Annotated in this window: 57 protein-coding genes (2 of these 57 running past the window's edge); 18 read left to right on the forward strand and 39 right to left on the reverse strand. The window is 63.5% G+C overall.

Features of this window, described 5'->3' with window-relative positions; translation table 11 throughout:
- The 3 genes in view from EOC83_RS00785 to flhA are tightly spaced (at most 2 nt apart) and all read right to left on the reverse strand, a layout consistent with a single transcriptional unit that may run on beyond the window.
- Positions 1-322 carry the 5' portion of a hypothetical protein gene (locus EOC83_RS00785; RefSeq protein ID WP_063168930.1) on the reverse strand. 62 nt of this gene lie to the left of the window's left edge, so only the first 322 of its 384 coding nucleotides appear in the window; it begins with the start codon at positions 320-322; the stop codon falls past the left edge of the window.
- Positions 323-324: 2 nt separating this feature from the next.
- Positions 325-1077: a flagellar biosynthetic protein FliR gene (gene fliR / locus EOC83_RS00790; protein WP_013529768.1), complete on the reverse strand. Its 753-nt coding sequence runs from the start codon at positions 1075-1077 to the stop codon at positions 325-327.
- Positions 1074-3161: a flagellar biosynthesis protein FlhA gene (flhA, locus tag EOC83_RS00795; protein WP_063168929.1), complete on the reverse strand. Its 2088-nt coding sequence runs from the start codon at positions 3159-3161 to the stop codon at positions 1074-1076. The genes fliR and flhA overlap by 4 nt, the downstream gene beginning before the upstream one ends.
- A 147-nt stretch (positions 3162-3308) precedes the next feature.
- Between flhA and EOC83_RS00800 the strand changes: the two genes are divergently transcribed.
- A complete protein-coding gene (locus EOC83_RS00800; protein ID WP_063168928.1) occupies positions 3309-3608 on the forward strand; it encodes a putative quinol monooxygenase in 300 nt (99 codons plus the stop codon).
- A gap of 136 nt (positions 3609-3744) precedes the next feature.
- Entirely contained in the window at positions 3745-5526 is a 1782-nt protein-coding gene (locus tag EOC83_RS00805) for a chloride channel protein (RefSeq protein WP_063168927.1), read from the forward strand.
- Between the two features lie 21 nt (positions 5527-5547).
- On the opposite strand, the gene EOC83_RS00810 is transcribed toward EOC83_RS00805, so the two are convergent.
- The 31 genes from EOC83_RS00810 to EOC83_RS00960 all read right to left on the reverse strand — a co-directional run bounded on the left by EOC83_RS00810 (position 5548) and on the right by EOC83_RS00960 (position 34334).
- Positions 5548-7191: an MFS transporter gene (locus EOC83_RS00810; RefSeq protein WP_063168926.1), complete on the reverse strand. Its 1644-nt coding sequence runs from the start codon at positions 7189-7191 to the stop codon at positions 5548-5550.
- A gap of 229 nt (positions 7192-7420) precedes the next feature.
- The gene (fliQ, locus tag EOC83_RS00815) at positions 7421-7687 is read right to left on the reverse strand and encodes a flagellar biosynthesis protein FliQ (protein WP_013529773.1); all 267 of its coding nucleotides are present in this window, start codon (positions 7685-7687) and stop codon (positions 7421-7423) included.
- 24 nt (positions 7688-7711) lie between these two features.
- Positions 7712-8119 carry a flagellar hook assembly protein FlgD gene (gene flgD / locus EOC83_RS00820; protein WP_013529774.1) on the reverse strand — a complete coding sequence of 136 codons (408 nt, stop codon included), beginning with the start codon at positions 8117-8119 and terminating at the stop codon, positions 7712-7714.
- Positions 8119-8562 (reverse strand): flagellar biosynthesis repressor FlbT, encoded by a 444-nt coding sequence (gene flbT / locus EOC83_RS00825; RefSeq protein WP_013529775.1) that lies wholly within the window; start codon positions 8560-8562, stop codon positions 8119-8121. The genes flgD and flbT overlap by 1 nt, the downstream gene beginning before the upstream one ends.
- Positions 8559-8906, reverse strand: coding sequence for a flagellar biosynthesis regulator FlaF (gene flaF / locus EOC83_RS00830; protein WP_013529776.1), 348 nt, complete (start codon positions 8904-8906; stop codon positions 8559-8561). Before flaF ends, flbT begins: the two co-directional genes overlap by 4 nt.
- Positions 8907-8937: 31 nt before the next feature.
- Positions 8938-9981 carry a flagellar hook-associated family protein gene (locus EOC83_RS00835; protein ID WP_013529777.1) on the reverse strand — a complete coding sequence of 348 codons (1044 nt, stop codon included), beginning with the start codon at positions 9979-9981 and terminating at the stop codon, positions 8938-8940.
- 4 nt (positions 9982-9985) lie between these two features.
- Positions 9986-11440: a flagellar hook-associated protein FlgK gene (flgK, locus tag EOC83_RS00840; protein ID WP_063168925.1), complete on the reverse strand. Its 1455-nt coding sequence runs from the start codon at positions 11438-11440 to the stop codon at positions 9986-9988.
- 27 nt (positions 11441-11467) lie between these two features.
- The gene (locus EOC83_RS00845) at positions 11468-12727 is read right to left on the reverse strand and encodes a flagellar hook protein FlgE (RefSeq protein ID WP_013529779.1); all 1260 of its coding nucleotides are present in this window, start codon (positions 12725-12727) and stop codon (positions 11468-11470) included.
- A 79-nt stretch (positions 12728-12806) separates the two neighbouring features.
- A complete protein-coding gene (locus EOC83_RS00850; protein WP_013529780.1) occupies positions 12807-13475 on the reverse strand; it encodes a response regulator transcription factor in 669 nt (222 codons plus the stop codon).
- 223 nt (positions 13476-13698) lie between these two features.
- Positions 13699-14286 (reverse strand): transglycosylase SLT domain-containing protein, encoded by a 588-nt coding sequence (locus EOC83_RS00855; RefSeq protein ID WP_063168924.1) that lies wholly within the window; start codon positions 14284-14286, stop codon positions 13699-13701.
- A complete protein-coding gene (locus EOC83_RS00860) occupies positions 14216-15592 on the reverse strand; it encodes a flagellar hook-length control protein FliK (RefSeq protein WP_063168923.1) in 1377 nt (458 codons plus the stop codon). The genes EOC83_RS00855 and EOC83_RS00860 overlap by 71 nt, the downstream gene beginning before the upstream one ends.
- The gene (locus EOC83_RS00865) at positions 15589-16971 is read right to left on the reverse strand and encodes a hypothetical protein (RefSeq protein ID WP_063168922.1); all 1383 of its coding nucleotides are present in this window, start codon (positions 16969-16971) and stop codon (positions 15589-15591) included. Before EOC83_RS00865 ends, EOC83_RS00860 begins: the two co-directional genes overlap by 4 nt.
- Positions 16968-18305 carry a MotB family protein gene (locus tag EOC83_RS00870; protein WP_063168921.1) on the reverse strand — a complete coding sequence of 446 codons (1338 nt, stop codon included), beginning with the start codon at positions 18303-18305 and terminating at the stop codon, positions 16968-16970. Before EOC83_RS00870 ends, EOC83_RS00865 begins: the two co-directional genes overlap by 4 nt.
- Entirely contained in the window at positions 18302-18928 is a 627-nt protein-coding gene (locus EOC83_RS00875) for a hypothetical protein (RefSeq protein WP_063168920.1), read from the reverse strand. Before EOC83_RS00875 ends, EOC83_RS00870 begins: the two co-directional genes overlap by 4 nt.
- Positions 18929-18931: 3 nt before the next feature.
- Positions 18932-20578 carry a flagellar basal-body MS-ring/collar protein FliF gene (fliF, locus tag EOC83_RS00880; protein ID WP_013529786.1) on the reverse strand — a complete coding sequence of 549 codons (1647 nt, stop codon included), beginning with the start codon at positions 20576-20578 and terminating at the stop codon, positions 18932-18934.
- 134 nt (positions 20579-20712) lie between these two features.
- Positions 20713-21777: a flagellin gene (locus tag EOC83_RS00885; RefSeq protein ID WP_027161432.1), complete on the reverse strand. Its 1065-nt coding sequence runs from the start codon at positions 21775-21777 to the stop codon at positions 20713-20715.
- A 267-nt stretch (positions 21778-22044) separates the two neighbouring features.
- Positions 22045-23046 (reverse strand): flagellin, encoded by a 1002-nt coding sequence (locus EOC83_RS00890; RefSeq protein WP_013529788.1) that lies wholly within the window; start codon positions 23044-23046, stop codon positions 22045-22047.
- Between the two features lie 200 nt (positions 23047-23246).
- Positions 23247-23978: a flagellar type III secretion system pore protein FliP gene (gene fliP, locus EOC83_RS00895; RefSeq protein WP_013529789.1), complete on the reverse strand. Its 732-nt coding sequence runs from the start codon at positions 23976-23978 to the stop codon at positions 23247-23249.
- Positions 23975-24469 carry a flagellar basal body-associated FliL family protein gene (locus EOC83_RS00900; RefSeq protein ID WP_013529790.1) on the reverse strand — a complete coding sequence of 165 codons (495 nt, stop codon included), beginning with the start codon at positions 24467-24469 and terminating at the stop codon, positions 23975-23977. The genes fliP and EOC83_RS00900 overlap by 4 nt, the downstream gene beginning before the upstream one ends.
- Positions 24470-24486: 17 nt before the next feature.
- Positions 24487-25197, reverse strand: coding sequence for a flagellar basal body L-ring protein FlgH (gene flgH, locus EOC83_RS00905; protein ID WP_063168919.1), 711 nt, complete (start codon positions 25195-25197; stop codon positions 24487-24489).
- A complete protein-coding gene (locus EOC83_RS00910; protein WP_063168918.1) occupies positions 25194-25781 on the reverse strand; it encodes a MotE family protein in 588 nt (195 codons plus the stop codon). The genes flgH and EOC83_RS00910 overlap by 4 nt, the downstream gene beginning before the upstream one ends.
- Positions 25782-25784: 3 nt before the next feature.
- Complete coding sequence (locus EOC83_RS00915; RefSeq protein ID WP_013529793.1) at positions 25785-27026, reverse strand: flagellar basal body P-ring protein FlgI; 1242 nt, start codon at positions 27024-27026, stop codon at positions 25785-25787.
- Positions 27023-27550, reverse strand: coding sequence for a flagellar basal body P-ring formation chaperone FlgA (gene flgA / locus EOC83_RS00920; RefSeq protein ID WP_063168917.1), 528 nt, complete (start codon positions 27548-27550; stop codon positions 27023-27025). Before flgA ends, EOC83_RS00915 begins: the two co-directional genes overlap by 4 nt.
- A gap of 3 nt (positions 27551-27553) precedes the next feature.
- Positions 27554-28342 (reverse strand): flagellar basal-body rod protein FlgG, encoded by a 789-nt coding sequence (flgG, locus tag EOC83_RS00925; RefSeq protein ID WP_013529795.1) that lies wholly within the window; start codon positions 28340-28342, stop codon positions 27554-27556.
- Positions 28343-28353: 11 nt separating this feature from the next.
- The gene (locus tag EOC83_RS00930; protein ID WP_013529796.1) at positions 28354-28680 is read right to left on the reverse strand and encodes a flagellar hook-basal body complex protein FliE; all 327 of its coding nucleotides are present in this window, start codon (positions 28678-28680) and stop codon (positions 28354-28356) included.
- Complete coding sequence (flgC, locus tag EOC83_RS00935; protein ID WP_013529797.1) at positions 28680-29096, reverse strand: flagellar basal body rod protein FlgC; 417 nt, start codon at positions 29094-29096, stop codon at positions 28680-28682. Before flgC ends, EOC83_RS00930 begins: the two co-directional genes overlap by 1 nt.
- A gap of 2 nt (positions 29097-29098) precedes the next feature.
- On the reverse strand, positions 29099-29479 hold the full coding sequence (gene flgB / locus EOC83_RS00940; RefSeq protein WP_013529798.1) for a flagellar basal body rod protein FlgB: 381 nt from the start codon (positions 29477-29479) through the stop codon (positions 29099-29101).
- An 80-nt stretch (positions 29480-29559) separates the two neighbouring features.
- Positions 29560-30399, reverse strand: a complete 840-nt coding sequence (locus EOC83_RS00945) for a hypothetical protein (protein ID WP_063168916.1) — start codon at positions 30397-30399, stop codon at positions 29560-29562.
- Positions 30386-31789, reverse strand: a complete 1404-nt coding sequence (gene fliI / locus EOC83_RS00950) for a flagellar protein export ATPase FliI (protein ID WP_024502685.1) — start codon at positions 31787-31789, stop codon at positions 30386-30388. The genes EOC83_RS00945 and fliI overlap by 14 nt, the downstream gene beginning before the upstream one ends.
- A 3-nt stretch (positions 31790-31792) precedes the next feature.
- The gene (gene flgF / locus EOC83_RS00955; protein WP_013529801.1) at positions 31793-32515 is read right to left on the reverse strand and encodes a flagellar basal-body rod protein FlgF; all 723 of its coding nucleotides are present in this window, start codon (positions 32513-32515) and stop codon (positions 31793-31795) included.
- 7 nt (positions 32516-32522) lie between these two features.
- Positions 32523-34334: a DUF1217 domain-containing protein gene (locus EOC83_RS00960; protein WP_063168915.1), complete on the reverse strand. Its 1812-nt coding sequence runs from the start codon at positions 34332-34334 to the stop codon at positions 32523-32525.
- A 147-nt stretch (positions 34335-34481) separates the two neighbouring features.
- Between EOC83_RS00960 and motA the strand changes: the two genes are divergently transcribed.
- From motA to EOC83_RS00990, 6 genes are read left to right on the forward strand one after another with little or no spacing between them, the layout of a single operon-like run.
- Positions 34482-35357 (forward strand): flagellar motor stator protein MotA, encoded by an 876-nt coding sequence (motA, locus tag EOC83_RS00965; protein ID WP_013529803.1) that lies wholly within the window; start codon positions 34482-34484, stop codon positions 35355-35357.
- Positions 35358-35389: 32 nt separating this feature from the next.
- A complete protein-coding gene (locus tag EOC83_RS00970) occupies positions 35390-36337 on the forward strand; it encodes a FliM/FliN family flagellar motor switch protein (protein ID WP_013529804.1) in 948 nt (315 codons plus the stop codon).
- A 16-nt stretch (positions 36338-36353) separates the two neighbouring features.
- A complete protein-coding gene (fliN, locus tag EOC83_RS00975) occupies positions 36354-36740 on the forward strand; it encodes a flagellar motor switch protein FliN (RefSeq protein ID WP_023809994.1) in 387 nt (128 codons plus the stop codon).
- Positions 36741-36783: 43 nt separating this feature from the next.
- Positions 36784-37794, forward strand: a complete 1011-nt coding sequence (locus tag EOC83_RS00980; protein WP_013529806.1) for a flagellar motor switch protein FliG — start codon at positions 36784-36786, stop codon at positions 37792-37794.
- 9 nt (positions 37795-37803) lie between these two features.
- On the forward strand, positions 37804-38886 hold the full coding sequence (flhB, locus tag EOC83_RS00985) for a flagellar biosynthesis protein FlhB (RefSeq protein ID WP_024502683.1): 1083 nt from the start codon (positions 37804-37806) through the stop codon (positions 38884-38886).
- The gene (locus tag EOC83_RS00990; RefSeq protein WP_024502682.1) at positions 38883-39320 is read left to right on the forward strand and encodes a hypothetical protein; all 438 of its coding nucleotides are present in this window, start codon (positions 38883-38885) and stop codon (positions 39318-39320) included. Before flhB ends, EOC83_RS00990 begins: the two co-directional genes overlap by 4 nt.
- A 34-nt stretch (positions 39321-39354) precedes the next feature.
- Here the strand turns inward: EOC83_RS00990 and EOC83_RS00995 are convergent, their stop codons facing one another.
- The 4 genes from EOC83_RS00995 to EOC83_RS01010 all read right to left on the reverse strand — a co-directional run bounded on the left by EOC83_RS00995 (position 39355) and on the right by EOC83_RS01010 (position 43202).
- Positions 39355-40125 carry a helix-turn-helix transcriptional regulator gene (locus EOC83_RS00995; protein WP_024502681.1) on the reverse strand — a complete coding sequence of 257 codons (771 nt, stop codon included), beginning with the start codon at positions 40123-40125 and terminating at the stop codon, positions 39355-39357.
- Complete coding sequence (locus tag EOC83_RS01000; RefSeq protein ID WP_063168914.1) at positions 40122-40832, reverse strand: LuxR family transcriptional regulator; 711 nt, start codon at positions 40830-40832, stop codon at positions 40122-40124. The genes EOC83_RS00995 and EOC83_RS01000 overlap by 4 nt, the downstream gene beginning before the upstream one ends.
- A 550-nt stretch (positions 40833-41382) precedes the next feature.
- Positions 41383-42414: a histone deacetylase family protein gene (locus EOC83_RS01005; RefSeq protein WP_024502679.1), complete on the reverse strand. Its 1032-nt coding sequence runs from the start codon at positions 42412-42414 to the stop codon at positions 41383-41385.
- Between the two features lie 26 nt (positions 42415-42440).
- On the reverse strand, positions 42441-43202 hold the full coding sequence (locus EOC83_RS01010) for a TetR/AcrR family transcriptional regulator (protein WP_244514233.1): 762 nt from the start codon (positions 43200-43202) through the stop codon (positions 42441-42443).
- 154 nt (positions 43203-43356) lie between these two features.
- Between EOC83_RS01010 and EOC83_RS01015 the strand changes: the two genes are divergently transcribed.
- The 8 genes from EOC83_RS01015 (at position 43357) to EOC83_RS01050 (ending at position 53980) form a co-directional block, all read left to right on the forward strand.
- Positions 43357-45036 (forward strand): amidohydrolase, encoded by a 1680-nt coding sequence (locus EOC83_RS01015; RefSeq protein WP_027161443.1) that lies wholly within the window; start codon positions 43357-43359, stop codon positions 45034-45036.
- Positions 45037-45177: 141 nt separating this feature from the next.
- Complete coding sequence (locus tag EOC83_RS01020; RefSeq protein ID WP_013529814.1) at positions 45178-46272, forward strand: ABC transporter ATP-binding protein; 1095 nt, start codon at positions 45178-45180, stop codon at positions 46270-46272.
- A 2-nt stretch (positions 46273-46274) separates the two neighbouring features.
- Positions 46275-47195, forward strand: a complete 921-nt coding sequence (locus tag EOC83_RS01025) for an ABC transporter permease (RefSeq protein ID WP_013529815.1) — start codon at positions 46275-46277, stop codon at positions 47193-47195.
- A complete protein-coding gene (locus tag EOC83_RS01030; protein ID WP_013529816.1) occupies positions 47188-47988 on the forward strand; it encodes an ABC transporter permease in 801 nt (266 codons plus the stop codon). The genes EOC83_RS01025 and EOC83_RS01030 overlap by 8 nt, the downstream gene beginning before the upstream one ends.
- 23 nt (positions 47989-48011) lie before the next feature.
- Positions 48012-49046 (forward strand): extracellular solute-binding protein, encoded by a 1035-nt coding sequence (locus tag EOC83_RS01035; RefSeq protein ID WP_013529817.1) that lies wholly within the window; start codon positions 48012-48014, stop codon positions 49044-49046.
- 63 nt (positions 49047-49109) lie between these two features.
- Positions 49110-50306 (forward strand): serine hydrolase, encoded by a 1197-nt coding sequence (locus tag EOC83_RS01040; RefSeq protein ID WP_024502675.1) that lies wholly within the window; start codon positions 49110-49112, stop codon positions 50304-50306.
- Positions 50307-50343: 37 nt separating this feature from the next.
- Entirely contained in the window at positions 50344-51525 is a 1182-nt protein-coding gene (locus tag EOC83_RS01045; RefSeq protein ID WP_063168912.1) for a serine hydrolase, read from the forward strand.
- Positions 51526-51652: 127 nt separating this feature from the next.
- On the forward strand, positions 51653-53980 hold the full coding sequence (locus EOC83_RS01050) for a Tex family protein (protein ID WP_063168911.1): 2328 nt from the start codon (positions 51653-51655) through the stop codon (positions 53978-53980).
- On the opposite strand, the gene EOC83_RS01055 is transcribed toward EOC83_RS01050, so the two are convergent.
- Positions 53981-54892 (reverse strand): LysR family transcriptional regulator, encoded by a 912-nt coding sequence (locus EOC83_RS01055; RefSeq protein WP_063168910.1) that lies wholly within the window; start codon positions 54890-54892, stop codon positions 53981-53983. It abuts the gene before it with no gap.
- A gap of 137 nt (positions 54893-55029) precedes the next feature.
- Here EOC83_RS01055 and EOC83_RS01060 point away from each other — a divergent pair, with 137 nt between their 5' ends.
- Both EOC83_RS01060 and EOC83_RS01065 read left to right on the forward strand, forming a co-directional pair.
- Positions 55030-56226, forward strand: coding sequence for an acyl-CoA dehydrogenase (locus EOC83_RS01060; protein WP_013529824.1), 1197 nt, complete (start codon positions 55030-55032; stop codon positions 56224-56226).
- Between the two features lie 112 nt (positions 56227-56338).
- On the forward strand, positions 56339-56430 hold the 5' end (the start) of the coding sequence (locus EOC83_RS01065; RefSeq protein ID WP_063168909.1) for a transglutaminase family protein. Its footprint extends 3268 nt past the window's final position; 92 of the gene's 3360 nt are visible here — the first part of the coding sequence; its start codon is at positions 56339-56341; its stop codon lies beyond the right edge, outside the window.

Genomic DNA, 56430 nt, shown 5'->3' on the forward strand with positions numbered 1-56430 from the left:
CGTCGCGGTTGCGCACGTCCTTGTAGGCACGCTCAACCATGTTGGTGCGGGCGGTCGCGGCGGCGATGAGGCCGGCTTCTTGCTTCGCGCTTGCCAGGTTCGCCTCCTGGCGCACGACCGCTTGGGCGATGCGGCGGTGGTAGAGATCGGGGAACAGGGCGGAAAGCGAATCGGCCTGGTCGAAATGGCCGACCAGTTCCCTGGCTTCAGCCTCGGCGGCACTGGCCGCGGCAAGGAAGGTGGCGTGGCGGGTTTCGTGCAGCGCCTTCAGCTGTTCCTGCACCTTGACCAGTTTCTTCAGGCGGTCCTTGCGCGTGCTCATGGTCATCTCGCCAGCGTCAGGTCGACGAAGCCGTCGACGAACAGCGACAGCATGGTGCCGACGGCGAAATAGAAGATGATCATGCCGCCGGCGATGATGAAGGGCTGGGAGATGAAATAGATCGGGATCTGCGGGGTCAGCTTGTTGACGAAGCCGATCGTCAGATTGACGAGAATGGCATAGGCGACGAACGGGCTGCCGAGGCGGATGACCAGGAAGAAGGTGTCCGACACCGTGTCGGTGACATCGACGAGGGCTGCCTGCGGGTTGAAGAAGATGTTGACCGGCGCGACCGTGTAGGAGGAAACCAGCGCGCGTATTATCTCGTGGTCGAAATCGAACACGAACAGCATCAACAGCGCCGAGAACGAGATGATGGCGGCAAGGGCTGCCTGGGGTTCGGGCTCCTCGATCGCCGGTCCGCCGGTGCCGCCATAACCGACCAGCATGGCGATGGCCGAGCCCATGAAGCGCAGGGCTTCCATGTAGAGCCTGGTCATGGCGCCGATCAGGCCGCCGACCAGAAGTTCCGAGATGATCATCGGCACCAGGATCTGCGGGCGCGGGTCGACGAAAGGAAAGATCTTGTCCCACAGGAAGGCGAGCAGGCCGCCGGTGGCGGCGACCGCCACGAACAACCTGACCTGGACCGGGACGCGGGCGCTGGACAGGCCCGGCATCAGCATGAAACAGGCGCCGATGCGGCAGAAGGCGAGGAACGCCGCGATGACGACGCCTTGCGACAGCACGCTCACGATATGGTTCCGAGCACCCTGATCTCGACGCCCTTGGCGATTTCGACGTGGCTGAGCACCGGCAGCGTGGTGAACAGCCGCTCGATGATCATGCGCACATAGGGGCGGGCGTCGGGCGCGGTGACGAGGACGAAACGCTCGCCGGCTTCCAGATATTTCTTGATCGCCTTGGTCGCGTCCTGGCCGAACTCCTCGAGCTGGCGCGGGTCGATGTCGAACTCGCGCACCTCACCCTTGGCGTCGCGCTTGAGGCTCTGGTGGAAGGCGAGATCCCAGCGGTTGCCGAGGCGAAGCACCTTCAGCACGCCGCCCTCGGACAGGTCGCCGCAAATCTGCTGGGCCATGCGGATGCGGACATGTTCGACGATCTGCTCGGTGCGGCGCACATGCGGCGCGATCTCGGCGATCGCCTCGATGATCAGGTGCAGATTGCGGATCGAGACGCGCTCGGCGAGCAGCAGCTTCAGCACCGCCTGCAGGCCGGGATAGGAGATGTGCGTGGTGCAGATCTCGTCGGCGAGCTTGCGGTATTCCTGGTCCTGGCGTTCGAGCAGCGCCTTCATGTCCTTGTAGGACAGAAGCTGCGGCAGGTTGTTGCGGATGACCTCGGAGAGATGGGTGAGCAGCACCGACATGTTGTCGGCGAAGGTGTAGTTCTCGCGCTTCAGATCCTCGGCGAAGGCTTCGACCACCGAATAGGCGCGCATGCCGAAGGCCGGCTCGCGGATTTCCTCGCCCGGTATCTCGGGTATGTCGCGATTGCCGAGCAGCACCATGATCTCGCCGACGCGCATCTGGTATTCGGCCACCACGGTGCCGTGCACCTTGATCTGGTAGCTCTTCGGCGGGATGGCGAAATCGTCGGCGACACGCACTTCCGGCACGACGAAGCCGTACTGGGTGGCGAATTTCTTGCGCATCTTGCCCATGCGGAAAACCAGTTCCTGATGCGACGTCAGCAGCCTTGTCGACAGCTGCTTGCCGATCAAAAGCTCGATCTCGGCGGTGGCGAGCGAGGCCTTGACCGAGTTCTTCTCCTCCTCGACCTTGGTCGCCTTTTCCTGGTCCTTGATCGCCTCGGCTTCGGCGAGGACACGGTTGGCGCGCATCGGGATGACGTAGCCGAGACCGGCCATGCCGGCTGCGAGCGCAAAGAACGGGAACAGCGGCAGGCCGGGCATCAAGCCGAGCAGCACCAGCAGCGATGCCGCGACATAGAGGGCGCGCGGGTGGGCGCCGAGCTGGCCGAACACCGCCTGGTTGGTCGAGCCGCGGGTGCCGCCCTTGGAGACGAGCAGGCCGGCGGCGAGCGACACGATCAGTGCCGGGATCTGGGTGACGAGGCCGTCGCCGACCGACAGCTTGATGAACACGTCGGCGGCTTCGCCCATGCCCATGCCGTGCCTGATGTAGCCGATGGCAATGCCGCCGACGATGTTGATGGCGGTGATGATGAGGCCGGCGATGGCGTCGCCGCGGACGAACTTCGAGGCGCCGTCCATCGAGCCGAAGAAAGAAGATTCTTCTTCCAGTTCACGGCGGCGCAGCTGCGCGGTCTTGTCGTCGATCATGCCGGCCGAGAGGTCGGCGTCGATCGACATCTGCTTGCCGGGGATGGCATCGAGGGTGAAGCGCGCGCCGACTTCGGCGATACGCGTGGCGCCCTTGGTGATGACGATGAAGTTCACCACGATCAGGATCATGAAGACGATGAGGCCGATGACGAAGTCGCTGGCCATCACCAACTTGGAGAAGCCGGCGATGACGTAGCCGGCGGCATGCGTCCCTTCATTGCCATGCGACAGGATCATGCGCGTGGTGGCGATGTTGAGCGACAGCCGCAGCATGGTGGCGATGAGCAGCACGGTTGGAAAAGACGAAAAATCGAGCGGCCGCTGGATCCACAGCGCCACCATCAGGATCAGCACCGAAAGCGCGATCGAAAAGGCGAGGCCGACATCGATGAGAAAAGCCGGGATCGGCAGGAACAGCACGGCAAGTATGATGACGATGCCGATGGCGAAGAAGACGTCGCGGCCGTTCTTGGCGGCCGCGCCGGGCTGAATGCTTTCGCTGATCGCCATATCGTCCTCAAACCCCATAGACTGCCGAGCGCGCGACAGCCCTGTGAGGGTAGTCCGCCAAGCTTGCGCGAGGGTGGGAGACTGGCTAGTTCGAACGATCATGCGCAGGTCGCCGTGTCGGCTAGCCTCGCCAGGAAAGGGAAACCCATGCTTCTGATCATCGGCACCATCCGCTTGCCGCCAAACAAATTTGAGGAAGCCAAGCCCGCAATGGAACGCATGGTTTCAGGCAGCCGCGCCGAGGTCGGCTGCATCCAATATTCCTATGCGCAGGATGTTTTTGATGCCGGGCTCATCCGGGTCACGGAAGTCTGGAGCGACAGGGCAGCGCTCGACGCGCACTTCGCCTCGCCGCACATTGCGGACTGGCGTGCGAGCTGGCCGGCGCTCGGCATAGGCGAGCGCAACCTCGTACTCTATGAAGCCGGCGAGCCCATGCCGACCTGAACGGTCCATCGGCCCGATCGATATCGCGTCCACTTGTCGCCAATGTGGTGTCTGTCGGCATTGTGGTTGCCATGCCGTGCCGCCGGGCGTATCAGGCTGGCTTTCCACTGCCTTTCGATATCGGCGAGCCGCCCCGGTGCTTTCCAGAAACCACAGCGAAGTTTACGCCCGCCGGCTGCGCGCGGTGCTGATCAGGTCGTTGCCCCTGCTCGAGGCACGCGGCATCGTGGTGGTCATCCTCGCCGGTGTCGTAGGCGTCATGGCTGGCATATTGGTCACGGCGATGAGCCAGATCGTGCAGGACCTGCACGGGCTGCTGTTCGGCGTTCAGCCTGGCGGCCGGCTTTCCGGCATGTTCTCGCTCGCCAATCCGATGCAGGCGCTGATACCGGCGATCGGCGGCATACTGCTGGGGCTGACGGTGGTCTGGCTCCGGATACGGAAATTCCGCACACCGATCGACCCGATCGAAGCCAATGCGCTCTATGGCGGGCGCATGTCGCTGACCGACACCTTCATCATCGCCGGCCAGACGATGATCTCCAGCGGTTTTGGCGCCTCGGTCGGGCTGGAAGCCGGCTACACGCAGGTTGGCTCCGGGCTGGCATCGCGGCTGGCGGGCATCTTCAGGCTGCGCCGCAACGATGTCCGTATCCTGGTCGGCTGTGGTGCGGCCGGCGCCATCGCCGCTGCCTTCGATGCACCGCTGACCGGCGCCTTCTACGGCTTCGAATTGGTCATCGGCATCTACTCGGTCGCCAATGTCGCGCCTGTCATGACCGCCGCGATCTCAGCCTCGCTGACCGCTGAAATGTTCGGCGGGGTGCCTTTCCCGCTCGAGCTTTCGGGTCTGCCGGCGCTCACCGCCAGCCAGTATGTGCCGTTCCTGCTGCTCGGGCTGCTCGGCGGTGCCGCCTCGATCGCCATCATGCATCTGGTGACGCTGATCGAGCGCGGTTTCGCCAGGCTGTCGATCGATGCGTCGCTGCGCCCCGTCATTGGCGGCGTCATCGTTGGCTTGTTGGGGCTGATCACGCCGCAGGTGCTGTCCAGCGGCCATGGCGCGCTGCATCGCGAATTCTCGATGAATTACGGGCTGGCCGTGGTGGCCAGCGTCTTCGTGCTCAAGCTGGCGGCGTCGGCGGTCTCGCTGGGATCGGGTTTTCGCGGCGGGCTGTTCTTTGCCTCGCTGTTCCTCGGCGCGCTGCTCGGCAAGGCGTTCGCGGATGTGATGCTTGTTATTTCTCCGGCAACCGGCATCGACCCTGCCGTCGCCGCCGTCGTCGGCATGACGTCGCTCGCCGTCGGTGTCGTCGGCGGTCCGCTGACGATGACCTTCCTGGCGCTGGAATCGACCCGCGACCTGACGTTGACCGGCGTCGTGCTGGCCGCCTCGATCATGTCGGCCATCCTGGTGCGCGAAACCTTCGGCTACTCGTTCTCGACATGGCGCTTCCATCTGCGCGGCGAGACCATCCGCAGCGCCCACGATGTCGGCTGGATGCGCAGCCTCACAGTCGGCTCGATGATGCGCAAGGACATCAAGACCATCTATGCCTCGACGACGCTGGCAGCCTTCCGCAAGGAGGTGCCGCTCGGCTCTGCCCAGCGCGTCATCGCCGTCGATGCGGGCGACCACTATGTCGGCGTGCTGATCGTGGCCGAACTGCACAGCGATCCGTCCGATGGCGAGGTGCCGGTGCGCGATCTCGCCAAATACAAGGACGCGGTGCTGGTGCCGAGCATGAACGTGCAGGCCGCCGCGGAAACATTCCAGCGGGCGGGCGCCGAAGAACTCGCCGTGGTCGAGGATTTCACCGACCACATCGTGCTGGGCCTGTTGACCGAAGGCCATTTGATGCGGCGCTATGCCGAGGAACTCGACAAGGCGCGCCGGGACCTGTCGGGCGAGGGGTAGAGGGCAAGAGGGGTTACGGGCTTAATGCTCGATCGGCCCCTTGGCCATCACAAGCGCCGTGCCGGCGGTGGTCGGGCGCTCGATCATGCGTCGTACGCGGGGCGGTTCGTCGCCGCTGTGCAGGGCCCGCACGCGTTCGCCGATGACGGCGTCGGCATGGGTGATGCGTCCATTGTGCCTGATATACTCGATCCAGGTCGGCGTGTGATAATGCTCGATCCATACGGTGGGATTCTCGAGATCGCGCGCCAGCGTCCAGTTGCGGGCGCCGTCACGGCGGCGGATGCGGCCGCGTTCGGCCATGATGGCGAGGAACTCCGGTTCGTCCTCGTGGCGGATCACATATTCGATCATGATGGCGATGGGACCACTGCGCGGCTTCAGGTCAAGCGCCAAATGCGGTTCCTTGAAGCGATTGAGCGGGTCGAGGTTGAGCACCTGCTGTTGCGGCAGCGGGAGCAAAAGACCGATGGCGCCGCCGGCCAGCATGGCGATGCTGGCGGCGATCAGCGCGGTTTCGGCGCCATGCGCGTCGGCGACGACGCCCCAGATCCAGCTGCCGAGCGCGATGCCGCCGAAGGTCGCGGTCTGGTAGACCGACAGCACCCGGCCGACCACCCAGCGCGGCGTCGCCATCTGCACCGTGACGTTGAAATGCGAAAGCGCGATCACCCAGCAGGCACCGCCGACAAGCAGGCCGAGCGATGTCTGCCAGGCATGCTGGCTGACGGCGGCATTGAAGGCGCAGACGGCGAAGCCGGCGAACGCACAGCGCACCATCGTCTCGCTGGAGAGCAACTGCCGCAGCCTGACGCTGATCAAGGCGCCGCCGACCGCGCCGATGCCGAAGGCGCCGAGCATGATGCCATAGGTAAGCGCATCGCCCTTGACGACGTCGCGCGCCACCAGAGGCAGCAACGCAAGCACAGCGCCTGCACTGAAGCCGAACGCAGCACCCCTGACCAGCACCTTGCCGATATTGGGCGACATGGCGACATAGCGCAGGCCGGCGCCCATGGCGGCCCCCAGCGACTCGCGCGGCAAGGTCGATACCGGCACGTTCGGCTTCCAGCGCGCCAGCACGACGATCAGGCCGATATAGCTCACCGCGTTCGCCGCGAAGGCGGCTGCCGCACCGGCGGCGGCGACGATGATGCCGCCGATCGCCGGACCGACGCTGCGCGTCAGGTTAAAGCCCATCGAATTGAGGGCGACGGCCGCCGGCACCTTGTTGCGGGGAACGATATCGCCGACGGAGGCTTGCCATGATGGGCTGTTGAGCGCGGTGCCGCTGTCGATCAGGAAGGTGAAGGCAAGCAGCGTCCATGGCGTGATCAGGCCCGAATAGGTGAACAGGGTCAGAAGCACCGACACCACCAGCATGAAGGTCTGGGCGACCAGCATCACCTTGCGCCGGTCGAAACTGTCGGCGATGGCGCCGGCGACCAACGCAAACAGCATGATCGGCAAGGTGGTCGAAGCCTGGACAAGGGCCACCTGATAGGGCGAGGTGGCGATCGTGGTCATCATCCAGGCGGCGCCGACACCCTGGATCAGGCCACCGAAATTCGAGACGAGACTTGCGCCCCACACGGCGCGGAAAATGCCGTGCCGGAAGGGCGCCAGCGCCGAGACGCTCTCGCTGTCCGGCTTTTCGTCAATCATTTGGGATTCCTGCCATGTCGTGCCTGCCCGTCAGACAATCCGTTTGCGCAGACCGTTTGCCGAAAGTAGGGCATGGCGCCGCAAAGGGCAAAAAAGCTCATGGTCCAACAATGGGATAGAGGCGGTCCAGGCCTTGTCTGCCGTGCGTGCGGAGGCGCCAAGGGGATCGGCGGCGTCTGTCTTCGGACAATTACGAACGGCATGCCGCGGCACGCCTTCCCAAAACAGGTTAGAACCCGTTCTGGATGCGCTCGAAGATGACGTTGGTGAAGGCCGATATCTGGCTGCCGATGAAGGGGCCGGTCAGCGCCACCACCAGCATGATGGCGACGATCTTCGGCACGAAGGTCAAGGTGATTTCCTGCACCTGGGTCAGCGCCTGGATGAGGGCGATGCCGATGCCGACCACCATGGCGACCAGCACCACCGGAGCGGACGCGACGAGCACCGTCCATACCGCGTACTGGACGATGTCGAGAGCGTCGGCCTCATTCATGGGACTGGCTCTCTGTCGAAAGCGTCAGCTTGCCGCCTTGACCGAAACTCCCGGACCGACCGCGACTTCGGTGCCGTTCTGCAGCACGGCGATGAGACCGTTGCTGGCGAGGCGCACCGAAGCCACGGTGCCCGTCGTCAGGCCGTCGGCGGAGGTTATCGAGCGCCCGATCAGTGCGTCGGCCTGCGACAGCGCCGAGGACTGCATGATCTGATTGAGCTTGGTGTTGGTCTGCACCGATTGCTCGACCTGCGAGAAGGTGGCGAGCTGGGCGACATACTGCGTCGAATCCATCGGCTTGGTCGGATCCTGGTTCTTCATCTCGGCGATCAGAAGCTTCAGGAAGGACTGGTAGTCGACTGCTGTCTTCGAGGTGGACGCGGTGGCCTGATTGGCGCCGGTCGGAATCGTCGTCGTCATGTCCACGTTCATCAGTATCGTGCTCCCACAGCCAACGGGCGCTCGGCACCCGAAACATCGTCATTCCCACCCAGCGCGCGGCGTTCGAGCGGATAAAGTGCGCGGATCGCCTTCAGCGCTTCGTAGATATGGTCCTCGCCGACCATGCGGTCGATCTGTTTCAGCGCGCTGCAGATCTGGCCGTCCTCGAAGCTTGCCAGAAGCAGCGGCAGCGAACGACGGAACATCTCGCGTGCGGCGGCGGCGCCGGCCGGGTTCATCAGCATGACCTGCAGGATGAAATAAAGCTGCTTGAGCGGTGTCGAGGCATCTTCGGCCTGGATCACGTGGTTTTCGAGCAGGAACTGGACGTCGTTCATCAATTCGACGGTGACCTTGCGGTCGACCCGGATGACGGCGCCGTTGATGTAGATCTTTTCGTTCGGCTTCAGCGATATCTTCAGCGTGTTGGTCATTGAATGCCGTCCCTGATGATCTGGGACACCTCGATCAGCCCTTCGAAATTGTTGGTGCGGCCCTGACGGATGTCCTCCGCCTCGCGCAGCAGCCACAGGCCGATGGAAATGAGGTTGGCGCGCAGTTCCTTTGGCAGAGCGTTGTCGCTGGAGCCAAGATCCTCGACGAAGGCGGTCCAGACGCGGTTGGTGAAGTGAAGCGCCTCTATCGCCTCCATCGAACCGTGGCCGGCCACTGCTGCTGCCGCCAGCATGTCGATCGAGCGGGTCAGAAGCTCGCGCTCGCGGTCCTTCGCGTCGGCAACGGAGTTGCTCTGGATGTCGGCGTAAGAGAATTGGTACATCGTTGGGGCTCTACCGTTCCGTTAAGCGTTGTCAGGTCAGGTAATTCAACAGGCTGAGCTGCTGCAGGCGTGCGGTCAACGCGAAAGACGTTTCGATGTGCTGTGTCAGGTCCGCGACCCGTGTCGCGGCTTCGGCCGGATCGACAGCTTCCAGGTCGAGAATGTGCCGTTCGAAAAGGTCGACCTGCGTTTTCATCCGATCGTTGGCATCGGAAACCCGCTTCTGGACGATGCCGGTCTCGGATTGAAGCTGGCCAATGCCGCTCAGCGCTTCGCCAACCAATGTGGTGGAGCGGCTGACAACCGTATTCTTCGCCGCCTGGCTGATGTTGCTGGACATCAGGCTGCTGACCATGGCTGCCGCCATTGCGAGCTTCTGGATGCCGGCGCTGTTGGCGCTGGTCGACGTCGGTGTGGTTTCGTTGAGTGCGATGCGGCTGACGATCTGCTGGTCGGTGGCGTTCGACCAGTTGCCCTGCCAACCAGCGCCCGTGAACTGCGGGGCGACATCATTGGTGATGAAATCGTCCATCTGGGCAGCCGTGATGTCGGCCGCGAGCGGATCATCCTGGGTGAAGCCGAAATTGGCGACGAAAGCGGCGTCGAATGCCGCCTTGGCGGGGGAGCCGGCAGCTGTGAAGTCGTTGATTGGCTTGACGTCGGTGTTGGTGCCGGCGAACAGGTATTCGCCATTGACGCTGGTGTTGAGGATCGAGGTCAGCTGCTGGATGGTCGCCTTGCCGGAGGATTGGGTGAGGCTGTTGGACGAGTCGCTTGAGGAGGCGGTGGTCAGGGCGGACAGGAACGTCTGAGCGGCGGTCGAGAGTTGACCAAGCGAGGTCTGCGTCGAGGAGAGCCGGGCGCCGACCAGGCCGTTGGAATCGATGATGACGTTGAGCCGGTCAAGATCGCGCTGGAAAGTGACGGCCTGGGTGGTGCGCCCGCCGAGAGCCAGGCCGACGTCGGCGACCCTGCCCGTCGAGGATTCTTTCGTGGCTTTGACGAGTTCGGCCTGCATGCGCATCTGCTGGGAGCGCATGGCATTGGAGATTGCGGCCGAGGAGACTGAAGTCATGGAATTATCCCACCGCGTTGAGCAAGGCCGTCATCATGTCGTCGACGGTTTTCATCATCCGGGCCGATGCCTGGTAGGTGTGTTCGAGGTCGAGCAGCAGCGACATTTCCTGGTCGACATTGACCCCGGTCGCGTTGGACAGCGCCTCGGCGCTGCGCGACGCCAGTGCTTCCTTGGCGTCGGAGGCGGTCGAAGCCTGCTGGCGCACGCCCTCGAACCAGCCGATCGAACTGGCGGCGTAGTCGGACACGCTGGACGTTGCCGAAACCCCGGCGGCGGGGTCGAAAGTCATCGGCTGGTCGAGCCGGTCGCCATAGGCAACCAGAAGGGTGGAATAGGATGCGCCACCGCCCGTGTTGGCGACGTAGGCCGCACCGTTGGCTCCGCCGTCGCGCAGCAGCATCGGGTTGCCGCCGGTGCTCGGGTCCATCGCTGCATTGACGCTGATGGACGCGGCAAGGCCGTTGACCAGCGTGCCGGCGGCCGGCACGGCCGGCGCACCAGACCAGGTGAACAGGCCGGCGGCGTTGGCCATCGAGGGTGCGGTCTCGGCAAAGGCTGTGATCAGGCCACGCGCGGTCTCGTCGAGCTGGCTCTGCATGGTCGAGGCGACGCCGTCACGCAATTGCAGCAGGCCGGCAAGCGTGCCGCTGGCGCTGGTGTTGCCACCAGCTCCCGCCGAGATCGGCACATTGTCGATGTAGACGGCATTGCCGGCGGCACCCGCGGTATAGCCTGCCGACGCCGCGAAGGTGACCGTGCGCGGTATCGTCTCGAACAAGGTCGTGCCGTCGCCGGTGGTGATGACCATGTCATTGTCGCCTCGCGTGAAGGTCGACACCGGGACATAGTTCGAAATCTTCTTCAAAAGCGCATCGCGCTGGTCGAGCGCATCGGAAACGTCGGTGCCGGAACGGGTTCCGGACATGACGGCCGTGTTGGCATCCTGGAATTGGCCGAGCAGCGAGTTCAGGTCGTCGACGGCGGTGGCAATCTGACCGTCGGTCTGGGTGCGGAAATCCTGGACTGCCTTGGAGCCCTCATTGAGCGAGCGCACGACCTGTTTGGCGGCGTCGATGACGGAGGCGCCGAGGTTCTGATTCGACGGCGAGGTGGCGTAGAGCTGCAGCGCCTGCTGCAGGTTGGCGATCGCAGTCGAGGGCGAGGACGCATTGTCGACGCCATTGACCGCAACACCCAACTGATCCATGCCGTTGTAGAGAGCGTTCTGGCCGCTCCAGGCCGATAGCGCGGCGAGATTCTGGCGAAACAGAAGCTCGTTGGCTGCGCGCTGGATATCGACCGAGCGCGCACCCGGCGCCGTGCTGGTGACGACGGCCTGGCGCCGCGAATAGTCCGGGTTGGAGGCGTCGGCGACATTGCGCGAGACAACGCTGGTCTGTCGCGCGGTGTTCATAAGCGCCGACTGGGCGATACTCAATGCGGTAGACAGTGACATGCGGGTCTTTCGCGGGCGACGCCCGTCTTATCTCTTCAGGTTGACAAGGACGTCCATCAGATCGGAACCGGTCTGGAAGACTTTCGAATTGGCGGTGTAGCTGCGCTGTGCCGCGATCATGTTGGTCAGTTCTTCGGCGATATCGACGTTGGAATTCTCGAGCGCGCCGGAGATGATGGAGCCGAGCTTGCCTTCATTGGCAAAGCCGACACGAACCGCGCCGGACTCGGTGCCCTGCGAATAGACGTTGCCAGGCAGCGCCTTGAGCTGGTCCGGGCTCTGTACGTCGGCCAGCGGGATCTTGTAGAGCGGCTTGGTCGAGCCGTCCTTGTACTGGGCGTAGATGGTGCCGTCCTTGCTGATCTGGACCTTGTCGATGGTGCTCGGTGCGTTGCCGTTGACCTGGGCGTCGGAAACCGTGAAGCCGGTGCCAAGCTGGGTCAGCGCCGACAGATCGAGATTGAGGGTGGCGCCGTTCGGCACGGTAAATGAAACGTTGGTGGGCGTGCCGGTGAGCTTGCCGGTGGTGGTGTCGAAGGTCAGGTTGGCCGAGCCCAGCAAGCCGCCGGCGGTGTAGGGGAACGATGTTCCAGCGGTGGCCTTCGACTGATCGAAGACCGCCACCTGCCAGGTGCCGGCGCCGGTGTTGGTGAAGTAGACGTCGAGCAGCTTCTTGTTGCCGAGATTGTCGTAGGCGACCATGGAGGATTTCGACGTGTATTGCGCGGTCGCAGCGTTGGCGGCGGGCAGGTTGGCGGTCGCGACCGGGGTCGCACCCGCCGGCAGGTTGCCGGCAAAGCTGCCCTCGGTGCTCGGCGTTGCGGTCATGCCCTGGTCGGAGATGACAACCGGGACCAATCCCTCGAAGCCGTTGACCGTCGCTGCCGGTACGCCGTTCTCGTAACTGTAGGCCATCAGCTGGAAGCCGGCCGAGTTGACAAGCCTGCCCTGACCGTCGGGAACGAAAGCGCCGGCTCGGGTCAGATAGGGGGTACCGCTCGGATCCTGAACGACAAAGAAGCCATCGCCGCTGACGGCAAGGTCGGAAACCGAGGTCGTGTACTGAAGCACGCCCGGATCGCTGACCGCCTGACGGATCGTCGTGGTGACGCCGCCGGAATTGTAGGCGCCGCCGGTCGACGGCATGACCAGCGTCGAAAATTCGGCGGAGGACCGCTTGTAACCCGTGGTATCTGAATTGGCGATGTTGTCGGCGACCGTCGACAGGCGGTTTGCCTGCGCGTTCATGCCGGAAACGCCGGTCCGCATCATTCCATAGAGGCTCATCGAAACGTCTCCGCTGTGTCCATGCTGCTGGCTGCGAGGCTACGCATGTTTTCTTGCGCGAGGCTGGCGCGGCGCTGCATCAGAAGACGAGCCGGTAGCCGAGGAAACGCTTGGAATCGATCGGGTCGGTGCCCAGCTTCTCGCGCAGCTTCTTGCGCAGTTTGCTGATGTGGCTTTCCACCACGTTCTCCTCGACCTCTTCGTCGAAGATGCCGTAGATGGCGTTGAAGACCTGGGTCTTGGTGACCCGGCGTCCGCGATTGCTCGCCAGATATTCGAGGATGCGGCGCTCGCGGCGCGGCAGGGGGAGGGGCTGACCGTCGATCTCGGGGTCGCGGCCGTCCATGAAGATGCGCATGGCGCCGATCTCGGTGTAGGCGACGTCTTCCTGGGCGCGGCGGCGGATCGCGGTGATGCGGGCCAGGATCTCACGAATATGGACGGGCTTGCGAATGACGTCATCGACGCCGCTCTCGAACAACCGCAGCGTGTTCTCCAGCGAATGCTGTTCGCTCAGCGCAATCACCGGGGCGCCGGTGCGGTCGCGGATCTGGCGCGGAGAGATGGAACCTTCGCGGCAATCGCCGATGAGGAAGGCCCTGACCGAGCGCAGATCGGTGTCGGCGGCCGAATTCACCCACTCACCGAATTCGCCGGATGCAAAGCCTGCACAGGCGATGCCCTCACGATCGAAAAGTGAATTGTATCCCTCTGTTACGAGCTCGCGCTCGTCAACGATCACAATCATCGGCCCCGCCTTCCGAATCGAATCATTTGCCCCGTGAAGAGAGGCCTATCCGCTGGCGAGAATCCTGAACAACCGTCATTTCTTGTAGCTAGTTTCTTGGGAGTCTGGAATCGTATCGGTTGCATTAGCGTGCAGCCAGATACGCATTCGGCGCCAAGTTTTGGCCAGGCCAGAACAACAATTCGGGGTTGTGTGTTAGGTCTATTAGTAATGGAAAATGCGCTTATGGGTTGCAGAATCCGCGGGCGTTCGCGGTCCATTTTCCAAAGCCGGTGGCGACCATGTTGGCAATGACACGGCAGACATAGATCTTCTGCGCCGGGTCATTGTCGGGGCCGGCATGATAGCGGGCCACGGCCATCGACCAGGTCTCGTGACGGGCATGAAGGCTGGCCAGGAAGCGCGCCGCATAGTCGACATTCTGACGTGGGTCGAGCATGTCCTCGACGCTGCGAAAATGCGATGCGTGGTAGTGGTGGTTGATCTGCATGCAGCCCAGATCGATCAGGGTCTTGCCCTCGCGCCGGGCATTGGCGAAGGCGGCAAGGGCCTCGGGCCGGCTTCTGGGAAAGACTGCTTTTCCCTCTATATTCAAAGCGTTGGGTTGAAGGCTGCCCTTGTTGCCGGTCTCCGTCAGGCCAACGGCATAAAGGATGCCGGCGGGAACGCCATAGCGGTCGGCGGCGCGCAGGATTTCCGGCTCGCAAGGGTTGGTCGTGGCTGCGGCAGCTGTTACCGCGCTAGATAAAGATATCGCCGCCAGCGCGCTCGCGAGAAGGCGAAGTGCCGCGGCCGTAGTCCTGCGCGTCATCGTTGCGGTTCCTTGAGGATTGCTGACCCGGTTGCTGGCCGCCGGCTCCACCATTGCCGCCGCCCGAATTCCCCGGTTGAAAGGATGCTGGATCGCGGCCTGTTGCCGCCGCCAACGGAGCGGTTGCATCCGTCCGGGTTGTAGCGGGAACTGCTACCGAAGGTTGCAGTATCGTGACCTTGTCAACCTCGAAGCCGAGCCCTCGCAGCGACTTGACGATGGCCTCGCTGTCGGCGGACAGCCGACGATAGGCATCGTGTGTTTCAGGCTTCAGCTCAATCGAAAGTTGTTCCCCGGAGAGGCGAAGATTGGCCGTCACCATGCCGAGTTCGGCAGGGTGAAGTTCGATCTTCAACACATGTGTCGGAACGGCAACAGAGCTGGCCAGATGGGTGGTCGTGGGTGAGGCTGAAAGCGCCTTTTGCGGCCCGGCGTCGGCGGCTATGGCGTTGATCACATTGAGGGCCGCCTGGCTGATGGGACCCTGCGGCGGCGCGGGGAAGCTCCGTTCCGACACCACGTCGATGCGCGCGGCGGACAGGGACTGTTTTCCCGCTTCGGGACGCATCGAGGACCGCACATCCTCGATGCTCCTCATCGCATTCGTGGTGGGCTTCGACGGCACGCCGGGCACATCGACAGCCGGCGCGTCCGACAGCTTCTGAGCCGCCGCTGTGACGTCGCGTTTTGGCGCGCTGGAGGCAGCGCTCGGCGACTGACCGTCAAGCGCCGTCAAAGGTCCGTCGACGATCGACGCCTGCTCCGGCTTCGACATGGTTTCGAGTGCTTCGCGTCCGCCCGACGATTTTGAGCGGTAGGTCTTTGGCAGTGCAGCCTGTCCGCCGAGCGCCGGGTCCGACGGATTCTCGCCGGTGGCCGCATTGCCCCCCGCTGCCTTGGCCGCTGTCGAGAAATGCCGCAGGTCATGAAACGCGATCAGCAGCGGCAGGTCGTCCTGAAGCGGCGCGGTATCCGACGCCGTCTGTTCGGCGTCGGCCTTGTGCGCCTTTGCTTCCAAATCGTCCTTGCCGGTTTTCACGCTTGCGCCTTTGGCCGAGGTGGTCCTTCCGGGCTCGGCCGATGCCGGTTCGACCTTGGCGCCATGCCCGGCGAGGCCGGCAGCGAGCTTGCTCCAGCGCCGGTCGCGCGATCCCGCCTCTGTCGACGCCTGCCGTTCCGGGCGGGCATCGTCGCGCAGCATTTTGCCGAAGCCGGCGTCATCGTTTCTGCCGTTCGCGGCAGGCTGCTCCGACGTCGCGCGCGTGGAGGCAAATCCTGGCAAGGCCGAGCCGAGGCTGGTGGTCATTTAGGGGCGGCTCCAAGCATCTGGTCGATCAGGTCGAGCTGTCGACGTGTTCTGGTCATGGCGGCGTCGGTCGGATCGGCGGGCTCTGGACCGGCGGCGGGCGAAGGTGCCGACGCCGGCACGACGGTCGCAGGCTCGGCGGATGTGGCTGCAACTGCCGCCGTGTCCGGCGCATTGGCGGCCGGTCCGCCGGAGGCCGCGGTGGCGGCGGGTTGCTCCGAGATGGCGCCTTCGACCGGTGGCAAGCCACTGTCATCGGCGTTTTGCGGCGTGGCGATCTCGGGAGCCGGAGGTTGCTCGGCCGCGACAGGGGCAGGCTTTTCCGCCGGAAGGGCGGTGGGCGGCGCGACGACCTCGCCGGCAATGGCCTGAGCGGCGTCGAGCAAGGCGCGGTCGCCCTCCGACAGCCGGCTGCGATCGATCTTGCCGAGCTTGGCACGAATGTCCTCGATTGTGCCCGAGGTGACGGTGGAAAGGCTGGCATAGAGCAGGGCGCGTGGATCGTCCTGATTGGTGTTGCCGTCACGGCCCTGCTCGGCCCGCGCCGAAGCGAAGGCCGAAAGGTCGTTCAGGCCGTCTATCGCGGCACGGCGGGCGATGCGCAGATAGATCACCTTCTCGCGCTCGGGATCCATCATCGAGGTGATGTCGCCCAGCTTGTCCTGGCTGATCGACATGTGCAGCGCGATGACGCCGGAGACAAAGGAGTCCGCGAACTGGCTGGCATAGGGCGAATAGAGGTAGCGCTCGACATACTGGGTGGAAGCAAGGGCGAAACGTGCCGCGTCGCCTTGCGCGACTGCAAGGCCGACCGAACGGCGAAGTGCCGCCTCCTCGACCAGCGTGCCGGGGCTGAGCAATCTTGCCTCGTCGAGCAGACCGAGTGCGGTCGCCGGTTGATCGCCGGCAAGCAGCGAGCCTTTGACCAAAGCGAGGAAGGCGCCGAGATCCGGAGGCAGCGCCATGGGATCGATCGGCCTCAAGGCTTCGATAGCCTTGCCGGGCCGGCCGTTGAGGTACTCAATCACGCCTTTGGCGATGGCAAGGCTTTGCGGGTCCGCCGTAGCGCGCGACGTGGCCGCTTCGACGGTCACCGGGTTGCCGCCGCTCATGCCGTAGACAAGCAGGGCCCGAAAATTCTTGGGATCCTTGTAGTCCTCGGCATTCGCCGCGCGCAGGCGCGTATCCGTCATCTCGAGCAGCTTGGCCTGCATCGGCAGGGCGGCATGATCCCCGGCGGCTATGCGGTCCTGGATGAGTTGCAGCGAGCGCACCAGCTGATACGGCTGCAGGGCCTCCTGGGCGAAACCAGTGGACGGGTGTCCGCCGGCCAGCAGCAACAGGCCAATCAACCGGCGGGTGACGGCCGCTCGCTTCATCCGCCGGTCGCCATCAGGATCTCGATGCGGCGGTTCGCGGCCGCCAATGGATCGGCTGCTATTTTCGGCTGGCGGTCCGCGAAACCGGCGACCTCGGTGATGCGGCGTTCGTCGACGCCGCCGCGCACGAGCATGTAGTACGCGGAATGCGCGCGCGCCGTCGACAGCCGCCAATTGTCGTAGCTGTCGCTGCGGAACGGCCGGGCATCGGTGTGGCCGTTGATGCTGATGGTGCCCTTCTGGCTGTTGACGATGCGGCCGATCTTCTCCATTGCCAGCACCAGTTCGCGTCTCGGCAACGCCGAGCCGACCTCGAACATGCCGAAGTCGAGCTGATCGGTGATCGAGATGACGACGCCCTTGTCGGTGGCTTCGACCGAGACGCCGTCGTGCAGCTTGTCGCCAGGCTTGAAAGCATCGGCCAACTGCCGCTTGACGTCGGCCGCTGCCTTCACGGCAGCAGCGGTTGGTGCCTTCTCCCCGATGTCGGGCTGGACGGCCTTTTGCGCCTCAGGCTCAGCCTTCGCTACCGCGGCCTTGGTGCCGTCCGATTTGGTCTCGCCGGCCAATGCCGTGGCAGGGTTCGCGGCCTGTTTACTGGTCGCGTCCTTTGCCAGTGGCTCGAGCGGTGCCGCGACAGGCGGCACGGCTTTGATTTTGAGCACCTGCGTTTCGGCGGTCTTGTCGCCGGGCTTGGCCGGATCGCCCTCGATCTTGGTGCGCTGGGCGCTGGCCTCGGCGCCGGGCGCCGCGACCTGCTGCGACCAGAAATCCGGCTCGAAAGGATCGCGGTAGGAGGCGCCACCGGAGGCGCCGGTAGCCGGGCCGGCAGCCTGCACGCCGCCATCGCCTTTCTGGCTGACATTCTGCATGACGCCGGTATCTGTGGCGATTTCCGAAAGCACGGCGTAGGGGTCGGCGAAGAGATGGTCGTCGGAGTGTTCCGCCTGCTGTGGCTCCTGCTTGTCCTGCTTGCGCTCGGACGCGCCCGCGCCGGCATTGCCGTTCTGTCCGGCTTTGCTGGTCGCCTCTTGCGGATCGTCGGCCGTCAGTCCCATGGCGCGCGGGCCGTCGCCGAGATCCTCCAGGCCCTTGCGGCTCGAATTGCGGTCGACCAGCTTGACCGGGTTGAAGTAGCTGGCCACGGCTGCCTTGGTCTGCTCGTTGGCGGCGTTGATCAGCCACATGACCAGGAAGAAGCACATCATGGCCGTCATGAAGTCGGCGAAGGCGATCTTCCAGACGCCGCCATGGTGGGCCTCGTCATGGTCGTCATGACTGCGCCGCACGATGATGATCTCGTGGCGGCCCTGATCGGCGTTGGCGACGCTCATGCCAGGACCTCCGAGAGGGTCGTCGACCATTCGGCCATGCGCGTTTCGAACACCGCCTCGTCGATAGCCACGGTCAGGTCGAAGCCTGGCGCCTCGACAAAATCGAGATTGGCGGCGCGGGGTCCGAGCGATGCCTTCAGTGTTTCGAACATCGAGAGCGGGCCGCGCACGACGATGCGCACAGCCTCGGCGTCGCCAACCGCTTCGCGGACGGCGTCTGCCAACGCATCGATCGAACGTTTCTGCAGATCGTCGCTGACGATGCCGCCGATGATGCGGGCGACCGTGCCGGCGACAAGTCCGGTCACGCGCGCCTCCATCGCATCGATGTGCAACGAGACCGCCTTGCCGACATCGTCGCCAAGGCTTTCGAGAAATATCCTTGCTTCCTCAGCACTGGCCTGGCGTTCGGCTTCGAGCGCGGCGTCATGCGCAGCCGCCAGGCGGCCCTCCAGCGCTGCCTCCGCCTGGGCAACCGCCTCGGCGATCAGCGTGCCGATATCGGCTTGCGTCGCCGGCGTCTCGGGCTTGTGTTCGGGATCGACTGCTGCCCGGGGCTGGCCGGCACGCTGCGCGCGCGTGCCGAAATCAGGCAGAAGGTCGAAGAGGGCTACGGAAGGCATGGTTTACACCGCCACTTCCTGGGAAGCCCATTTGCGCAGGATCTGCGCGGTGCGCTCCTCGTTGAGGTCGACCATCCTGGCAAGCCGGTCCTGCGGCGCCGGCCGGATCTTCTGGCGAAGATCGTCGAGCGGAGTGGGGCCTGGGCGTGTGCCTGGCAAGGCGCCAACCGCGGCATTGTCGGTGGCCGCCATTGCCTCCGGCGTCGGCAGCGAGCGCTGGACGTCGTCGAAGCTGGGACCTGCCAGGGCTGGAGCAGCCTTTGCCGTCAGCGCCGCGGCCATCGGCCTCAGGCCGAAGAAGGCCACCAGGAACACCACGACGATGAAGGCACCTGCATTGATCATCGTGCCGGCATGCTGGCCGATCGAATCGAGCATTCCCGCCTGCGGGATCGCCTCGCCATCCAGGCCATCGATGAACTCGACCGCCGAGACGTCGATGATGTCGCCGCGCTTTTCATCCAGGCCGGTGGCGGATGTGACCATCTTCTGGATCTCGGCGACGCGCTTGGCGATCTGCTCCGGTGTGGCGTCCTTGCCGAGGATGGTCGTCAGCCGCTGCTGGTTGACGACCACGGCAATCGACATCTTGGTGACGGTGTAGCCGTTGGAGACGGTGGCGATCTTCTTGGAATTGATCTCGTAGTTGGTGATCTCTTCCCTGCGGTCGTTCTGCGAGGAGGATTGCGGGCCATCGGTGGCGGTTGCCTGGGTCTCAGGCAGGTTCTGCTCGACGCTGGCCGGAGTGGAAGCCTGCTTCTGGTTGTTGTTCTCGTTGGCGCGCACCGACTGCACCGAGCGCTCGACGCGGGAATTCGGATCGAAGATGGTCTCTTCCGTCTGGCGGGTGTCGGTGTTGACCTCGGCCTTGACGCTGGCGCGGAAATTGTCGGGGCCGAGATAGGCCGTCAGCGCACGGCGGATGTTGTCTCCGATCTGCGCCTCGACGGTCTGCTCGACGCCGAGCGTGCGGGCGGCGCTGGTGTTTGAAGGGTCGTCGCCCGCAGCCAGCAGATTGCCGCTGGAATCGAGCACCGTCACCTTGTCGGCCGACAGGCCGGGGACGGCGGCGGCGACGAGATGGCGGATCGACATGGCGCTCTTTTCGGCGTCGATGCCGGCGTAGCGGATGACCACGGAGGCGGAAGGCTGCTGCTCGTCACGGCGGAAATTGGCGCGTTCGGACATGACGATGTGGACCCGCGCCGCCTTGATGCCCGATATCGACTGGATGGTGCGGGCGATCTCACCTTCAAGCGCGCGCACGCGGGTGATCTGCTGCATGAACGAGGTGAGGCCGAGCGAGCCGACATTGTCGAACAGTTCGTAGCCGGCATTGGCGCTGGTCGGCAGGCCCTTTTCGGCGAGCAGCATGCGCGCCTGGGCGGTGGTGCCGGCCGGCACCAGAACCGAGGTTCCGTCGGCGCCGACATCGAAGCCGATACCGGCTTCGCCGAGCACCAGGCCGATCTGGTTCACGTCGGCGCGGTCGAGCCCGACATAGAGCGTGTCGTAGGCGGGGCGGTTGAGATAGACCGAGGCGATGCCGATGACGCCCATCACCAGAACGGCGATGCCCGCCAGCATGGCGAGGCGCTTCACGCCAAACCCGCGGAGATTCGAGATGATGCTCTGGATCTGTTCCGGCACGGTTCGACGACTCCCAGCATGATTGTCCGCCGGAACTCTAGTCTTCGAAGCTTGTGCGAAAATGAAATCGGGCCGCGCTTGCGGCGCGGCCCGTCAGTTGGGATGCGAAAGGAGGGCGCCGGTGGCGCCCGCGATTAGTTCTTGAACAGCGACAGGATCGACTGCGAGGAGCTGTTGGCGATCGACAGTGCCTGGATGCCGAGCTGCTGCTGCACCTGCAGGGCCTGGAGGCGGGTCGATTCCTTGTTCATGTCGGCGTCGACGAGCTGGCCGACGCCGCGGTCGATGGAGTCCATCAGGCTCTGGGTGAAGGTCTTCTGCAGGTCGATCGAGCTCTTGGCCGAACCGATGATGGTGGCGGAATCAGTCAACTGGGCCATGACCTTGTCCATCATGGTGACCATCTGGGTGATGATGCCGTCGGTCACCCCTGGGGCCGTGATGTCGAGGTTGTAGGCGGAAATATTGTCGACCTTGGTGACCGCTCCCGCCGCCGTCTGGCCGGCAGTGTTCGCGGCGATATCCGTTCCTCCGCCCGCGATCACGCCAGCATAGGCGTTGTCATACAGGGTCTGGGCGGCGCCCGTGGAATAGATGGAGGTCTGGCGATCGAGGACGCCCTGGTTCTTGACCTCGGCGGCAAGGCCGTAGTCGAAAAGCTTGGTGCCCTCGACATTGATGTTGATCGTTCCGATCGAGACAGCGCCGGATGAAGAGCGATTGAATGAGGACACGATCTGCGAGTCGGGCTGGACGCCATCATTGGCGGCCGTGACCTGCTTGGAGGTCACCGCGAGGAAATTCGAGCCGGAGAAGGTGGCCGCATCGGCAAAGGACTTCATCTGCGTTTGAAGCGCCTTGATCTCGGTCTGGGTCTTCGCCTTGGCGGCATCCGTCTGGCCGACCATGGACAACACCTTGGTCTTGATCTGGCCGATCGTCGTCAGCACGTTGGTGATGCCGGTGTAGGCGGCATCGACTTTCGAGGCGCCGAGGCCGAGTGCATCCTGCACCGTCGACAGGGCCGAATTGTCCGAGCGCATGGTGGTGGCGATCGACCAATAGGCGGCGTTGTCCGAAGCCTGCGAGACCCGATAGCCGGTCGATATGCGGGCCTGTGTCTGTTCGAGCGACTTGTTGGTGGCGCTGAGGCTTTGAAGTGCGGTTAACGCCGAGGCGTTGGTCATGATGCTCGCCAAGAAAGTCGCTCCTTCTCAAAAGCCGACATGCTCAGACATGCCGGATGGGCCTGTTCAACGATTGGCATCGTGCCGTTCGGACCGATTCGCCAACTGTCGTAAGCTATTGGTTAACCATAACTAGCGCGGCATGGTTAACAGCCTGTTAAAAGCTGGCTTTTGAGAGTTAAGGATCGAGGATTGTGCGGGGCTGGAGCAAACGCAAATAGGGCCGCGCTTTTGGCGCGGCCCGAATTTCTAGTGCGAACTGTGGTTGAGCGGAGGCGATCAGCCGCGGAAGAGCGACAGGATCGACTGCGAGGAACCGTTGGCGATCGACAGCGCCTGCACGCCGAGCTGCTGCTGGACCTGCAGGGCCTGCAGACGGGTCGATTCCTTGTTCATGTCAGCATCGACGAGCTGGCCGACGCCGCGGTCGATGGAGTCCATCAGGTCCGAGGTGAAGGTCTTCTGCAGGTCGATACTGCTCTTGGCGGCGCCGAGCGTGGTGGCCGAGTTGGTCATATCGGCGAGCGCGGAGTCGATGACGGTCAGCATCTGCTTGATCTGCGAATCGCTGGCAGCCGTGCCACCCGAGAAGATGGAAAGCGAGGCGGCCGAATAGGTGTCGGTGGCCAGTGCAGCCGCCCCTAGAGCTGTCTGCGTGCCGGAGACCGCTGCGGCCACACTGCCGTCGCTGCCGAGGCGGTACGTGTCAAGGATGCCCTTCGCGAGGCCCGAGGTGGTACCAGCTTCATAGAGCTTGATGCTTTCCACCTTGACGTCGATGGTCGAGATCGAAGATGCGCCGGCCGCGTCACGGTTGAAGGCCGAAAGGATCTTCACATCGGCAGCCGTCGTGGCTGTTGAGCCGCTGTCTACGGACAGCATGTTGGTGCCGGAGAAGGTGGCGCCGTCGGCGTAGGACTTCATCTGCGCCTGAAGAGCGGTGATTTCGGTCTGGGTCTTTTCCTTCGAGGCGTCCGTCTGGCCGTAGGAAGCCAGCAGCTTTGCCTTGATCTGGTTGATGGTGGAGATCGCGCTGTTCATGCCGGTATAGGCGGTGTCGACTTTCGAGGCGCCGAGGCCGAGAGCGTCCGAAACGGTGGACATTGCCTGGTTGTCGGAGCGCATCGTGGTGGCGATCGACCAGTAAGCGGCGTTGTCTGAGGCCTGCGAGACGCGATAACCGGTCGAGATGCGGGCCTGGGTGTCCTGGAGGGATTTGCTGGTGGCGTTAAGGCTCTGCAGAGCCGTCAACGCGGCGGAGTTCGTCATGATGCTGGACATGGTACTCGTACCTTGGTTTTTACAGGTGTTTTTTTGACATACCGGGCCTCCCGGTATGACGGTGCGGCATCATGCCAATGATCTCTGAAATCGATCACCCGCCATCTGCGAGCGAATATGCGGGCAAGTCCCTACCAAAGGGCTAAACCGGACGGTTAATCGAAAATATATTGCTGGAATTTCGAGCCGGCGCGGCAGAGTCAGTTGAAGGAGCGCACCAGGCTGCCGACAAGCAGGTTCCAGCCGTCGATCAGGACGAAGAACAGGATCTTGAACGGCAGCGACACCACCGTGGGCGGCAGCATCATCATGCCCATCGCCATCGTGATGGTGGCGACGATCAGGTCGATGACCAGGAATGGCAGCACGATCAGGAAGCCGATTTCGAAGCCGCGCCGGATCTCCGAGATCATGAAGGCGGGCACCAGGATGCGCAGGTCGACGGTGTCGCGCGAAACGGTCTGGCCGCGCTCGCGGGCGAGATCGGCGAAGAGGTCGAAATCCTTGTCACGCACATTGTGCAGCATGAAGGTGCGGAACGGATCGGAAATCTTGTCGAAGGCTTCGGTCTGGGTGATCTGGTTGTCCATCAGCGGCTTGACGCCGGTGTTCCAGGCCTGATCGAAGGTCGGCGCCATGACATAGAAGGTCATGAACAGCGACAGCGAAATCAGGATGAGGTTTGCCGGTGTCGACTGCAGGCCGATGCCGGCGCGCAGGATCGAGAAGGCGATGACGAAGCGGGTGAAGCTGGTCACCATGATCAGCAGGCCCGGCGCGACCGACAGAACAGTCAGCAGGCCGAACATCTGGATGATGTAGCCGACGGTGGTGCCGTCAGCCTTGCCGATGCCGCCGAGATCGAGCTGCTGAGCCGCCGCGATGGAGGTGGCGGCGGCGATCATGGCGGTGGCGAGAAGGAACTTTCTCATTCGAGCAGCAATGTCCTGATGAGTACCTGTTTGGCGTGACCCTGGCTGCGGATCGCGGCGCGTTCTTCGAGGTCGGCCTTCAGGTGCTGGTAGCCGCTGGCTCCCTCGATCTGATGCATCTTCAACGTGCGCACCAGGGCCAGGAGATCTTGGTGGATGTCATCCGACATTGCCTGTGGCTGCGGCGCGTCATAGACGACGGACACCTCCATCCTGATCCAGGTGCCGGCAGGCGAGGCGATGTTGGTGGTGATCGGCGCCAGCACGACAAGCATCGGGCCCAGGCCTGGTTGCTCGGCTGCGGCGGGCTGCATGATCTTACCTTCGTTCTCAGGCGCGACCGGTACCGACGCCGGTGCGCCGACGCCCTTGAGATAACCGCCGGACATCCAACCCACGCCAATGGCGGCCGCCGTCACAAGCAGCAGCATGCCGGCCTGAATGACAGGGGAGGGACCCTTGCGCGGCTGAACCTGTTCAATATTTGCCACGGCGACCTGCCCCGATCCTAGAACGGAAGAACCTGGTCGAGGATCTGCTGGCCGTAGGCAGGTTGCTGGACCTCGGTGATGCGACCGCGTCCGCCGTAGGAGATGCGGGCCTCGGCGATGCGTTCGTAGGGGATGGTGTTTTCGGCGCCGATATCGGCCGGCCGCACGATGCCGGCGAGCGTCAGCACCCTGAGCTCGGCATTGACGCGCACTTCCTGCGATCCGGTGATCATCAGATTGCCGTTGGGCAGCACATCGGTGACGATCGCCGCGACATTGAGTTCAAGCGTTTCCGAGCGCTTGATCTCGCCGTCAGCCGTCGTGTCGGTGGTGGAGGTGAGCGCCCCGGCGCCCTTGCCGGCGGTGCTCCACTTGTCCCACTGCGCGCTGAGGTCATAACCGAGCTTGCGATTGGCGGTGCGGCTCCTGTCGTTCTGGTTCTTGAAGTTGGCGCGATCGTTGATCTTGATCTTGACCGTCAGGATGTCGCCCTGGGACAGCGCCCGCGGGTCGGTGAACAGCCGGCTCTGGCGGTCGTCCCACAACGAGAATTTCTTGACCGGCGCTGGCGGCGTTTGCGGATATCGATAGAGCGAGCCGGTGCTGCCGCCATCGATGCCGGAGCCGACCGGGGACAGGGCCGGCTCTCTGCCGACCTCCTTGAGGTTGGTTCCGCAACCGGACAGCATGGTAGTAACCGCGCACAGGACAAGCATCTTCCGGATCATGACGGATCTACCCTTCGGGCTGCGCTGGCCATAATGCCGGTGAGCGTCGCCGCCGCCTTCTGGTCCATTTCGTTGAGGATGACGCTCGCCTTGCGTGAATCGAGCTTCATCAATATAGCCGCAGCCAGGTCGGCGTTGACGATGGCCAGCCGCTCGGCGGCGGCGTCGGGTTTCATACCGGCGTAGATCTGGACGACGCCGTCCTCGGCCCGGGCCAGGAAAACCTCGCGCCGCTTCAGCCAGGTCTCGTATTCAGCTTTCTTTGCATCAAGAGCTTTCATGCGCTCGTCAATGCCAGCCTGGAGCTGCTTCAGTTCCTGCGCCTGCAGGACATAGCGGCGGTCGCGGGCGGCATCGGCGATGTTTGAGCAGAAGCGCTCGATCTCGCTTTGGTCCGGCGCCTTTTCCCGTGTCAGTTGCTGCGGCGCCGCCGCCACCTGTGCTCCCGGCAGGACCTGGCGGACCGTCTCCTCGCCGCGCGCGGTGCCGCCGGCAAAGGGCAGAGCCGCGAGAAAAGCGGTCGCAAGCAGGATCGCGGCTTTGCGGCGTCTGTCGTGGCGTGGGAAGGAGCGCTTCATCGGCATCGCCTATTGCAGAACCAGGTCGGCCTGCAGGGCCCCGGCCGACTTGATGCCCTGCAGAATGGCGATGATGCCGTCCGGCTTGACGCCGAGGCGGTTGAGGCCGGAAACGAGGGTCTGGAGATCGGGCCCGTCAAGCACGGCAACGCGGGCGTCGGGCCGGCTGGCGTCGATGGCGGTGAACGGTTCGATCGCGGTCTCGCCCTTGGAGAAGGGCTCGGGCTGGACGACGCGCGGCGCTTCGGTGATGCGCACGGTGAGCGTGCCGTGGCTGATGGCGACCCGTGAGATCTTGACATCATTGCCGATGACGATGGTGCCGGTGCGCTCGTCGATCACGACACGGGCCGGCGTGTCGGATTCGACCACCAAATTCTCGATTTCGGCATAGAAGCGCGCCGCCGAGACACCCTTCGGCCTTCTGATCTGGACGGTGCGCGAATCGCGCTCGGCCGCCACCCGCATGCCGAAGCGCTGGCCGGTGTAGTCGTTGATGGCGTCCGCGATGCGGATAGCGGTCGAGAAATCAGGATTGCGCAGCTGCAGCGTCAGGATCGCCTGATCGTCGAATTCGGCTTGGACGGCACGCTCGACGATGGCGCCGTTGGGCACGCGGCCGGCGGTTGGCACGCCTTGCGTCAGCTGCTCGGCCTGTCCTTGCGCGGTAAAGCCGGACACGATGACCGAGCCCTGGCCGACGGCATAGATTTCGCCGTCCGCCGCCTTCAGCGGCGTCATGATCAGCGTGCCGCCGGAAAGCGAGGTCGCGTCGCCCATCGAGGAGACGTCGATGTCGATGCGGGCGCCCGACTGCACGTAGGGCGGCATGTTGGCGGTGACGATGACGGCGGCGACATTCTTGGCGCGCGCGCTGCCGCCTTCGGTGGCGATGCCGAGGTTTTCGAGCATCGCGCGGATCGACTGTTCGGTGAATGGCGAGTTGCGCAGGCTGTCGCCCGATCCGGCAAGGCCGATGACCAGGCCGTAGCCGACGAGTTGATTGTCGCGCGAACTCTGCAGCTGGGCGATGTCCTTGATACGCGAGGCGACCTGGCCCGGCGGCAGCGAACTCGGCCCGGTCGAAACCCGGAACATGCGGCTGGTGGTGGCCGGATCATATTCGGGATCGTTGTAGACGCCGCCATTCTTGGCGGCGAGCTCGCGCTTGGCCTTCGGCGTCAGGCCGTCGGCCAGCGCCGGCTGCAGGCCAAGCACGGCTGCCAGGATCAAGGTAAGCCCGCGCATCATGAAGCGCTGACCTGGATGGTTCCATCCGCCATCACCGTGCCGGACAGGATTTTGCCGCTGTCGATGTTGCGAACCTTGACGAGGTCGCCCGCGGCTCCTGGTTGCAGCGTCACGGCGGTCGCCGAGATCGTCAGGCCGCCGGCGATGAAGAAGATCTGCACGGAGGCACCCTGTTCGACCAGCCAGGCCTCGCGGATGGCGGCGGAGGGAATGTAGCGGCCGGGCAGCAAGGTGCGCTTGGCGACCTTGCCATCCAGTTCTTCGGCCCGTGTGGCGACCGCCTCCGGCTTGTGCTTGCCGACGATAAGGGTGACCTGTTTCAGGGCAGCCAGGTTGATGGTCTCGCCGGGATAGATAACCCGGCTCGGAATAAGCACCACCTCGCCGCCAGCTTGATTGCTGGCGATCCGGGTGGCCGACTGGTTGGCCGATTCCTGGGCAAAAGCCGGCATCGTGCCGGTCACCAGCGCAAGGACGAGCGCGGTGCGGCGGAATGCGGACAGGAGGCCGGGCGTCGACATCATGCGTTACCTGATGTTCTTGGAGACCACGGAGGCCATGTCGTCGGCGGCCTGAATGACCTTGGAGTTCATCTCATAAGCGCGCTGCGCCGAGATCAGTTCGGTGATTTCCTTGACCGGGTCGACGTTGGAGGCTTCGAGATAGCCCTGCTGGATGGTGGCAAAACCGGGATCGCCAGGCACGCCGACATTCGCGGGCCCCGAAGCCGTGGTTTCCTGGAACAGATTGTCGCCAAGCGGCGCCAGGCCGGCCTCGTTGGCGAAATTGGCGATCTGAAGCTGACCGAGGTTCTGCAGGTCGGTCTGGCCGTCGATGCGGGCGAAGACCTGGCCGGTCTTGTTGACGATGACCTCGACGGCATCAACGGGAACATTGATTGCCGGAATGACCGCAGCGCCGTCGACCGTCACCAGCTGGCCGGTGGCGTTGGTGTTGAGAGCGCCGGCGCGGCTGTAGAGCGTGCCGCCGTCGGCACCCTCGATCTGGAACCAGCCCCTGCCGGTCAGCGCCAGGTCGAAACTGTTGCCGGTGCTGGTCAGTTCGCCCTGGGTGTGCACGTTGCGCACCGCCGTCGTCTTGACGCCGAGGCCGATCGAGACGCCCTCCGGCACCAGCGAGGCGTTGGAGCGGTTGGGCACGCCTTGCGTGCGGTCGACCTGATAGAGCAGGTCGGAGAATTCGGCACGGGCGCGCTTGTAGCCGGTGGTGTTGATGTTGGCGATGTTGTTGGCGATGACTTCCAGATTTGTCTGCTGGGCATTCATGCCGGTGGCGGCGATGGCGAGTGCTTTCATGGCGGAATTCCTCAGATGCCCATTCGACTGACTTCGAGATAGGCAGAGACCACCTTGTCGCGTATCGCGACGGCGGTCTGAAGCGCCTGCTGCGCGCTCATCACGGCGTCGACCACCTGGCGGGTGTCGGCATCGCCCTTGAGCGCCTGCATCGATACCTGCTCGGCATTCTGCATCGTGTCGACGGTCTTGGAGGCTGCCTGGCTCAGCGCCTCGGCAAAGGAGGTGCCGACATTGCCACCGGCCGACGGTGTCGCGCCGCCCTGGAGCAGGCTTGTGGCGGCGTCATCGCCGCCGATCGACGGCTTGAACTGAAGGGCTCCGATACCGCTGATCATTACTGGTTCCTCATCAGGTCGATGGTCATGGAAATCAGGTCGCGGGCCTGCTTGACCACCTGAAGGTTGGCCTCGTAGGAGCGATTGGCCTCGGTCATGTCGGCCATTTCGATCAGCACGTTGACGTTGGGCATCTTGACGTAGCCCTTCTCGTCGGCGGCCTCGTTGCCGGGCTGGAACTCGACTGGAAAGTCACTGGGATCTCGATCGATCGAGTTCACTGCAACCGTTGAACTGCCGGAGGCCCGGTCGAGCTCGGAGACGAAGCTGATGGTCTTGCGGCGATAAGGGTCGGAGCCGGGCGCGGTGCCCGTCGACTGGGCGTTGGCGAGGTTCTCGGAAACCACGCGCAGGCGTTCCGACTGGGCGCCGAGGCCGGATGCTGCGACTTTGAGGGCTGCGGTCAGTGCGTCCATGGTCAGCTCTTCACCGCCATCATCATCATCGAATGGAACGCCTTGACGATCGCCGTGTTGAGCTCGAAGGACCGGCGCACCTCGCCGGCCTTCAGCAACTGGTCTTCCAGCACGACCGAGTTCTTGGACGGCATGACAACGCCGTCATCTTCCTGCGGCTTGATGGTGAAGCCGGCATTGGTCGCTGCATTGCCGAGATGGCCGGCCTGGGTGGCCTGCAGCGATACGGCGGCGCGGTCGAGCACTTTTTCGAATGGCTCGACGTCGTTTGCCGTATAGCCTGGCGTGTTGGCATTGGCGATGTTGCCGGCCACGGCCGACTGGCGCACGGCCAGCCATTGCGCTTGCTTGGCGGCGAGGTCGAAAAGGGAAACGGGCTCCATGGGAATCTCCGAGCAGGTACCCAGAGACTAGGCCGCCAGTCTTGCGCGGGCCTTGCGGATGGCCGGAAGCCGGAGATCGTTTATCGGGACAGTTCGATCACCTGGTCGGCACTGGTGATCATGACCCATTTGCCGTTGCGCTGCTCGATGGAGGATACCTTGCTGGAATCCGGCAGTATCGAGCCGCGCTGGACCATCCAGAGGCCAGCGTCGTCCTGGATCATGGCGCGGCCGTTGGCGACATGAACCATGCGGAATTTCGCCGCGTCGGCCGGAAACGGTTGCTCGTCGGATGCGGCTGCGGGATCGGCATCATCCCGCACCGTCCCCGTGGCAAGAAGATCGAGATTGGCCGCGGGAACGTCCTTTGCCGTCAGCGGCGCGCTGCGTTCGGCGACCACGCCGCCGCCCGCTCGCCCGGAATTAGAGCCTGTGCCGCCGAACTTCATCGCCTGGACGCCAAACTGGTCCTGGTTGAAGAAGATATACCAGGGGAACAGGGCGCAGATCAGGCCGAGCGCGATGCCGAGCGCGGCAATGACGAAATCGCTGCGTCGGTCGGACTTCTTCTCCAGTCGGGGAAACGGCGCCTTTGGCGGCTGCGGCCATTCGGTGCGCGGGAACAGGCCGTCGATCAGCGATTCCCGGCTGGCCTGCGTCATCTCGGCAGCCACCGCCTGGGGAGCCCGGGACAGAGCGGGTTCGACGGGCCTGGCCAGATCAGGATCGGCTTTGCCAGCCCGTGGCAGGATTGGCTTGACGGCTCTGGCCAGAACGGCCTCGGCTTTGGCCGCGATGGCACGGGCGGCCTTTGCTTTGGCGGTTCTCGCCGTGTCAGCCTCTGCCTGCTGCGCGGCATTGGCCTCGGCGATCATGTCGCGCAGGATGCGCTCGGTGTATTCGCGTTCAGTCTCCGGCATCGGCGTTCAGCTTGCTCTTGAGGTGGCGGGCGAGATCGGAGAACGGGTCGGCTGAGGGGCGATCCTTCGGCCCTTGCGTCAGCGCTTCATAGATCAGCGGCACCTGGCGCACGGCGATGTCGAGTTCGGCATCGACGCCGCCCTGATAGGCCCCGAGCAAGCGGATATCGCGTGTGTCCTCGAAGCGCGAGATCATCGACTTCAGCCTTGTCACCAGCGCGCGCTGTTCGACGCTCCAGGCCTTTCCGGCCAACCGCGATATGGACGACAGCGGGTTGACGGGGGGGTAGCGACCCTGTTCGGCGATCGTGCGGTCGAGCACGACATGGCCGTCGAGGATGCCGCGCACGGAATCGGCGACCGGGTCGTTGTGATCGTCGCCGTCGACCAGTACGGAAATGATGGCGGTGATCGATCCCTTGCCTTCCGTACCCGGCCCGGCGCGTTCGAGCAGCTTGGGCAATTCGGTGAACACCGAGGCCGGATAACCGCGGGCGACCGGCGGCTCGCCGGTTCCCGTCGCCACCTCACGCAAGGCGTGAGCGAAGCGGGTGATCGAATCCAGCACCAGCAAAACGCGATGCCCCTGGTCGCGAAAATGCTCGGCGACGCGCATGGCGGTGTCCGGCGCACGCCGGCGCATCATGGCGCTTTCGTCGCTGGTGGCGACGACGGCGATGGTCTTGGCCATGCTGTCGCCGATCGTGTCCTCGAGGAATTCACGGACTTCCCGGCCGCGTTCGCCGATGAGGGCCACCACGACGGTATCGAATGCGTCGGCTCCGGCGAGCATGGCGAGCAGCGTCGACTTGCCGACGCCGGAGCCGGCAAAGATGCCGAGGCGCTGGCCGAAGCAGAGCGGCGTGAAGATATCGATGACCTTGACGCCGGTCATGAAGGCAGTGCCGACGCGTTGCCGCGCCATGGCGCCCGGCGTCGTCTGGGCGCCGCGCGATGTGTCGTCTCCCCGGGCGAGCGGCGGGCCGCCATCGATCGCCCTGGTGAGTGCGTCGATGGTGCGGCCGCGCCATGAGGCATGCGGTGCCACCACAAGCGGACCGCGGCGGAACACGGCATCACCGATGCCGGAATCGGCGCTGCGTTCGAAGGGTGCCACGACGGCCTCGTCGCGGCCGATCTTGACGATCTCGCCGCGGCGCGCACCGGCATGGCCGGGCTGCTCGACGATGTCACCCAGCCTGGCGAAGCCGGAAAGGCCGTGCACCTTGTAGTGCGTGGGCGTGACTTCGATGACGCGGCCGCCGCGCTTGAGCAGTGCCTCGGCGTCGGCGAAACGCCGCCAGACCCGTTCCAGGGCGGCAAGCCGGTCTTCCGGTGCCGGCTGGAGTTGTCTTTCGAGTGCCCGCAGGGATGGCTGGTCGAGCGACATGGACTATTTCGAGCCGAGCGTCTTGATCGCCTCGTCGGTGGACGAGTCGGTCTGGCGCATCAGGGCGGCCGTGTTCTCGAAGGCGCGCTGGACCATGATCAACCTGGTGATCTCCAGCACCGGATTGACATTGGACTCTTCGAGAAAACCTTGGGCAACGCCGATATCGGAGCGATCGGTGACAGGCTCCGGGGTGCGTGCCGGAACAATGCCGGAATTGCCATAGCGGACGAAGTTCGCGCCTGGATCGAAATTGTAGAGGCCGATCGATCCGACAAGCTGATCGTTCTGGCGCAACGAACCATCGGCCCCGGCCTTGGGCGGACCGTTGCGGGGGTCAAGCTGGATCGGCGAGCCGCCGGCATCGAGCACCGGGTGGCCTTCGATCGACATCAGTTCGCCGTTCTCGTTCATCGAAAAACGGCCGTCGCGGGTCATGACGGTGCCGACCGGCGTCTCTATAGCGAACCAGGCATCGCCCTGGATGGCGAAATCGAAGGGATTTCCGGTCTCGCTCAAGGCACCGTGGGCGCCGGAAAGGTAGGTCTTGCCCGGGGAGGCGAATGACACCGATTTCTGCCCGGTGCCAGAGACGACGTCCTCGAACTTCACGCCGGTGGCGCGAAAGCCGATCGTGGAGGCGTTGGCGACGTTGTCGGCGATGGTGTCGAGGCGCCGCTCGAGCGCGATCTGCGATGAAAGAGCGACGTACAGGCTGTCCCGCATGATGGTCTCAGAACCTCAGTTTCTGCATGGCCATCATCAGGTCGGTGGAGATGCCGACGGTGAGTGGCTGGGCAAACAGCACGCTGACCGAGGTGACGGCCGATGAAGTCGGGTTGTTGATCTCGTACATACTGGTGAAGCGCGTCAGGAACTTGCCGAGTTTCTCGGGGTCGGAGAAATCCGAGATGTCGAGTTTCTGCTCGAACAGCTGCGCCTGCTTGTCGACATCGGCGGTGGCGAAGGAATCGGGCAGGCCGAGCACGGTGCGCACGACACTGGCAAGCGCAGTGTCGGCCAGCACGTCATACCAACTGGTGATGGTTGGGGCCTTGCGATCGAAATAAAGCGCCAGCCGCACGCCCTGGTTGGTCTGGCCGGCATCCTCTTCGAGGGTCTGGCGCATGTATTTGTCGACGGTCGGCTGCTGCGCCGGATTGATGGTGGTGGCCGCTTCGCCATGTTGTTCGAAGTTGAAGGCGGCGGCCAGCCCGGCATAGGCCTTGTTGGTCATCTTGTTGGCGACGCTGTCGGCGTCGCGAATGCCGCCGGCAAGAACGTTGCGGATGAGGTCCTTGCTTTCCGTCGCCGGGTCCAGTCCGTAGGCCGAGAGCACGTAGTTGTACAATCGGCTGTTGGCCATCAGGTCGTCGATGGATTTCACGTTCGTGACGTTGGCAAGGTAGTACGCGGTCTCCGACTTGATGTAGTCCGCATTCGGCGCGATCAGGCCAAGCGCCGACTCCGTCGTATAGATTTTCGGGGTGTCTTTCTGCACTTCGTCGCGCGACGTTGTCTGATCGCCATATTGGGCAAAGTTGAAGGCCGTGACGAAGTTGGCGTACCGTTTATCCGTCAGCTTGTTTGCTGGGCTGTCGGGGTCGCTGACGCCGCCCTCGAGCATTGTGCGGATCTGCTGCGGCGTTTCGGTTGACGCATCAAGTCCGTAGGAAGCCATGGCGAAGGTGAGCAGGCGCTTGTCCGCCATGAGGTTGTCGATCGACGTCACCTTGGAAATGTTTGCCGCGTAATAATCGGCCTCGCCCTTGATATATTGCGCGCTTGGCTCGACCAATGTCAGTCCGGCTCCGGCCATGTATCCTTTCGGCACCGCCTGCTGGACATCGTCGCGCATGGTCGTCTGATCGCCATACTGGGCGAAGTCGAAGGCTGCGACGAATTTGGCGTAGCTCTTGTCGGGCAGTTTGTTGGCGGGACTGTCGGGATCGCTGACGCCACCTTCGAGCATCGCCTTGACGGTTGCGGCAGGTTCGGTTGCGGCGTCGAGTCCGAAAGCGGCCATCGCATATGTCAGCAGGCGGCTGTCGCCCATCAGGTCGTCGACCGATCTAACCTTGGCGATGTTGGTGACGTAGTAGGCGGTTTCGCTCTGGTAGTAAGGGAGCCCCTTCTGCGAGGCGCCGATCTGGACTTGCAGCGCATAGTTGCTGGTCACCAGTTGCTGCGCCTTGTTGTAGACAGTCGTACTGGTGCCGTTGGCGGCGAAATTGAAGGCCCTGACGAATTCGGCGTAACGCTTGTCGGTCAGCTTGTTGGCGAAGCTGTTGGGATCGGAGACGCCTTCCTTGAGTGCCTTGACCATGAAGGCCTTGGCGTAAGCCATGTCCTCGAGCCCGTAGGCCTTCATGGCATATTTGAACAAACGGTCATTCTTGACGAAATCGTCGATCGATTTCACCTTGGTGATGTTGTCCAGATAATACTTGGTGTCGCGATCAACCACGGGCTGCTGCTCGATCCTGTCGATCGACTTTGAAATGTCCCTGGTGATGAGCTGGTAGCTGGTAAAGGTATTAAGCAAAGAGGTGCCTCCGGCCGAAGCTATGTCCGGACAATACCCCTACTTCCTTGCGCGAAACTGAATCGTCTCCGACGCCTTCGATTCAAGCCTCACACAAGGCACGGGGGCTATCCCTAGCTCCTGATGTGAAATGCGGAAGGACCTGTCGTGGGCATTCTGATTGGACTGGTGGTAACGCTCGGCTGCGTCCTTGGCGGCTTCATGGCCATGGGCGGCCATCTTCACGTGCTGATCCAGCCCTGGGAGGCAGTGATCATCTGTGGTGCGGCTTTTGGCACCTTCCTCGTCGCCAATCCGATGAAGACGGTCAAGGATACCGGCAAGGGCATTCTCGAAGCCTTCAAGCAGGCGGTGCCGAAGGAACAGGACTATCTCGAAACGCTCGGCGTGCTGCACTCGCTGATGCGCGAGCTGCGCTCGAAATCCCGCAGCGAGGTCGAGGCGCATATCGACAATCCGGAAGAGTCGGCGATTTTCCAGGCGTTCCCAACCGTGCTGCATAACCACGATCTGACGCATTTCATCTGCGACTACTGCCGCATCATCATCATCGGCAATGCCCGCTCGCACGAGATCGAGGCGCTGATGGACGAAGAAATCCAGACCATCAGGTCCGACAAGATGAAGGCCTATCACGCGATGGTGGCGGTGGGCGATGGCCTGCCGGCGCTCGGCATCGTCGCCGCCGTGCTCGGCGTGGTCAAGGCGATGGGCGCGCTCGACCAGTCGCCGGAAATTCTCGGCGGTTTGATTGGTGCCGCGCTTGTCGGAACGTTCCTCGGCATCTTCCTGTCCTATTCTGTGGTCGGACCGGTCGCCACCAAGATCAAGACAGTGCGCGAGAAGAAGAACCGCCTCTATATCATCGTCAAGCAGACGCTGTTGGCCTACATGAACGGCGCGCTGCCGCAGGTGGCGATCGAGTTCGGCCGCAAGACCATCTCGTCCTATGAACGGCCGACGATCGACGCGGTCGAGCAGAGCACGATGAATACCGGCACCGTCGAAAAGAAGGCCGCCTGAACGATGCGCGACAGATCGGTCCCGGCACTGTCATGACCAGCCTGGGCAGTCCAGCGGAAGCGCGCTCGCTGATCATCGAGCGTCTGGTCGGCGACAGCGGTGAGGCCGCGCAGGTCATCGACGCAGGCCGCGCCATGGCCGAACGCGCCGTGCCGCTGCTGCAGAAAACCCTGACCAGCGAGTTTGGCGTTCCGGTCGTCGTCGATCTCAAAGCGATCGAGGTCAGCCGCGTTCCCGAGGCGCGTTCGCGTGCCGGCGACACGTTTGCGATGACCGTGATCGGCTCGTCGGCGTCCTCCGATGCGATGACCCTGGTAATCGATGCTCCGGCGATCGCCATCATGGTCTGCACGCTGTTCGGCGGCGACCCGGATCTGCCGGCATCGCCGATCGAACGCGATCTGTCGCAAATCGAAATCGATGTTTCGACCATGGTGTTCCAGCAGGTCGCACAGGCCCTCAACGGATCGGGAAAGCGTTCGCTCGACCTGCGCCTGCCCGCGCCGCGGGCAATGTCGGGCACCGAGGCGAAGCGGTACGTGCTGCGCGATGGCGCGGCAATCCGCATCGTGCTTGGCATCTCGACGCCGGCCGACAGTGGCACCGTGACGGTGACGATGCCGCAGCGCGTCGTGCTGGCCAGCCGCGACGGAGCCGTGCCTGTCAGCGACGACGATCACGGCCCCAGCTGGCGCGCCCGCTTTTCGGAAGAGGTGATGCGCTCCACCGTGGCGCTCGAGGCCACGATGCCGCTGGCGCGGCTGACGCTCGGCGACCTCGCCGGTTTCGAAATCGGCGACGTCATCGAATTCGAGGAAACGGCCCAGTCCCAGGCGCGTCTCAGCGCACGGGGCAAGACGCTGTTCGTATGCGAGTTCGGCAAACTGGGACAGAATTACACCGTCCGGATCAGGCAACCTTACGATGCCGGGCAGGACTTTATCGACGGGCTGATGCCGGCTGCCGCCGGACGCGCCTGAGCATTTGGAGACGATCATGGCCAAAACCAAGGCGGAAGCCGACCTCGACCAGCCGGACGAGCAACTCGACCGTGCCATCGAAGAGTTGCGCGGGGTCCTGCATGAAGAGGAGCAACGTCCCGATGCGGCGTTCAGGGCGGCCTCATCGGCCAATTCGAGCGTGATCATGAACATCCCCGTCGATGTCCAGATCATCCTCGGCAGCACCGAGATGCCGGTCTCCGATCTGATGGCGCTGCAAAAAGGGTCGACCGTGGCGCTCAATCGCCGCATCGGCGAACCTGTCGACGTCGTGGTCAACGGCCGAAAGATCGCGCGCGGCGAGATAACCGTTCTGGAAAGCGATCCTTCGCGCTTCGGCATCAGGCTGACCGAAATCATCGCCGGCACGAAGGGCGCCTAGACATGGTTTGCGGGGCTTGCCGGTGGCAGCGGAGGCGAGTGGCATGACGACGCCGGTGACCTTGACCCGCGCGCAGAAGGCGGCCGCCATACTTGTGGCGATGGGCAAGCCGTCGGCCAGCCGCCTGCTGAAATTCTTCAAGCAGGAAGAACTGAAGGCCCTGATCGAGGGCGCCCGGCTGCTGCGGACGATTCCGCAAAGCGATCTTGAGCGCATTGTCGCTGAGTTCGAGGCCGAATTCACCGAAGGGGCGGGATTGCTCGATTCCGCCGACAGGATGGACACCATCCTCAACGAATCGCTCTCGCCCGAAGAGATGAGCGCGATCATGGGCGACAGGAAATTCGAGGTCGCACCGGAAGGCCCGCCGCCGATCTGGCCCGAGCTCGAAAAGCTCGAACCGGCGCGGCTTGGCGCCTTCCTGGCCGGTGAGCATCCGCAGACAGCGGCCATGGTGTTGTCGAAGCTGGCGCCGCAGGTGGCGGCGAGCGTGCTGCTGACACTGACCAAGCCGATGCGTGGAGAAATCATCAAGCGCATGGTGACGATGGCCAATGTTCCCGACGCTGCCGCCAGGATCGTCGAAAACCGGCTGCGCACCAGTGTGCTGGCCGAAACCTCGACCAAGGATACCTCGGCCGGACAGGCGCGTGTCGCCAGCGTCCTCAACGAACTCGACAAGCCGCTGCTCGAGGAGGTGATGCAGGATCTGGAAGCCGCCGGCACGCCTGATCTCGACGGCGTGCGAGCCCGGCTGTTTGCTTTCGACGATCTGCCGCTGCTCACCCAGAAAGCGCGGGTGCTGCTGTTCGACGGGCTATCGACGGAGCTGGTCACGCTGGCCTTGCGTGGCACGTCGGCCGCCCTTGCAGAATCGGTGCTGTCGGCCATCGGCGCCCGCTCGCGGCGCATGATCGAAGCCGAGCTCGGGCAGGGCTCGGACGGGATCCCCCTCGCCGATATCATGGCGGCCCGCAAGACGATCGTGACGACGACGATCCGGCTGTCGCGCGAAGGCGCCTTCGAACTCCCCTCGACCCAAGACGCCGCCTAGGACCGCGCCATGGCTGACGCGGTCGACAAGGATTCGAAAACCGAAGAGGCGACGGAAAAGAAGATCCGCGACACCATCGAACAGGGCAAGCTGCCCCATTCGCGGGAGACAGCGCTCTTTGCCTCGTTCGTTGCCATACTGGTGTTCACCGTCTTCTACGCCAAGGATGCGATCATCGATCTCGGCATGTTCCTGTCGATGTTCCTGGAGAAGCCGGAAGCCTGGCCGATGGACACGGAGACCGACGTCATCGCGCTTTACAAGATCGTCCTGCTCGAGGTCGGCCGCGCCGTCCTGAGCTTGATGGTGCTGCTGACCGTCGCCGGCGTCGGCGCCTCGGTGTTCCAGAACATGCCGCAATTCGTAGGCGAGCGGGTCCGGCCGCAACTCTCGCGTATTTCGATCGCCAAGGGTTGGAACAGGCTGTTCGGCATCCAGGGTTGGGTCGAGTTCCTGAAGTCACTCGGCAAGGTCGGGTTTGCCATCGTCGTGCTGAGCTTCACCCTGTCGGAAGACCACCGCAAGCTGCTCGCCGGGATGATCACCAATCCGGTCGCCTTCGGTCTCGTCATCCGCGGCATCGCCGTCGACATCCTGGTGGCGATCGTCTTCGTCATGGGGCTGATCGCGGCAGTCGACATCGTCTGGTCGCGCTTCCACTGGAAGCAGGATCTGCGCATGAGCAAGCAGGAGGTCAAGGACGAGTTCAAACAGTCCGAGGGCGACCCGATCGTCAAGTCGCGGCTGCGCTCGCTGGCGCGCGACCGGGCGCGCAAACGGATGATGACGGCGGTGCCGCGCGCGACGCTGATCATCGCCAACCCGACGCACTTCTCGATCGCGCTGAAATATGTGCGCGACGAGGACTCGGCGCCCATGGTGCTGGCCAAGGGCCAGGATCTGGTGGCGCTCAAGATCCGCGAGATCGCGCGGGAACACAACATCCCGATCTTCGAGGACGTGGCGCTCGCCCGCTCCATGTACAAGCAAGTTTCGGTCGATAATGTGATCCCGTCACAATTCTACCAGGCCGTCGCCGAACTGGTGCGGATCGTCTACTCGAAAAAGGCTGAGCGCAGACAGATTTCATGAACCGGCAACCGCACGCAAAATCCCGCGAGATCATCGTCGCCAGCGCCATCGAGCAGGTGGTGGGCGAACTGAGGCTGATCGATGTCGCCGACTACATCGCCTTTATCCGGCTGGAGCATTTCGCATGCCTGTCGGACCTGGTCGATTCAGCGGTTGAGTTGTTCTTCATGCCGGGTACTCTGCGGCTCGGCCATGGTGGTGAGGCGCATGTCGACTGGAGCGGCAGCCCGCGCATCGTGCTCGATCTGGAACTGAGGCCGCCCGGCGTCACCGTCTATTTCCAGCTGACGCTGAGCGAGCTCGGCGCGTCGGTGGCGGTCAACTACGTATCGTTCGAGAAGCCGGGCGAAGACCCGGAGCGCAACACGGCGCTGCTCGAAGCGGTGATCGAAGAGGCGCGTATCCGCAAGGTCGAGCCGCTGGCCTATCGCTGACCGTCGGTCGCTTTCGAAGCGCTGCCGAATTCCCCTATTCGATCAAGCCCAGCCGCAGCGCCTTGGCAACGGCCTGGTTGCGATTGACGGCGTTGAGCTTCTGGGTCGATTGGGTCAGATACTGGTTGGCGGTGTGCACCGACAGTTTCAGGAGTCGCGCGATCTCCTCGCTGGTGTTGCCGTTGGCGGTCAGCTTCAGGCATTCGAGTTCGCGCTTGGAGATTGCACGCATGCGGCCGGCATCGCTCGGGCGGATGCGGGCGACTGCGGCGAACAACGAAAAGCAACGAGCGTGGATCTCGTAGAGAGCGTCCTGCGACAGGGTGATCTCCGAGCCCAGGAAAACGACAAGGCCGCATTGGCCGCGGTCGGCGTGGACGGGGAAGGCGATGCCGCTGGTGCCGGGCGCCAGCGGCGCCATCTGCTGCGTCCAGGCGAGATTGCCGAACATCTCGGCCATGGCGGTGACGCCGTCATCCGTCCACCAGCGCGGTTCGGTCGAGATGCGCGTGTGACGCACGATCTCCTCGCCATTGGCGCCTGAAATGAACTTCGTCGCCACGGCAATCCCGGGATAGTCGGAATCAAGGCAAGGAACGAGCCGCGCCCGTTCGGGCGAGGGGCTGACGAAGAACAGGCCGAAAGCCGAGGCGTTGATGTCGACGGCGATCCAGCGGCAGCGGCGCACGGCGTCGGGAATGGTGACCGCGTGATGGGTTTCGGAGCTAAGGGTGAAGGCGCCGAACGGCTTGCGCTGCTCGTTGAAAAGGGCTTCGGCGGCTTCCTTGATATCGGCGTGTTTCAAATGATGCCGCTCCTGATCGCCGTGGCGATGGCCATCGCGCGGTTGCTGGCCGCGAATTTCTGGATGGCGTGGGTGATGTAGCTGTTGACGGTGTTGGAGGAGACGCCAAGGATGACGGCGACCTCGTCGGTGGTCTTGCCTTCGGAAACCCAGAACAGGCATTCGCGCTCGCGATCCGACAACGGATCCTGCATGGCGGCGGCGGCGATCAGTTGTGGGATGTGCGAGAGCGCGTAGCAGCATTTCAGCTGCGCCCGCATCAGCGCCGGCTGGTCGATGCTGCCGGCTGTCGCTGCCGAGAACAGAGCGAACAGGCGCTGGCGGCCGACATTCAGGCGCAGGGAATAGATCTCTGCATGGCCGAGCACATCGAGAAGGCGGGCTTCCTCGCCGGTGATCAACCCGTCAGCTTCGGGCGCGTGAGATGCTACCAGCGGCTGCGGACGAATGCCGGGCGCGACGGTGAGCGCGCCTTGCGCAAGCCCGGCGATCAGCCGCTTGCCGATCAACTCGATGGCGTCGAAAATCCAGTTGGAGGAGACGATGCGCGCATCGTTGCGGTCCTGATCGTGGACGATGGCGACCAGCATGTAGCTGTCGGCGCCGATCTCGGCGGTCAGTTGCATGAAAAAGCTGGTGAGATCGCCGCGCGACGTCAGGCGCGAGCCCAATGTGTCGGATTGAAGTAGCGCGGCGGGACTGCTCATTCTCGTTGCTTTTGGCCGGAATCGTTTCTGCTGTCCGGATGCTGGAAGTCAGCCGCCGAACCCGAATACACATTACTTTGACGAAGACACACGCGTGGCGCAGGGCTGCACCGAACCAAATCCCGAATCCATTCAGGGAACGCGAAGCCGTCCGCGTCTGGTGCCGGAAAAGCTCCGGAACAAAAGACTTTGGGTGGTCGCCGCGCCCCCCAGGACCGGCTGATTCGGGTTTAATCTACCCGCAGTTGAATCTGACATCAAACGCGATTTGACAAAATCGAATCTGATGGACTCCGGCGCGACTCACAGCTCGGTTTTCGCGCCCTGGACAGACGACCGGGACGCGAAAGTCTTCGCCGGCCACCTCGGCGGCTGGTCGATTTCGCCAGGCTCGGGAGCATTGGACAGACGGGCGCGCCGGTTGCTGTGCCGAAGGGGGTGCCTTGGCCCGATAGTCGGAGCCGGGCGATGTTGCCGCCCGGTCCCGGTGGTCCTTTGCTTATGCCTGTCGTTGTCCCAAAACCGCCAGATGCTCCTGGACGACAGGCATTTACCGATCCTCGAACCCGGTCAGCACGCCGACCGCGTTGATGCCGATCTCCTCGACGGCATAGCCGCCTTCCATGACGAACAGCGTCGGCAGGCCGAGCCTGGCGATGCGGCGGCCGATCTTGGGATAATCAGACGTCTTCAGCTTGAACTGGCTGATCGGGTCCTTCTCGAACGTATCGACACCCAGCGAGACGATGACGACATCCGGTGCATAAGCGGCGAGCCTGCCGCAGGCATCCTCGAGCGAGGCGTTCCATGCATCCCAGTCGGTGCCGAAGGGCATCGGATAATTGATGTTGAAGCCTTCGCCGGCACCCGCGCCGCGTTCGTCGGCATGGCCGAGGAAGAACGGGTACTCGACCATCGGATCGCCATGCAGATTGAGCACCTGGACGTCGGCACGGTCGTAGAAGATCTCCTGCGTACCGTTGCCGTGATGGTAGTCGACATCGAGGATCGAGATGCGTTTGGCGCCGTGGTCGCGGAACCATTGCGCGGCGACAGCGGCGTTGTTGATGTAGCAATAGCCGCCCATGAAGCCAGCCCCGGCATGGTGGCCGGGCGGACGGCAGAGCGCGAAGGCGGAAGCCTCGCCATCCTTGAGCAGGCCGGCGGCGGTCAGCGCTACGTCGTAGGAAGACTTGATCGCGGCCCACGTGCCTTCGACGAAAGTGGCGCCGGCATCGAAGGAATAATAGCCGAGCAGCGCGTCGACGCGCTTTGGCGGCACGTCGCCGCGCAGGCCGCGCGTCGGCCATGTGAAGGGCATCGCCGTGCCTGTGAGACCTGCTTCCAGCCATTGCGGCCAGACCGTCGGGAGAAAGTCGATATAGTCTGATTTGTGGATGCGCTTGGCGGCGGCGAGGTCATGTTCGTGCGGCGCGATGATGGGACCCAGTTTCTCGCTTTCGACCCGCGCCTTGATGAATTCGGCCCTCGATGGCTTCTCGAAACCCGGCACGATGGCTGATGTGACCAGTTCCATTTGACCGGCATGGCCGGCGTGAAGGGGGGAGAAAACAGTCTTCATAAATTCCTCTCGAAGTGCGAAATCAGTCAAGATTCAAGATTGAGATAAGGGCTCACCAGAGCGAGCCACATTCTTTCCACATCGTCCTCGATGAGGTCGTATGTCTTGCGGTCTCTTTTCAGCCCGACAAGCCGGCAGGCGTGCCCGACGTCCATCATCAGCACGCCGAGCCGGCTGGCGACATTGTCTTCAAGCGCCGGGTTCACATGCTGCAGCCATGCGGCGTAGAGCGCGATGATCTGCTCGTCATATTCGTTCTGGATCGGCCTGAGGTCGGCGTTGCCTGAAATGGCCTCGATCACCGGCATCAGGCTGGCGTTTTCGAGGTAGAGTCTGGACGTGTCGATGAAGAGCTTGCGCACTTCCTGCCGAAACTCTTCACGGTTGGTGGGCGGGGCGACCTTGATACGCTTGGCGATCACCTCGGGAAAGGATGACAGCCAGCGCCGGGCGAGGTCCAGAAGAATGGCTTCCTTGTTGGGAAAGTATTGGTAGATCGAACCAACCGACAAGCCTGCGCGCTGCGCAATGGCCAGCGTCGTCGGCGTCTTGGTTCCTTGCTCCCGCGTCAAGACCAGCGCTGCGTCGAGAATCCGGTCGACCACCTTGCTGGAGCGTTTTTGCCGCGGCTGTTTGCGCGGTTCGAGCGCTATCCTGCTTTTGCGGTCGAGACTGCGCTTCACCGTCCGATGTCCTCGTTCCCCGCCCGGTCTCAACATGGTGGGAGCTTGCTGTCCACGATACATTCCAGATTCGGTATGTTGACAAACGCGAATAATCAGTCGCATTCTTTATCCACGCTGCCTCTTGGGATGACAAGGGGAATTTCCAAGACAGCGCGCTGGCATTCTTTTTCGTCCCATGGCGCCGCTCCGGTGGAGTGGCAGGTCGTTGGCCAAGAGGTTGTCGGTCTCAGTCAGTCGTCAAAAGCGCGGAGTCGCGATGTCTGTCACAGGTGCAGGTCACAATGCGGATCTGATCGTCATCAATGGTCGTGTACTGACCATCGACGACGACAATCCCACCGCCGAGGCCGTCGCCGTCAAGGACGGCGCAATCATCGCCATCGGCAGCCGCGCCTCCATCGAAGAGTTCAAGGGACCGGCCACCAAGGTAATCGACGCCAAGGGCGGCTCCGTCCTGCCGGGTTTCATCGAAGCCCACATGCATCTGTTTTCGGGCGGGGCTGAACTTGCCCACCTTCAACTCACCGGTATACATGGCTTCGAGGCGCTGCAGAAGGCGATCCGCGACTATGCGCCTACCCGGCCCGACGCGAAGATGCTGGTCGGCCAAGGCGTCGACTACACCGTGCTCGGCAGCGAGCGCGTGACGCGCCATCACCTCGACGCCATTTTGCCCGATCGTCCGTTCTGCATGGCGGCGCCAGACCATCACACCATGTGGGCCAACACCAAGGCGTTGGAAATGGCCGGCATCCTGCAGGGGCGTACGCTCGGCCCTGGCAATGAGATTGTCATGGGTGACGATGGACTGGCCGCCGGCGAATTGCGCGAAGGCGAGGCCTTTGGCCCGGTGCTCGACCTTGCCGGCGAAAGCCGGGTGCGGCTGGGGCTGTCGACCGGCGGCGAGCCGGACCCGATGCCGACGGCGGCCGAGCGGGACGCCGACCGCGACATCATGCGGCGCGGGCTCGCCTGGTGCGCCCGCCACGGCATCACCTCGATCCAGAACATGGACGGCAACCTCTATCAGCTTGAGCTGCTGGCCGAGATCGAAGCCGAGGAAGGCTTGCCCTGCCGCGTCAAGATCCCGTTCCACTACAAGAATTTCATGACGCTCGACATGCTCGACAAGGCATCTGATATGGCCGAAAGCTACAACAGCGAATGGCTGTCGTCGGGCATGGTCAAGGTGTTCTACGACGGGGTGCTCGATTCCTGGACAGCTGTCATGGTCGAGCCATACGCCGACCGGCCCGACTGGGTGGGCGAGCCGCTGTTCACGCCGCAACAATTCATCGATCTGGCCGTCGCGGCCGACAGGCGCGGGCTGCAGATCGCGGTGCACTCGATCGGCGACGGCGCGGTGCGCGCGGTGCTGGACGGTTATGAGGCGGCGCAGAAGGCGAACGGCAAGCGCGACAGCCGTCACCGGGTCGAGCACATCGAGGTCACCACCACATCGGATGTGCCGCGTTTCGCAGAACTCGGCGTCATTGCTTCCATGCAACCGCCGCATCCGCCCGGCGCCATGGATTTTCCGCTGGAGCCGACGGTGTCGCGCATCGGGCCGGCACGCTGGCCGCTGAGCTATGCCTGGCGGACCTTGAAGGATGCCGGCGCGCATGTCGTCTTCGCATCCGATTGGCCGGTGTCGCCGATCGATCCGATCCTGGGCATTCAGGCGGCAGTGTTGCGCAAACCATGGGCAGAAAGCGACCCGGACCAGAGTTTCTCGCTGCATGAAGCGATCGCCGGTTACACGATCGAGGGCGCCTACGCCGAATTCGCCGAGCACCGCAAGGGTACGCTGAGATCGGGCTACATGGCCGATCTGGTGGTTTTGTCGATGGATATCGAGAACACCGCCCCGGCCGATCTGCACAAGGTGCGGCCGGTGACGACGATTTGCGGCGGCAAGATCACCTATCAGGCCTGACTATGGCATGGGGCTTGCAGGCCTCAATGACTGACTGAACTGTGACCCAATGCCGGGCTTGCCAACCCACCGGCCATGTGGTCACATCGAACAGGGGAAGAGCTCCGCCAGCAAGAGCGGGGTCAACAGTGAGGCGTAATCGTGCCGGACAAACCGGATCGGAATGCGATTGAAGTAGTAAACGTCAGCAAAATTTTCGGATCAGGTGAGGGGCAGGTGGCTGCCCTCGACACGGTCTCGGTATCTATCCGCGAGAACGAATTCTTCACGTTGCTGGGGCCATCCGGCTGCGGCAAGACGACGTTGCTCAGGCTGATCGCCGGCTTCGATTTTCCAACCGCCGGTGAAATCCTGCTCTACGGCCAGGACATCGCGCCGCTGCCACCCTTCAAACGGCCGGTCAACACCGTTTTCCAATCCTATGCGCTGTTCCCGCACATGACGGTCGCCGACAATATCGGCTTTGGCCTGGAAATGCTGGGTAAGCCGAAGGCCGAGATCAAGGCGCGCGTCGCCGAGATGCTGAAGCTGGTCAAGATGGAGGCACTCGCCGGTCGTCGCACCAGCCAGATCTCCGGCGGCCAGCAGCAGCGCGTGGCCTTGGCCCGCGCCTTGGCACCGCAGCCGAAGGTGCTTTTGCTCGACGAGCCACTGTCGGCGCTCGACTACAAGCTGCGCAAGGAGATGCAGATCGAGTTGAAGCGGCTGCAGCACGAGACCGGCATCACCTTCATCTTCGTCACCCACGACCAGGAAGAAGCGCTGACCATGTCCGACCGCATCGCGGTCATGTCATCGGGCAAGATCCTCCAGGTCGGTTCGCCCTGGGATATCTACGACAAGCCGGCCGAACGCTTCGTCGCCGACTTTATCGGTGAAACCAACTTCCTGACGGCCGCCATCAGCGAGATGGCCAACGGCAAGGCGCGCGCCACGCTCAAGTCCGGTGCGACCATCGAGGCGACCGTGGCCCAGGGTTTCCAGCCCAAGCCCAATGCCACGGTCGTGGTTCGGCCTGAACACGCCAAGCTGACCAAGGCCAAGGGCGAACTGTCGGGGAGGGTCGATAATATCGTCTATTTCGGTACCGACACCCACATCCATGTTCATCTCGACAGCGGCGAACTCTTCACCGTACGCCAGCAGAACACGCGCAGCGCGGGCTGCGGTTTCGAGAAGGGCGACGCGGTCGGCATCCTCATCGGCAGCGATGCCGCCCAGGTCCTGAAGGACTGACGATGGCGACCGCGGAAGAAGTCGCCAAGGCAGCGGAGCGGCGCGATGTCCGTGACCGCTGGCTTTTGTCAGCACCAGCGCTGCTGGTCATTTTCCTCGCCGCGACCGGCCCTTTGCTGATCGTGCTCGTGTACTCGTTCCTGACGCCAGGCTCCTATGGCGACGTGAAGTGGCAGTTCTCGCCGGAAGCCTGGATAGCGGTGTTTCTGGAACGCGATATCTTCGACGACACGCTTTCGATCGCCGCCGCCCACGTCACCATCTTCCTGCGCTCGATCAAGCTCTCGGTGGTGACGACGATCGCCACCTTGGTGCTTGGTTTCCCGACCGCCTATTTCATGGCGACGCGCAGCGAAAAGACCCGCGATCTCTGGCTGTTCCTGATCACCATTCCGTTCTGGACCAACCTTTTGATCCGCACCTTCGCAGTGCTGCAGATCATCCGCAACGAAGGCATCATCAACACAATGCTGCTCAAGCTCGGCATCATCTCGGCGCCGATCCAGATCCTCTACACCGACACGGCGATCCTGATCGGCATGGCCTATGTCTACCTGCCGCTGATGGTGCTGCCGATCTACGCCAGCATGGAAAAGCTGGATTTCCGGCTGGTCGAGGCGGGCTACGACCTTTACGCCACGCGCTTCCAGGTGCTGCGGCGGATTATCTTTCCGATGGTCAAGCCGGGCGTCATCGCCGGCTCCATCCTGGTCTTCATTCCAGCGCTTGGCGCCTATGTGACGCCGAGCGTGCTTGGCGGCGGCAAGAACATGATGCTGTCCAACCTGATCGAATTGCAGTTCGGGCAGGGCCGCAACTGGCCACTCGGCTCGGCGCTGTCGATCGCCGTCATGATCATCGTCATGGTGGCGCTGCTTGCCTATGTGCGCAATGCCGGCAAGTCGGGGGTGCGTCATGGCTAAGAACTTTTCCATCAAGCACCAGCCAGGATTCAGCGCGATCGCCGCGACCTGCTTTATCGTGCTGTATCTGCCGATCATCGTGCTGGTCATCTATGCCTTCAACGCGGCGAGCTCGACCTCCGAATGGGGCGGCTTTTCGCTGAAATGGTTCCAGTCGGCATGGCAGAACACGCAGGTCGTCGATGCCACGCTGCGTTCCTTCCAGATCGGCTCCATTGCGGCGGTGCTCTCCACGATCTTTGCCACCATGGCGGCGCTCGCCACCACCCGCACCGCGTCCTATCCCGGCCTCACCTTCAAGTATGCGGCGATCAACCAGCCGCTGATGGTGCCCGAGATCGTCACCGGGGTGGCGCTGCTGATCTTCTTCTCGCGCATCAAGATCTTCACCGGTTATTCCGGCATCGGCTATCTGGTCGCCGCGCACACGGCGTTCTGCATTCCCTTTGCCTATTTGCCGATCCGGGCGCGGCTTGAGAATATGGACCTGACGCTGGAGCGTGCCGCAGCCGACCTCTACGCGACGCCCTGGAAGACGTTCCGGCGCATCACGTTGCCGCTTCTGTGGCCCGGCATCCTGGCCGGGCTGATGCTGGCCTTCGTCATCTCGCTCGACGACGTCGTCATCACCGAGTTCGTCAAATCGGGCGGCCAGGACACGCTGCCCACCTACATGCTCGGCCAGATCCGCCGCGGCATCACACCCGAGATCAACGCGATATCGACCGCCTTCCTGCTGCTCTCGGTTGCCATCGTCACGTTGTTTTTCTTCGTCAGCAGGAAACGAGACTGAACCGAAAAATGGGAGTTAAAACCATGAACTGGAAGACAACAGCAACCGCCATGGGGTTGGCGTTGCTCGCCTCGACGGGCCTGGCCCGCGCCGACGGCGTGCTCAACATCTACAATTGGGGCAACTACACCAGCCCCGACGTGATCAAGAAGTTCGAGGCCAAATACAACGTCAAGGTGACCATCACCGATTATGATTCCAACGACACCGCGCTTGCCAAGGTTCGCCAGGGCGGCACCGGCTTCGACATTGCGGTACCCTCGCAGACCTACGTGCCGATCTGGATCAAGGAAGGCCTTGTCCTGGAAACCGACCCCGGCAAGATGGAGAACTTCAAGAATGTAGCGCCCGAATGGGCCAACCCCGACTTCGATCCAGGCCGCAAATACTCGGTGCCGTGGGCGCTGGGCACGGTGGGCGTCGTCGTCAACACCGACGCCTACAAGGGACCGGCCGACAGCTGGGGCATCATCTTCAACACGCCGGACGAGCTGAAGGGCAAGGTCAACGTCGTTCCCGAGATGAATGACGTCATCTTCGCGGCGATCAAATATGTCGGCGGCCAGCAGTGCACGGACGACAAGGCGGTGCTGAAGAAGGTGCGTGACACGCTGGTCGCGGCCAAGCCGAACTGGATCGCCATGGAATACAACACCATCGAGAAGATGGGCGCCGGCGACTTCAAGGCAACCAGCGACTGGAACGGCTCGGCGCTGCGCCAGCGGCTGGCCAATCCGGCCATCCACTACAATTATCCAAAGGAAGGTTACGGCCTGTGGAGCGATAACGTGGTCGTTCTGAAGGAAGCCAAGAACGTCGACAATGCCAAGCTGTTCCAGAACTTCATCATGGATCCGGAAAACGCGGCGGGCCTGTCGGCCTTCCACCGCTATGCCAACGCCATCACCGGCTCGGACAAATACATGCCGGCCGACATGAAAGATGCGCCGGAAGTCGTCATTCCGGCCGCAGCGAAGCCACAGGGCGAATTCCAGAAGATGTGCGCGCCTGAAATCCAGGACATCTACACCAAGATCTGGACCGAACTGCAGAAGTAATCGCTGCATGACGGACCCGGCGGCACATGTCGCCGGGTCTTTCTTTTCCGGGAATGGCCTTTCATGGACTCCTATCGCAACAGCGATCCGCGGCCGCCGATCATGCAGGGCTCGCCGCCCGCCATGGTGCCGCCGAAGCTCGACTGGGACCGGCCGCCATGGAACCGCTGGGCGTTCCAGCACATCCGTGAAATTCTGCCGACCGCCGAAGTCTGGCGCGGCAACGGCCATCGCCGCCGTCTCGAACGCGCCGAGGTCGATCTTGACGGGCTGGCGGTCGAGGACAGCGAGGGCAAGCCGACGACACTCGCCGGGCTGCTCGACGAGACCTATACGGACGGTTTTCTGGTGCTCAAGGACGGCAAGATAGCCTATGAGCGCTATTTCAACGGCATGGGTGAGCGCACGCTGCACCTGTCGCAGTCGATGGCCAAGTCCGTCACCGGTTCGGTATTCGGCATACTGGTCGGGCGCCGCCTGATCGATCCGGCCAGGCCGGTCACGGATTATTTGCCGGAGCTCGGCGCCACCGGCTGGGCCGGCGCCAATGTGCAGCATGTGCTCGACATGACGAGCGGCGTGCGTTTCTCCGAGGAATATACCGACCGCTATTCCGACATCGGCCAGGTCGATGTCGCCACCGGCTGGAAGCCGGTGCCGCCGGGCAGCGATCCGGATTTTCGCTGGCCCTCGCACATGTTCGAGCTGATCCTGGGCTTGAAGGACACGATCCGCCCGCACGGGGCTCAATTCGAATACCGCTCGATCGAGACCGATGTGCTCGCCTTCATCATGGAGCGGGTGACAGGCAAACGGCTGCCGCAGCTGGTTTCGGAAGAGCTCTGGCAAAAGCTCGGCGCCGACGAAAGCGCCTGCTTCACCGTCGACAGCGCCGGCTATGCGGTGGCCGATGGCGGCTTCAATGCAACGTTGCGCGATTATGGCCGCTTCGGCCAATTGATCCTCGACAATGGTGGCGGCGTCGTGCCGGCCGGCTGGGTCGAGGACACGCGCAACGGCAGGCATGGGCCGGACTTCAGCCCCAGCCTGCCGGAGGGCAGCTATCGCAACCAGTTCTGGATCGAGGACCCGCGCTCGCGCGCACTGATGTGCCGCGGCGTGTTCGGTCAGATGATCCATATCGACTGGAACACCGGAATGGTCGTGGTGAAGCTTTCGACCTGGCCGGATTTCGCCAATGGTGCCTATTCCATAGCGACGCTGAAAGCCGTGCACGCTATCGCCACGGCACTTCGCTGAGCCTCCACAAAGAAGAAACGACCCGGAAGGAAACGCCATGACCGGCAAAACCGTGTTCGAGACCCGCTATGGCTTCCGGCGCAACCAGGTGGTGCTCGCCAATTGGCGCGAGAACCCGTTCAACCGGTGGTCGTTCCAGAATCTCGGCGAACTGGTGCCGACCGCCCGGGTGGCGGCGACGTCGGGCGTTGTCGAAATCCCCGTGCGCGATATGGGCGGCCTGCTCGGCGAGAAGGTCGCGATCGCCGGCACACCGGAGACGGTGGCTGATTTTCTCGCACGTTCGAGCACCGACGCACTGACGGTGATGAAAGGCGGCAGGATCGTCGGCGACTGGTTCGCGCCGCATATGGATTTCGGCGCCCGCCACATCATCTTTTCGATCAGCAAGTCGCTGACCGCCATCATTGCCGGCATACTAGAAGGCGAGGGGGTGTTCGACCCGGAAGCGCCGGTGACGGCCTACATCCCCGAAGCCGCCGGCTCGGCCTATGGCGATGCGAGCGTGCGGCATGTGCTCGATATGAGCGTCAGTCTCGATTTCGAGGAAGCCTATCTCGATCCGGAAAGTGCTTTCGCCCGCTATCGCCGTGCCACGCTGTGGAATCCGGGCGGCGGTACGGAGAGCCTGCGCGAATTCATCCTGACCCTGCAACGTCTTGCAGAGCCGCATGGCCAGACCTTCCGCTACCGCTCGCCGAATTCCGACCTGCTCGGCCTGCTGCTCGAGCGTGCGTCGGGCCAGCGGTTCACCGACCTGATGCGCGAGAAGCTGTGGCTGCCGCTCGGCGCTGTCAGCGAAGCCTCGATCGGCGTCGACATGGAAGGCACGGCGCGCACGGCCGGCGGCATTTCGGTGACGCCGCGCGACCTGGCGCGTGTCGGCGAGATGATGCGGCAAGGTGGCATGGCCAATGGCCGCCGCATCGTACCGGAAGCCTGGGTGCGCGACACGACCAGCACTGGCGGCAGTGCGGACGCCTGGCAGCGCGGCGCGATGCTGCCACTGTTTCCCAAGGGCCGTTACCGCAACAAATGGTACCAGACTGGACACGAGAACGGCGCCTATTGCGGCATCGGTATTCATGGCCAGTGGCTGTATGTCGATCCCAGGACCGAAGTGGTGATCGCCAAGATGTCGTCGCAGCCGGAGCCTGTCGACGATCCGCTCGATATCGAGATCGTCGCGTTCTTCGAGGCGCTGAGCCGGCTGATCTAGGCGCGCCGCGATCGCCACATTGGCGCACGCTTTCCTGTGGACCCGCCGGGCTGATCGAAGCGCGGCGGTTGGCGGGCCGGAGGTCTGCGCCTATGGTCGCCGCTCTTTGGATGAGAGCAGGAACGACATGGCATCCGACATCAAGCGCATTGCAGCCATCATCGCGGCCGAGATCAGCGCGCGGCCCGAACAGGCGGCCGCGGCGATCGAACTGCTCGATGAGGGCGCGACAGTGCCGTTCGTGGCGCGCTACCGCAAGGAAGTCACCGGCGGGCTCGACGACACGCAATTGCGCGATCTTGCCGAACGCCTTGCCTATCTGCGCGAGCTCGACGCGCGCCGCGACACCATCCTTGGCTCGATCCGCGAACAGGGCAAGCTGACCGAGGAGCTTGAAGGCAAGATCGTCGCCGCCACCACCAAGGCGGAACTTGAGGACATCTACCTGCCCTACAAGCCCAAACGCCGGACCAAGGCCGAGATCGCCAGGGAGCGCGGGCTGGGGCCGCTGGCCGAAGCCATCTTGGCGAACCGCTCATTGGTGCCTGCCGAACTGGCGCTGGCCTATGTCAGCGAAGAGGTGGCCGATACCAAGGCGGCGCTCGAGGGCGCGCGCGACATCCTTTCGGAACAATTCGCCGAGAATGCCGATCTGGTCGGCAAATTGCGCAGCTACATGAAGGAGCGCGCCTTCATGCGGGCCAGGGTGGTCGACGGCAAGCAGGAGGCCGGCGCGAAATTCTCCGATTATTTCGACCATGTCGAGCGTTGGGCAAATGTGCCCAGCCATCGCGCGCTGGCGATGCTGCGCGGCCGCAACGAGGAAGTGCTGTCGCTTGACATCGAGGTCGATGCCGATGACACCTCACCGGTGAAGCCGGTCGAGCGGATGATCGCCAATGCCTATGCCATCGGCGGCAGCCTTCCGGGTGACAGATGGCTGATGGAGGTGGCGGGCTGGACCTGGCGTATAAAACTGTCGCTGCATCTGACGCTCGATTTGATGCGCGATCTGCGCGAGCGGGCGGAGGAGGAAGCGATCCACGTCTTTGCCCGCAACCTCAAGGATCTACTGCTGGCCGCTCCCGCCGGCTCGCGCGCCACGATGGGGCTCGACCCCGGCATCCGCACCGGCGTCAAGGTGGCGGTGGTCGACGGCACCGGCAAGGTGCTGACAACGACGACGGTCTATCCATTTCCGCCCAGAAACGATGTGCGCGGCACGCAGGCGGAACTCGCCAAGCTCATCCGCCAGCACAAGGTCGAGCTGATTTCGATCGGCAACGGCACCGGCAGCCGCGAGACGGAAAAGCTGGTGGCCGACATGCTGTCCGACATGCCGGCGGACGGCGGGCCGAAGCCACTGAAAGTGATCGTCAGCGAGGCCGGCGCCTCGGTCTATTCGGCATCGGCGACGGCGGCGGCGGAATTCCCCGGCCTCGACGTGTCGTTGCGCGGCGCTGTCTCGATCGCCCGGCGGCTGCAGGATCCGCTGGCCGAACTGGTCAAGATCGAACCCAAATCGATCGGCGTCGGCCAGTACCAGCATGATGTCGACCAGTACCGTCTCGGCCGCTCGCTGGAAGCGGTGGTCGAGGACGCGGTCAATGCCGTCGGCGTCGATCTCAACACTGCCTCGGCGCCGCTTTTGGCGCGCGTTTCAGGTCTGGGCGCATCGCTGGCCGACGCGATCGTTGCGCATCGCGATGCGACCGGGCCCTTCGCCAGCCGGAAGGACCTGCTCAAGGTGCCGCGGCTCGGACCTCGGGCCTTCGAACAATCCGCCGGCTTCCTGCGCATTGCCAATGGCAGCGAGCCGCTCGACGCCTCGTCGGTGCATCCGGAGGCCTATGGTGTGGCGAAGAAGATCGTCGCTGCCTGCGGGCGCGATGTGCGGTCGTTGATGGGCGATAGTGCCGCGCTCAAGGCACTCGACCCACGCGTCTTCGTCAACGAGCGTTTCGGCTTGCCGACGGTGCGCGATATCCTGGCGGAGCTGGAAAAGCCCGGCCGCGACCCGCGCCCAGGCTTCAAGACGGCGACCTTCGCCGACGGCATCGACGACATCAAGGATCTGAAGCCCGGCATGCTGCTGGAAGGCACGGTCACCAACGTGGCCGCCTTCGGCGCCTTCGTCGATATCGGAGTGCATCAGGACGGGCTGGTGCATGTCTCGCAGCTGGCCGATCGGTTCATCAAGGACGCGCATGAGGTCGTGAAGGCCGGCGACGTGGTGAAGGTGCGCGTCGTCGACGTCGACATCAAGCGCAAGCGCATCGCCCTTTCCATGCGCAAGGATAGCGGCGAGGGCGGTGCACCGCGCAGCGGACCGCGCGACAATGGTGGCGGCAGGCCGGCACCACGTTCGCCGGCACCCCAGCAACGCCAGCCGGAGCGGCCGGCGCAACAGGGAGCGTTCGGTGCTGCTTTGGCGAATGCGCTGAAGCGAAAGTAGCTACCACGCCAGAACGGCCGGTTCCTTCTCGACCTGGCCCAGCAGCCAGTCGCGAAAACTGGCGACCGGCGGATGGCCGCGCTTGTCGTGCGGGACGACGAGATAGTAGGCACTGCGGCTTTGCATGGGCTGGCCTGGCGCCGGCACCAGCTGGCCGCGCTGCAATTCACCTGCAATGAGGATCAACGGCAGCAGCGCCACGCCGAGCCCCGCCATGCAGGCCTGGGCGGCGGTGCCGAACTGTTCGAACTGCATGCCGGGTCCGGTCGGCGCGCTCAGGCCCTGATGCTCGAACCATTCGGTCCAGGCGCCAGGACGCGTCGCCATGTGCAGCAGCGGCAGGCGGCCGATATCGGCCGGTGCGGCGATGGCGCGGCCGGCGAGGAATTCGGGCGACACGACCGGCGCCACGGTTTCGCGCACCAACAGTGTCGAGTCGGCCTCCGGCCAGTCCGGCAGGCCGTAGTGGATGGCGGCATCAAGCCTCTCCCTGGCGAAGTCGAAGCGACCGACGCGGGTGACGAAGTTGATGGTGATATCGGGATTGTTTTCGACGAAATCGGGGATCATCGGCATCAGCCAGCGCGTGCCGAAGGTCGGCAAAATGGCAAGGTTCAGCATGCCACTATGCCGATTGCTCATCAATCCAAGGGCTGCGTCACGCAATTGCCCAAGTGCTGAACGCACCGCCTCGGCGTAGATCTCGCCCGATGTCGACAGCCTGACATTGCGGCTGTCGCGTTCGAACAGCCGGCGGCCGAACTGATCTTCCAGAAGTTTGATCTGGCGGCTGACCGCGCCCTGGGTCAGATCTAGCTCCTGGGCGGCGGCGGTGAAACTGCCGAGCCGGGCCACAGCCTCGAAGGCGGCAAGGGCGCTGATGTTGGGTAAAAGGCGGCGTTGGACACTCATGATCCATTCCTAACGATCATTGATCGGTGAATCAATTTCGTTTGATTTTTTCGAGGCGCAGGCCGATAGAACGGGCCAACATTTTGCTTCATGCATGTCATCGTTTTGAGCGACATGCATTGGTTGGGAGAAACGCGATGGCCGCCGACAAGAACGCATTCGTCTGGGAAGACCCGTTCCTGATCGAGGGCCAGCTTTCGGAAGACGAGCGCATGGTGCGCGACGGGGCGGCCGCCTTCGCCGCCGACAGACTGGCGCCGCGGATCGAGGACGCCTACCTCAACGAGACCTTCGACACCGCGATCTTCCGTGAAATGGGCGAGGCCGGCCTGCTCGGCATCAACATCCCTGAAGAATTCGGCGGGCTTGGCGCGAACTACGTCACCTATGGGCTGGTCGCACGCGAAGTAGAGCGCGTCGATTCCGGCTATCGGTCGATGATGTCAGTGCAGTCGTCGCTGGTGATGTATCCGATCTATGCCTATGGCTCGGACGAACAGCGCAAGAAGTACCTGCCCAAGCTCGCCAGCGGCGAGTGGATCGGCTGTTTCGGCCTGACCGAGCCGGATGCAGGCTCCGACCCGGGCGGTATGAAGACGCGCGCCGAGAAGACCGCCAACGGCTACAAGCTGTCCGGTTCGAAGATGTGGATTTCCAACGCGCCCGTCGCCGATGTGTTCGTCGTCTGGGCGAAGCTGAAGGGGGAGAACGGCAAGGACGAGATCCGTGGCTTCGTGCTGGAAAAGGGCATGAAAGGGCTTTCGGCGCCGAAGATCGGCGGCAAGCTGTCGCTGCGGGCGTCGATCACCGGCGAAGTGGTGATGGAAGGCGTCGAGGTCGGCGAGGACGCGCTGCTGCCCAACGCAAAGGGCCTTGGCGGACCGTTCGGATGCCTCAACCGGGCTCGCTTCGGCATTTCCTGGGGCTCGATGGGCGCCGCCGAGGATTGCTGGCACCGCGCCCGCCAATACGGTCTCGACCGCAAGCAGTTCGGCAAGCCGCTGGCCGGCACGCAACTCTACCAGAAGAAGCTTGCCGACATGCAGACCGAAATTGCGTTGGGATTGCAGGCGTCCTTGCGCGTCGGGCGGCTGCTGGATGAAGGTAAGATGGCGCCGGAAATGATCTCGATCGTCAAGCGCAACAATTGCGGCAAGGCGCTGGACATCGCCCGCCAGGCCCGCGACATGCATGGCGGCAACGGCATCCAGATCGGCTACCACGTCATGCGCCACGCGCAGAACCTGGAGACGGTCAACACCTATGAAGGCACGCATGACGTGCATGCGCTGATCCTGGGAAGGGCGCAGACGGGGTTGCAGGCATTTTTCTGAGCCGGTAACCGTTGCTTAAATTAGGTGCACCGCAACATCTCTGCTTGGAGAATGGCCGCCAGATGTGTCAGGGTTCAGCGAAATCGTTTGAAACGCTGAATTCCGGGGCCCCATGGCAATTCTGGCAGCCGTCTACCACCTGACCCATTACAAATACGACCGGCCGGTGGTTCTCGGGCCCCAGATCATCCGGCTGCAGCCGGC

It is taken from the genome of Mesorhizobium sp. Primo-A (assembly GCF_003997175.1).
Classification (GTDB): domain Bacteria; phylum Pseudomonadota; class Alphaproteobacteria; order Rhizobiales; family Rhizobiaceae; genus Mesorhizobium; species Mesorhizobium ciceri.

Bases quoted from the DNA above. Each gene is read 5' to 3' on its own strand.
- flhA (WP_063168929.1), bottom strand. From the start codon at position 3,161: ATGGCGATCAGCGAAAGCATTCAGCCCGGCGCGGCCGCCAAGAACGGC.
- EOC83_RS00800 (WP_063168928.1), top strand. From the start codon at position 3,309: ATGCTTCTGATCATCGGCACCATCCGCTTGCCGCCAAACAAATTTGAG.
- EOC83_RS00810 (WP_063168926.1), bottom strand. From the start codon at position 7,191: ATGATTGACGAAAAGCCGGACAGCGAGAGCGTCTCGGCGCTGGCGCCC.
- fliQ (WP_013529773.1), bottom strand. From the start codon at position 7,687: ATGAATGAGGCCGACGCTCTCGACATCGTCCAGTACGCGGTATGGACG.
- flgD (WP_013529774.1), bottom strand. From the start codon at position 8,119: ATGAACGTGGACATGACGACGACGATTCCGACCGGCGCCAATCAGGCC.
- flbT (WP_013529775.1), bottom strand. From the start codon at position 8,562: ATGACCAACACGCTGAAGATATCGCTGAAGCCGAACGAAAAGATCTAC.
- flaF (WP_013529776.1), bottom strand. From the start codon at position 8,906: ATGTACCAATTCTCTTACGCCGACATCCAGAGCAACTCCGTTGCCGAC.
- EOC83_RS00835 (WP_013529777.1), bottom strand. From the start codon at position 9,981: ATGACTTCAGTCTCCTCGGCCGCAATCTCCAATGCCATGCGCTCCCAG.
- flgK (WP_063168925.1), bottom strand. From the start codon at position 11,440: ATGTCACTGTCTACCGCATTGAGTATCGCCCAGTCGGCGCTTATGAAC.
- EOC83_RS00845 (WP_013529779.1), bottom strand. From the start codon at position 12,727: ATGAGCCTCTATGGAATGATGCGGACCGGCGTTTCCGGCATGAACGCG.
- EOC83_RS00850 (WP_013529780.1), bottom strand. From the start codon at position 13,475: ATGATTGTGATCGTTGACGAGCGCGAGCTCGTAACAGAGGGATACAAT.
- EOC83_RS00855 (WP_063168924.1), bottom strand. From the start codon at position 14,286: ATGACGCGCAGGACTACGGCCGCGGCACTTCGCCTTCTCGCGAGCGCG.
- EOC83_RS00860 (WP_063168923.1), bottom strand. From the start codon at position 15,592: ATGACCACCAGCCTCGGCTCGGCCTTGCCAGGATTTGCCTCCACGCGC.
- EOC83_RS00865 (WP_063168922.1), bottom strand. From the start codon at position 16,971: ATGAAGCGAGCGGCCGTCACCCGCCGGTTGATTGGCCTGTTGCTGCTG.
- EOC83_RS00870 (WP_063168921.1), bottom strand. From the start codon at position 18,305: ATGAGCGTCGCCAACGCCGATCAGGGCCGCCACGAGATCATCATCGTG.
- EOC83_RS00875 (WP_063168920.1), bottom strand. From the start codon at position 18,928: ATGCCTTCCGTAGCCCTCTTCGACCTTCTGCCTGATTTCGGCACGCGC.
- EOC83_RS00890 (WP_013529788.1), bottom strand. From the start codon at position 23,046: ATGTCCAGCATCATGACGAACTCCGCCGCGTTGACGGCTCTGCAGAGC.
- fliP (WP_013529789.1), bottom strand. From the start codon at position 23,978: ATGAGAAAGTTCCTTCTCGCCACCGCCATGATCGCCGCCGCCACCTCC.
- flgH (WP_063168919.1), bottom strand. From the start codon at position 25,197: ATGATCCGGAAGATGCTTGTCCTGTGCGCGGTTACTACCATGCTGTCC.
- EOC83_RS00910 (WP_063168918.1), bottom strand. From the start codon at position 25,781: ATGCCGATGAAGCGCTCCTTCCCACGCCACGACAGACGCCGCAAAGCC.
- EOC83_RS00915 (WP_013529793.1), bottom strand. From the start codon at position 27,026: ATGATGCGCGGGCTTACCTTGATCCTGGCAGCCGTGCTTGGCCTGCAG.
- flgA (WP_063168917.1), bottom strand. From the start codon at position 27,550: ATGATGTCGACGCCCGGCCTCCTGTCCGCATTCCGCCGCACCGCGCTC.
- flgG (WP_013529795.1), bottom strand. From the start codon at position 28,342: ATGAAAGCACTCGCCATCGCCGCCACCGGCATGAATGCCCAGCAGACA.
- EOC83_RS00930 (WP_013529796.1), bottom strand. From the start codon at position 28,680: ATGATCAGCGGTATCGGAGCCCTTCAGTTCAAGCCGTCGATCGGCGGC.
- flgC (WP_013529797.1), bottom strand. From the start codon at position 29,096: ATGGACGCACTGACCGCAGCCCTCAAAGTCGCAGCATCCGGCCTCGGC.
- flgB (WP_013529798.1), bottom strand. From the start codon at position 29,479: ATGGAGCCCGTTTCCCTTTTCGACCTCGCCGCCAAGCAAGCGCAATGG.
- EOC83_RS00945 (WP_063168916.1), bottom strand. From the start codon at position 30,399: ATGCCGGAGACTGAACGCGAATACACCGAGCGCATCCTGCGCGACATG.
- fliI (WP_024502685.1), bottom strand. From the start codon at position 31,789: ATGTCGCTCGACCAGCCATCCCTGCGGGCACTCGAAAGACAACTCCAG.
- flgF (WP_013529801.1), bottom strand. From the start codon at position 32,515: ATGCGGGACAGCCTGTACGTCGCTCTTTCATCGCAGATCGCGCTCGAG.
- EOC83_RS00970 (WP_013529804.1), top strand. From the start codon at position 35,390: ATGACCAGCCTGGGCAGTCCAGCGGAAGCGCGCTCGCTGATCATCGAG.
- fliN (WP_023809994.1), top strand. From the start codon at position 36,354: ATGGCCAAAACCAAGGCGGAAGCCGACCTCGACCAGCCGGACGAGCAA.
- EOC83_RS00980 (WP_013529806.1), top strand. From the start codon at position 36,784: ATGACGACGCCGGTGACCTTGACCCGCGCGCAGAAGGCGGCCGCCATA.
- flhB (WP_024502683.1), top strand. From the start codon at position 37,804: ATGGCTGACGCGGTCGACAAGGATTCGAAAACCGAAGAGGCGACGGAA.
- EOC83_RS00990 (WP_024502682.1), top strand. From the start codon at position 38,883: ATGAACCGGCAACCGCACGCAAAATCCCGCGAGATCATCGTCGCCAGC.
- EOC83_RS01000 (WP_063168914.1), bottom strand. From the start codon at position 40,832: ATGAGCAGTCCCGCCGCGCTACTTCAATCCGACACATTGGGCTCGCGC.
- EOC83_RS01005 (WP_024502679.1), bottom strand. From the start codon at position 42,414: ATGAAGACTGTTTTCTCCCCCCTTCACGCCGGCCATGCCGGTCAAATG.
- EOC83_RS01010 (WP_244514233.1), bottom strand. From the start codon at position 43,202: ATGCGACTGATTATTCGCGTTTGTCAACATACCGAATCTGGAATGTAT.
- EOC83_RS01015 (WP_027161443.1), top strand. From the start codon at position 43,357: ATGTCTGTCACAGGTGCAGGTCACAATGCGGATCTGATCGTCATCAAT.
- EOC83_RS01025 (WP_013529815.1), top strand. From the start codon at position 46,275: ATGGCGACCGCGGAAGAAGTCGCCAAGGCAGCGGAGCGGCGCGATGTC.
- EOC83_RS01030 (WP_013529816.1), top strand. From the start codon at position 47,188: ATGGCTAAGAACTTTTCCATCAAGCACCAGCCAGGATTCAGCGCGATC.
- EOC83_RS01035 (WP_013529817.1), top strand. From the start codon at position 48,012: ATGAACTGGAAGACAACAGCAACCGCCATGGGGTTGGCGTTGCTCGCC.
- EOC83_RS01040 (WP_024502675.1), top strand. From the start codon at position 49,110: ATGGACTCCTATCGCAACAGCGATCCGCGGCCGCCGATCATGCAGGGC.
- EOC83_RS01045 (WP_063168912.1), top strand. From the start codon at position 50,344: ATGACCGGCAAAACCGTGTTCGAGACCCGCTATGGCTTCCGGCGCAAC.
- EOC83_RS01050 (WP_063168911.1), top strand. From the start codon at position 51,653: ATGGCATCCGACATCAAGCGCATTGCAGCCATCATCGCGGCCGAGATC.
- EOC83_RS01055 (WP_063168910.1), bottom strand. From the start codon at position 54,892: ATGAGTGTCCAACGCCGCCTTTTACCCAACATCAGCGCCCTTGCCGCC.
- EOC83_RS01060 (WP_013529824.1), top strand. From the start codon at position 55,030: ATGGCCGCCGACAAGAACGCATTCGTCTGGGAAGACCCGTTCCTGATC.